General features: G+C 68.1%; 46 protein-coding genes. 26 read left to right on the top strand and 20 right to left on the bottom strand.

What is annotated here, in order from left to right:
* Positions 1-655: 655 nt before the first annotated feature.
* The 4 genes from ACFPQ9_RS33895 (at position 656) to ACFPQ9_RS33880 (ending at position 4,271) form a co-directional block, all read left to right on the top strand.
* Positions 656-1,096 (top strand): XRE family transcriptional regulator, encoded by a 441-nt coding sequence (locus ACFPQ9_RS33895; protein WP_380862055.1) that lies wholly within the window; start codon positions 656-658, stop codon positions 1,094-1,096.
* A gap of 222 nt (positions 1,097-1,318) precedes the next feature.
* On the top strand, positions 1,319-1,645 hold the full coding sequence (locus ACFPQ9_RS33890; RefSeq protein ID WP_380862053.1) for a secondary metabolite protein: 327 nt from the start codon (positions 1,319-1,321) through the stop codon (positions 1,643-1,645).
* Positions 1,642-2,850: an MAB_1171c family putative transporter gene (locus ACFPQ9_RS33885; protein WP_380862051.1), complete on the top strand. Its 1,209-nt coding sequence runs from the start codon at positions 1,642-1,644 to the stop codon at positions 2,848-2,850. Before ACFPQ9_RS33890 ends, ACFPQ9_RS33885 begins: the two co-directional genes overlap by 4 nt.
* Entirely contained in the window at positions 2,847-4,271 is a 1,425-nt protein-coding gene (locus ACFPQ9_RS33880) for an amidase family protein (protein WP_380862049.1), read from the top strand. Before ACFPQ9_RS33885 ends, ACFPQ9_RS33880 begins: the two co-directional genes overlap by 4 nt.
* Before the next feature lie 277 nt (positions 4,272-4,548).
* Here ACFPQ9_RS33880 and ACFPQ9_RS33875 read toward each other — a convergent pair whose 3' ends face one another.
* The 9 genes from ACFPQ9_RS33875 to ACFPQ9_RS33835 form a co-directional block, all read right to left on the bottom strand.
* Complete coding sequence (locus ACFPQ9_RS33875; protein ID WP_380862047.1) at positions 4,549-5,697, bottom strand: site-specific integrase; 1,149 nt, start codon at positions 5,695-5,697, stop codon at positions 4,549-4,551.
* A gap of 83 nt (positions 5,698-5,780) precedes the next feature.
* Positions 5,781-6,617 (bottom strand): hypothetical protein, encoded by an 837-nt coding sequence (locus ACFPQ9_RS33870; protein ID WP_380862045.1) that lies wholly within the window; start codon positions 6,615-6,617, stop codon positions 5,781-5,783.
* A gap of 294 nt (positions 6,618-6,911) precedes the next feature.
* Positions 6,912-7,715, bottom strand: coding sequence for a protein kinase family protein (locus ACFPQ9_RS33865; protein ID WP_380862043.1), 804 nt, complete (start codon positions 7,713-7,715; stop codon positions 6,912-6,914).
* Between the two features lie 67 nt (positions 7,716-7,782).
* A complete protein-coding gene (locus ACFPQ9_RS33860; protein ID WP_380862041.1) occupies positions 7,783-7,911 on the bottom strand; it encodes a hypothetical protein in 129 nt (42 codons plus the stop codon).
* A 17-nt stretch (positions 7,912-7,928) separates the two neighbouring features.
* A complete protein-coding gene (locus ACFPQ9_RS33855; RefSeq protein ID WP_380862039.1) occupies positions 7,929-9,038 on the bottom strand; it encodes a radical SAM protein in 1,110 nt (369 codons plus the stop codon).
* A 94-nt stretch (positions 9,039-9,132) separates the two neighbouring features.
* The gene (locus ACFPQ9_RS33850; RefSeq protein ID WP_380862037.1) at positions 9,133-9,834 is read right to left on the bottom strand and encodes a hypothetical protein; all 702 of its coding nucleotides are present in this window, start codon (positions 9,832-9,834) and stop codon (positions 9,133-9,135) included.
* Positions 9,834-10,784, bottom strand: a complete 951-nt coding sequence (locus ACFPQ9_RS33845) for an ATP-binding protein (RefSeq protein ID WP_380862035.1) — start codon at positions 10,782-10,784, stop codon at positions 9,834-9,836. The genes ACFPQ9_RS33850 and ACFPQ9_RS33845 overlap by 1 nt, the downstream gene beginning before the upstream one ends.
* Complete coding sequence (locus ACFPQ9_RS33840) at positions 10,781-11,179, bottom strand: DUF6415 family natural product biosynthesis protein (protein ID WP_380862033.1); 399 nt, start codon at positions 11,177-11,179, stop codon at positions 10,781-10,783. The genes ACFPQ9_RS33845 and ACFPQ9_RS33840 overlap by 4 nt, the downstream gene beginning before the upstream one ends.
* A complete protein-coding gene (locus ACFPQ9_RS33835) occupies positions 11,179-11,469 on the bottom strand; it encodes an ATP-binding protein (protein ID WP_380862031.1) in 291 nt (96 codons plus the stop codon). Before ACFPQ9_RS33835 ends, ACFPQ9_RS33840 begins: the two co-directional genes overlap by 1 nt.
* A gap of 460 nt (positions 11,470-11,929) precedes the next feature.
* On the opposite strand from ACFPQ9_RS33835, the gene ACFPQ9_RS33830 reads away from it, so the two are divergent.
* The 5 genes from ACFPQ9_RS33830 to ACFPQ9_RS33810 all read left to right on the top strand — a co-directional run bounded on the left by ACFPQ9_RS33830 (position 11,930) and on the right by ACFPQ9_RS33810 (position 20,118).
* Complete coding sequence (locus ACFPQ9_RS33830; RefSeq protein WP_380862029.1) at positions 11,930-13,258, top strand: hypothetical protein; 1,329 nt, start codon at positions 11,930-11,932, stop codon at positions 13,256-13,258.
* A 10-nt stretch (positions 13,259-13,268) separates the two neighbouring features.
* Entirely contained in the window at positions 13,269-13,865 is a 597-nt protein-coding gene (locus ACFPQ9_RS33825; RefSeq protein ID WP_380862027.1) for a GNAT family N-acetyltransferase, read from the top strand.
* A gap of 1,145 nt (positions 13,866-15,010) precedes the next feature.
* Positions 15,011-15,193: a helix-turn-helix domain-containing protein gene (locus ACFPQ9_RS33820; protein WP_037891253.1), complete on the top strand. Its 183-nt coding sequence runs from the start codon at positions 15,011-15,013 to the stop codon at positions 15,191-15,193.
* Between the two features lie 122 nt (positions 15,194-15,315).
* Positions 15,316-16,512, top strand: a complete 1,197-nt coding sequence (locus ACFPQ9_RS33815; protein ID WP_380862025.1) for a tyrosine-type recombinase/integrase — start codon at positions 15,316-15,318, stop codon at positions 16,510-16,512.
* Between the two features lie 333 nt (positions 16,513-16,845).
* Entirely contained in the window at positions 16,846-20,118 is a 3,273-nt protein-coding gene (locus tag ACFPQ9_RS33810) for a hypothetical protein (protein ID WP_380862023.1), read from the top strand.
* A gap of 563 nt (positions 20,119-20,681) precedes the next feature.
* On the opposite strand, the gene ACFPQ9_RS33805 is transcribed toward ACFPQ9_RS33810, so the two are convergent.
* The 3 genes from ACFPQ9_RS33805 to ACFPQ9_RS33795 form a co-directional block, all read right to left on the bottom strand.
* Positions 20,682-22,316, bottom strand: coding sequence for a UvrD-helicase domain-containing protein (locus tag ACFPQ9_RS33805; RefSeq protein WP_380862021.1), 1,635 nt, complete (start codon positions 22,314-22,316; stop codon positions 20,682-20,684).
* The gene (locus tag ACFPQ9_RS33800; protein WP_380862019.1) at positions 22,304-24,307 is read right to left on the bottom strand and encodes an ATP-dependent nuclease; all 2,004 of its coding nucleotides are present in this window, start codon (positions 24,305-24,307) and stop codon (positions 22,304-22,306) included. Before ACFPQ9_RS33800 ends, ACFPQ9_RS33805 begins: the two co-directional genes overlap by 13 nt.
* Positions 24,308-25,824: 1,517 nt before the next feature.
* A complete protein-coding gene (locus ACFPQ9_RS33795; RefSeq protein WP_380862017.1) occupies positions 25,825-27,819 on the bottom strand; it encodes a serine/threonine protein kinase in 1,995 nt (664 codons plus the stop codon).
* 493 nt (positions 27,820-28,312) lie between these two features.
* Here ACFPQ9_RS33795 and ACFPQ9_RS33790 point away from each other — a divergent pair, with 493 nt between their 5' ends.
* A complete protein-coding gene (locus ACFPQ9_RS33790; RefSeq protein ID WP_380862015.1) occupies positions 28,313-29,404 on the top strand; it encodes an IS630 family transposase in 1,092 nt (363 codons plus the stop codon).
* 101 nt (positions 29,405-29,505) lie between these two features.
* On the opposite strand, the gene ACFPQ9_RS33785 is transcribed toward ACFPQ9_RS33790, so the two are convergent.
* The 3 genes from ACFPQ9_RS33785 to ACFPQ9_RS33775 form a co-directional block, all read right to left on the bottom strand.
* A complete protein-coding gene (locus tag ACFPQ9_RS33785) occupies positions 29,506-30,804 on the bottom strand; it encodes a hypothetical protein (RefSeq protein ID WP_380862013.1) in 1,299 nt (432 codons plus the stop codon).
* Positions 30,805-32,313: 1,509 nt separating this feature from the next.
* A complete protein-coding gene (locus tag ACFPQ9_RS33780) occupies positions 32,314-33,432 on the bottom strand; it encodes a fatty acid desaturase family protein (protein WP_380862011.1) in 1,119 nt (372 codons plus the stop codon).
* A 7-nt stretch (positions 33,433-33,439) separates the two neighbouring features.
* Positions 33,440-34,495 (bottom strand): ferredoxin reductase, encoded by a 1,056-nt coding sequence (locus ACFPQ9_RS33775; protein WP_380862009.1) that lies wholly within the window; start codon positions 34,493-34,495, stop codon positions 33,440-33,442.
* A gap of 86 nt (positions 34,496-34,581) precedes the next feature.
* On the opposite strand from ACFPQ9_RS33775, the gene ACFPQ9_RS33770 reads away from it, so the two are divergent.
* Positions 34,582-35,721: a PucR family transcriptional regulator gene (locus tag ACFPQ9_RS33770; protein WP_380862007.1), complete on the top strand. Its 1,140-nt coding sequence runs from the start codon at positions 34,582-34,584 to the stop codon at positions 35,719-35,721.
* Between the two features lie 116 nt (positions 35,722-35,837).
* Here ACFPQ9_RS33770 and ACFPQ9_RS33765 read toward each other — a convergent pair whose 3' ends face one another.
* Both ACFPQ9_RS33765 and ACFPQ9_RS33760 read right to left on the bottom strand, forming a co-directional pair.
* The gene (locus tag ACFPQ9_RS33765; RefSeq protein ID WP_380862238.1) at positions 35,838-36,650 is read right to left on the bottom strand and encodes an endonuclease/exonuclease/phosphatase family protein; all 813 of its coding nucleotides are present in this window, start codon (positions 36,648-36,650) and stop codon (positions 35,838-35,840) included.
* Between the two features lie 164 nt (positions 36,651-36,814).
* On the bottom strand, positions 36,815-37,771 hold the full coding sequence (locus ACFPQ9_RS33760) for an AraC-like ligand-binding domain-containing protein (RefSeq protein ID WP_380862005.1): 957 nt from the start codon (positions 37,769-37,771) through the stop codon (positions 36,815-36,817).
* Between the two features lie 286 nt (positions 37,772-38,057).
* Here ACFPQ9_RS33760 and ACFPQ9_RS33755 point away from each other — a divergent pair, with 286 nt between their 5' ends.
* Genes ACFPQ9_RS33755 through ACFPQ9_RS33735 form a run of 5 tightly spaced genes read left to right on the top strand, consistent with a single transcriptional unit; the run spans position 38,058 to position 42,189 of the window.
* Entirely contained in the window at positions 38,058-39,443 is a 1,386-nt protein-coding gene (locus ACFPQ9_RS33755) for an ATP-binding protein (protein WP_380862003.1), read from the top strand.
* Positions 39,440-39,853 carry a roadblock/LC7 domain-containing protein gene (locus ACFPQ9_RS33750; RefSeq protein WP_380862001.1) on the top strand — a complete coding sequence of 138 codons (414 nt, stop codon included), beginning with the start codon at positions 39,440-39,442 and terminating at the stop codon, positions 39,851-39,853. Before ACFPQ9_RS33755 ends, ACFPQ9_RS33750 begins: the two co-directional genes overlap by 4 nt.
* On the top strand, positions 39,850-40,209 hold the full coding sequence (locus ACFPQ9_RS33745; protein WP_362952110.1) for a DUF742 domain-containing protein: 360 nt from the start codon (positions 39,850-39,852) through the stop codon (positions 40,207-40,209). Before ACFPQ9_RS33750 ends, ACFPQ9_RS33745 begins: the two co-directional genes overlap by 4 nt.
* Entirely contained in the window at positions 40,187-40,825 is a 639-nt protein-coding gene (locus ACFPQ9_RS33740; RefSeq protein WP_380861999.1) for a GTP-binding protein, read from the top strand. Before ACFPQ9_RS33745 ends, ACFPQ9_RS33740 begins: the two co-directional genes overlap by 23 nt.
* The gene (locus tag ACFPQ9_RS33735; protein WP_380861997.1) at positions 40,822-42,189 is read left to right on the top strand and encodes a cytochrome P450; all 1,368 of its coding nucleotides are present in this window, start codon (positions 40,822-40,824) and stop codon (positions 42,187-42,189) included. Before ACFPQ9_RS33740 ends, ACFPQ9_RS33735 begins: the two co-directional genes overlap by 4 nt.
* Here the strand turns inward: ACFPQ9_RS33735 and ACFPQ9_RS33730 are convergent, their stop codons facing one another.
* The 3 genes from ACFPQ9_RS33730 to ACFPQ9_RS33720 all read right to left on the bottom strand — a co-directional run bounded on the left by ACFPQ9_RS33730 (position 42,190) and on the right by ACFPQ9_RS33720 (position 45,370).
* Complete coding sequence (locus tag ACFPQ9_RS33730) at positions 42,190-43,455, bottom strand: cytochrome P450 family protein (protein WP_380861995.1); 1,266 nt, start codon at positions 43,453-43,455, stop codon at positions 42,190-42,192.
* Positions 43,456-43,755: 300 nt separating this feature from the next.
* Positions 43,756-44,532, bottom strand: coding sequence for a calcium-binding protein (locus ACFPQ9_RS33725; protein ID WP_380861993.1), 777 nt, complete (start codon positions 44,530-44,532; stop codon positions 43,756-43,758).
* Between the two features lie 64 nt (positions 44,533-44,596).
* Positions 44,597-45,370 (bottom strand): calcium-binding protein, encoded by a 774-nt coding sequence (locus tag ACFPQ9_RS33720; protein ID WP_380861991.1) that lies wholly within the window; start codon positions 45,368-45,370, stop codon positions 44,597-44,599.
* 620 nt (positions 45,371-45,990) lie between these two features.
* On the opposite strand from ACFPQ9_RS33720, the gene fabG reads away from it, so the two are divergent.
* The 10 genes from fabG to ACFPQ9_RS33670 all read left to right on the top strand — a co-directional run.
* The gene (fabG, locus tag ACFPQ9_RS33715; protein WP_380861989.1) at positions 45,991-46,758 is read left to right on the top strand and encodes a 3-oxoacyl-[acyl-carrier-protein] reductase; all 768 of its coding nucleotides are present in this window, start codon (positions 45,991-45,993) and stop codon (positions 46,756-46,758) included.
* A 38-nt stretch (positions 46,759-46,796) separates the two neighbouring features.
* A complete protein-coding gene (locus ACFPQ9_RS33710) occupies positions 46,797-47,522 on the top strand; it encodes a thioesterase II family protein (protein ID WP_380861987.1) in 726 nt (241 codons plus the stop codon).
* A 51-nt stretch (positions 47,523-47,573) separates the two neighbouring features.
* Positions 47,574-48,509 carry a TauD/TfdA family dioxygenase gene (locus tag ACFPQ9_RS33705; RefSeq protein WP_380861985.1) on the top strand — a complete coding sequence of 312 codons (936 nt, stop codon included), beginning with the start codon at positions 47,574-47,576 and terminating at the stop codon, positions 48,507-48,509.
* A 64-nt stretch (positions 48,510-48,573) separates the two neighbouring features.
* Entirely contained in the window at positions 48,574-49,548 is a 975-nt protein-coding gene (locus tag ACFPQ9_RS33700) for a TauD/TfdA family dioxygenase (protein ID WP_380861983.1), read from the top strand.
* Between the two features lie 72 nt (positions 49,549-49,620).
* Positions 49,621-50,577, top strand: coding sequence for a beta-ketoacyl-ACP synthase III (locus ACFPQ9_RS33695; RefSeq protein ID WP_380861981.1), 957 nt, complete (start codon positions 49,621-49,623; stop codon positions 50,575-50,577).
* Between the two features lie 66 nt (positions 50,578-50,643).
* The gene (locus tag ACFPQ9_RS33690) at positions 50,644-50,889 is read left to right on the top strand and encodes an acyl carrier protein (protein WP_380861979.1); all 246 of its coding nucleotides are present in this window, start codon (positions 50,644-50,646) and stop codon (positions 50,887-50,889) included.
* Between the two features lie 3 nt (positions 50,890-50,892).
* The gene (locus tag ACFPQ9_RS33685) at positions 50,893-52,290 is read left to right on the top strand and encodes a condensation domain-containing protein (RefSeq protein WP_380861977.1); all 1,398 of its coding nucleotides are present in this window, start codon (positions 50,893-50,895) and stop codon (positions 52,288-52,290) included.
* Positions 52,287-53,300, top strand: a complete 1,014-nt coding sequence (gene sbnA, locus ACFPQ9_RS33680) for a 2,3-diaminopropionate biosynthesis protein SbnA (protein WP_380861975.1) — start codon at positions 52,287-52,289, stop codon at positions 53,298-53,300. The genes ACFPQ9_RS33685 and sbnA overlap by 4 nt, the downstream gene beginning before the upstream one ends.
* A complete protein-coding gene (gene sbnB / locus ACFPQ9_RS33675) occupies positions 53,294-54,316 on the top strand; it encodes a 2,3-diaminopropionate biosynthesis protein SbnB (protein ID WP_380861973.1) in 1,023 nt (340 codons plus the stop codon). Before sbnA ends, sbnB begins: the two co-directional genes overlap by 7 nt.
* 67 nt (positions 54,317-54,383) lie before the next feature.
* Positions 54,384-57,671, top strand: a 3,288-nt coding sequence (locus tag ACFPQ9_RS33670) for an amino acid adenylation domain-containing protein (RefSeq protein ID WP_380861971.1), incomplete at its 3' end; no start/stop codon positions are given.

Below are 57,671 nucleotides of genomic sequence, written 5' to 3'. Positions count from 1 at the left end.
TGCCGGGGCGGACATGCCATTTAGCGTTCGGCGTCCGGGAGTTACCGCTCTCGGGCGCCGTCGCTGTGTTGAGGGCCTACTAGCCCCGGTCCGTGCTTGCAGGCTCCTCATCTTCGTCGTACCAGGGCGGGCTGCCCGGGAGCGACGAACATACGCACGGACCCGTGTCAAGATCCAGACTTGGTTCTTAACCTCTGTACTGGTTGCAGAGAGTCATCATGCGATCTGTCGCTGGAGCCGTATGTGGCGCTCTGTGTGAGTCGCCCTCTGGCGTTGAGGAACACCGGCGCCGCGGTGGTTGCCTTGAACGTCGAGAGCGGGCCATCGTGTTCGGATCGGAGGGAGCGTCCGGACCGTCTCGCAGTGGCATTGCGATGTGGATGAGGTGTCTCCACTGCCGCCCCCGCACTTTCCGATCGAAATCAAACCTTGCCCGCCAGCTGTGACGTGTATTGCTGGAACTGTGGTTTACGCCACGTTGCCCAGCGTGCCTCTGTCGGCAGAAACGGACAGGCCGACCTAAACGGACGGTGCGCGCCACGCGGAAACGTGCTGGTGGGGAAGAACTTTCCATACGTGTGATCGGCGCGTCAAACTCGTGTTTATCGCGGGGTAGGGTGACTGAAGAGACGACGAAGCCCGCCGGTAAAGGATCATGAAAGAGTCGACCGATGGCCCCATGAACCCCGCGGGGCTCATGGGGCGCCTAAACCGCCTGTTCGACACGGTGCACCCGCCCGATCGCGGTCCGTACAGCAACGCCGAAGTGGCTGAACTGATGGAGAAGCGTGGGCTCGGGACCGTGTCGGGCCAGTACCTGTGGCTCCTGCGGACGGGCCAGCGGGATAATCCGACGAAGCGTCACCTTGAAGCGCTCGCAGCGTTTTTCGGGGTAGATCCCGCATATTGGTTCGACGATGTTGTCGCTGAAAAGACTGTGCAGGAGCTTGAGTTGCTTGCCCTGCTTCGCGACACGAAGGTCAAGAACGTTCTTCTCCGTCTCTCGGATGTATCCGCGGACGGAAAGGATGCCATCCTGGGGATCGTCGACAGCGTCCGGAAATCAGAGGGGTTGCCGCCCTCAAGTGGTGCGTAAGACGGCGTCAGTTCAGTAAGTGATCAAGGAAAAGCAATGTGGTCTGCCCGTAGGCAGCGCCGGCCTGACCTCCTGGCCGAGCTGGATCTCCCTCACGTCACCAATATCCGCGATCTATGTGGCGAAGTCTCTCGCCGCACGGGACGGACGGTGATTCTGGAGCCCCGGGAGCAGGCGCCCTCCGTGTGCGGGGCGTGTGCTGTTACTGAATGGGCCGTCCACGTGTTCTACGACCCGCGGACCAGCGTGCTCCACCAGGATCACATCATCGCTCACGAGTTCAGCCACCTGCTGCTCGGCCACCACGAAAGCCGCCCGGTGTCCGCGCTGGCCCCGGCCTTCATCACCAGCGTGAACCCAGCCACCGTGCAGATGATGCTGGGGCGCACCAAGTACGACGAGGCCGAGGAGCGTGACACGGAACTTCTCGCCTCGCTGCTCCAGCGCCGGATCATCGACCGCTGGCTGCGCAGCGACGAGTCCTCAGGGGATGCGGTCCAGGACCGCGTTGCACATACTTTGCTGCGCCGGCGGGAGGCACGGCAGTGAAGGATCTCCTCCACCCGATCAGCCTCGTGACCGCCGCTCTCGGCTTCTTGTGCCTCATGCGAGATGTCCCGACGCGCCGCCGAGACCCCGCCTCTACCGCACTCGTCGCTGTCTTCCTACTGTCAGGACTGTCGTTCCTGTTCTCCATCACGCCGATGTGGGAGTACTTCGACCGCGAGCTCGGCACCGTCAACCTCTCCGTGCCGCTCGCGCAGGGATGCGTGATCGCGCTGCTGGCCTGCCAGCAGGTGGTCCTCACCTACTGGGGATCACCACCAGAAGTCGCCCGCCGGCGAAGTCGGCGATGGCTCGGGGCCGGCCTCGCGGTGATCGCCGGGCTGCTGGTGCTGTTCGCCCTGCTGACGCCCAACGCACCTCACCCGAACGACTTCACGTTGTACTACGCGCACGACGACTGGTACGCCGCATACCTCACCCTCTACGTCACGGCCTACACAATCGGAGAGCTGTTCCTCGCCCGCGCATGCTGGAGCCTGGCCCGCCGCAGTACCCGCGGGTCCGTCCGCTTCGGGCTGCGAGTTGTTGCCCTCGGCGCCACAGTCACACTCGGATACAGCGCGGTCCGCATCAGCAACGTCATCGCCGGTGCCTTCGACGCATCCCTCACCGCCTGGGAAAGCTTTGCCTGGACATGCGGTGACGTCGGCGCCATGCTCACGCTCATCGGCTGGCTCGTGCCCACCATCAGCGACCAGGCCCAGAGCCTCCAGTACCGCGTCAAGCAGTACCGCAGCTACTACAAGCTGCGCCCCCTATGGCTTGCCTTCTACAGCGAGGCCCCCGAGATCGCATTGCCGATCGACCGAGTTGATCCAGCCCAGCGTCGTCGTTTCCGCGGCATCGCGATCAAGCTCTACCGTCGCGCAGTCGAAATCCGCGACGGCCGATTCGTGATCCGCCAGTACCTGGATGCCGAGGTCCGCCAGACCAGCGCAGCCCACCACCGAGCCCGAGGTCTGCACGGCCAAGACTTGTTGGCCGCCGTCACGGCTGACCAGATCCTTGCCGGAATCGCCGCACGAGCCGACGGCTCCCGCCCGGCGCCCGAGCAACTCACCGAGTTCGCCGATGCCGAACGCCAGACCAGCCGGCCTATGGACGACATCGACGCTCTCCTGGACGTCGCCAGTCACCTGCCCCGCCAGCCCGTACGAGCCCCACACCTGGAGCGAGTCTCCGCATGACGACTGACCTCTCCCGCCAGCCCGCCCATGTCCAGCTCGAGGCGCTGCACCGTCGAGAGATCTCCAGCCGTGAGCTGCTCGACCTCCACCTCGATCGGATCGATGCCAGCCGGGTCAACGCCGTGATCACCCGTGACGACCACGTGGCTCGCGCCGCCGCGCACGCAGCTGACGAGCGCCGAGCCCGTGACGAGAGCAGTGGGACCCTCGACGGCCTTCCCCTCACAATCAAGGACAGCTTTGAGACGGAGGGCCTTCGCACCACCTGCGGTGCCGAGCACCTGGCGAATCATGTCCCCGGGCGCGACGCCGACGCGGTCGCTCGGCTCCGCCATCAAGGGGCCGTGATCATGGGCAAGACCAACACGCCCGCGTACTGCCAGGACTTGCACACCGACAACGGCCTGTTCGGGCCGACGCTCAACCCGTACGACCCCAAGCGCACCGTCGGCGGCTCCTCCGGCGGCCCCGCTGCGGCCGTCGCCGCCCACCTCACCCCCGCCGACCTCGGCAGCGACCTTGCCGGCTCACTTCGGCTTCCGGCGCACTACTGCGGGGTCTACGGCCTGCGGCCCACGCTCGGGCTCATCCCGGCCCGTGGCCACATCCCCCGCCCGCCGGGGTGGATGACCAGCAGCGACATGGTCACGCCCGGGCCCTTGGCACGCCACCCCCGTGACCTCGACCTACTGCTTCACGCATTGATGACTCCGTCGACCGCCGAGAACAACCCCTGGCTCGTCAGGCTGCCCGCGGCGCGCAGTAGCGTTCGCCAACTCCGCGTGGCGGTATGGGCCGAGGACGCGCGCTGCCCCGTTGACCGTGCGACTGCCGATGCTCTCGCCACGGTCGAGCAAGCACTGGCCGCCGCCGGCACCAAGGTCCGCCCTACCACGGGGCCCGCCAGCTTCGCCGACTCCCTTCGACTGTTCGAGCAGCTCCTCCACGCCACCGCAACGGCCGCCACGGACGAAGAATCCGGCGCGGCCGAACTCGATGCGGCGCGCCAGCTGCGAGGTGATGACGCGAGCCCACGGGCTACCTTTCTCCGCCACCGGACGCAGACACACCGCGCCTGGCTCCGTGCCGACGAGCAGCGCGTCCGGCTACGGGAGACCTGGGAGCGGTTCTTCGCCGACGCCGAGCACGATGTCCTCATCACCCCGGCCGCCCCCACCCCGGCGATCCCGGCCGGTGCCCGCTCTCTCGTGGTAGATGGCATCGAGCGGAGCTTCTTCGACCAGACCGGTTGGGCCAACCTCACCAGCCACGTCGGCCTGCCCAGCCTGGTCGTACCTGTTGCGCGAAACGTGGATGGGCTCCCGATCGGTGTGCAGCTCGTGGGACCGGCGTACTCGGACCGGACCTTGCTTGCAATGGCCGAAGACCTGGCATCGCTTCTCGGAGAGACGGCTCCGTAGTCGTGCATCAGCGGGGGAGTAAACCAGGAACCCCACGCAACGGTGCTTTCGACCGAGTACTGCTTGCCCTGGCGGACGAGTTGACGCCGTTGGTGGGGACGCCGGAGGCGTGCCGATCCGAGGGAGGCCCGCCCAGCAGGGCGGCAGGCATCCACAGATCTCGGCACTGTGACACCGCGACTGCGCCCCGGTGGTATGCCCTGGCGCACTGTGGCGGCACTACCACTTCTATGGTGTCCCGGTTCTGGGAGGGACGTGGAGCGTTGCGTCGATCGTGTTACGGGTTCTGCCTACCGCCCTTGTCTACCTTCAGCCAGGGATTCTCGCTCCGTGCGAGGGCGCGGTCGAGGTACTCCCTCTTCACCGCGGTGGAGCCCGGCTTCCACCGGCCCTGCCGAGTGGGGTCGCCCCCGGCGTCGGCGATTGCCTGCGCTCCACCGCGGCGGAGGCCGTGGGCCGTGATCTCCTGCCAGTGGGGCAGGTTGGCTGAGTATGCGCAGCTGCGGACCCAGTCGTTGATGGCGTCGCCGGAGACGTGGTCGCCGCGGACGGTAGCGGTGGAGCGGTTCTGTAGGGCGCCGTAGGCGGTGAGCGCGCGGAAGAATGCGCTGTCGCGGGCACCGAGCCGGTGGAGCGTGCTGAACCACTCCCGGGTCGCGTGGACGGGGTTGATCAGGGGGTCGTCGTCCCAGATGGGGACGAACGTCTCGTCTCCCTTGGAATCCTGGTCGGTCTTGGAAGTGGCGATCCACAGAGCGACGCCCTCTGCCTCCACATCGACGTCGGCCTGCAGCAGGTCGGCGAGTTCGATGCGCCTGTTCAGAGCACCGCGGCCGAGGATGAGCGCGCACCGGTTGCGGATGCCGATGGGATGGTGCTGGTCACAGGCGGCGACCATAGCGCGGAACATGTCGTCGGTGATGGCCGGCGCCTTGGTCACCCGGTTCCGTCTGCCCCACGCCTTGCGGTACTCGTTGAGCAGGCCGCGCGCCACTTTCGTCCCAGGCCGGGCGTCCTCCGGCTGCCACGTACGAACGGCGGACATGTGGGTGCCGATGGTATTCGGCCGGTACTCGCGGGCGATCATGCTGGCGACATACTCGACGAAAGTGGCCGTCGTGCATGGTCGCGCCACGCGGCCCATCTCGTTGCACCAACGCTCGAAGATGCCGCGCTGGCTCCTGTAGTTCTTGCCGGTGTTCGCTGGCGCCGACTCCTGGTCGATCCGGCGGGCGGTCTCCTCCGAGACGTAGAAGTCGCGCGCGGTGTACGTCGGCCGTTTGGTGATGGTGAGTTCGCCAGGCCGGAGGACGGTGTGCCGGTCAACCAGCGGTCCTGTCTGGGCGGTCGGCTCGGCGATAGCCGGCCTTAACTCGCTCTCGTCGACCAGTTCTGCGTCGACTACTTCCACCAGCTCGTCACCCACGGGCGCGCCCCTCAGTAGCCGCAGACTGGTCGGAGTCGTGTGCCGTACCGGGCAGCTTCACCAGCAGCCTCGTATAAGGGAAATTATACGGGGGTGATGGCGGATGCGGCGCGTGAGGGACCGTCAATCGGAACGCTAGCTACCGTTGTTGGCTGTTCCGTTGGCCCCCCGGTCGGGAGGATGCCGCCCATCTCACCCTCGAAGAAGTCCCGATGCTCGCGGCTCTCGTGCAGCGGCGGAAGTCCGGTGGCCGCGCTTCCGTGCCAGACCGCTTCCACCATGTGCTCGGCCGCCTCGTACCATCCCTCGTCGCCGCCTGTCCGGACGGCGGATGCGGCGGCCACAGCGCGCGCGGCCTGGCGAGCGGCGATGGCGAACGGTGTGTCGGGGCCGGTGAGGCTGGCCGCCGTCTCGTAGGTGAACGGGGCACGCCCCCGGGACCTGACGACGTCCGAGCAGTACAGCGGATCGTCGTGGAAGACGTCGAGGGCGGCGCGGGCGAGGGCCCGGCCATCCGGCATGGCGCCGGCCCTCGCCAGGGCGAGGAACGCACAGTGGTACACCTCCGCCGACGTGTCGAAGGAGTACATCTCGAACCCTGCCCGGCTCAGGACCGCCTCGAAGGCGTCCATACACACCCGACTCACACGCTTGACCCTGGCGTGGGCGATGTCGTAGAAGGCGCTCTCAATCTGCTCCACCGCTTCGAGCCAGGCCGCAGACTCGGCACTCACGACCGCGATGTTCAGGAGGTTGTCGGCGGTGTCGACCAGGCCCGCCGCGCGCAGCTCGCGGGCGAGGACGATCCAGTCCTCGTTCTCGCCCGGCTGGTACATCTTGATGCAGTCGGTGTAGGCGAGGCCGGTGGCTGCCTGAATCTGGCGGGCCAGCTTGGCGGCGAAGGGCTGCTTCTTCGGCATCGTCGTCTCGTATCCGACGGGCTCTGCCCACGCCCTGCCCGTCCCGCTACTCGATGCACTCGATGATCTACGGGTTGCGCGGGCCTGAGACCTTCACCCGGGATCGTCTGCTGCGTGGGAAGCCGACGACGGGAGGCATTGCGCGCCTTGCCGTTCGGGAGCGTAGCAGCTGCTCCCGTGGTTTGTACGGAACCTCAGCCCTCATTGACGAAGCACTGCGAGCACGGGGAGACCGTACCTCGGGGCACCGACAGCGCCGCTCCTGCCACGCCCCGCAGGCACAGCCCGACATCTTCAGGACTTCGCGGCCCGGTGCTCGGCCCATGCCTGCGCAGCGCGTTGCATCGGCCTCGCCCAGTCGTCCGGGCTCTGGTGCGCGATCGAGTCCCACAGGCGGCGCTGAACGATGGCGAGGACGTCGAGGCCGGCGGGCGGGGTGAGTTCCCATGCGGGGTGTGCGGCGGCTTCGCTCTCGGCCTGGGCGGGGGTGTGGCCGAAGGCGATGAGCCACAGCAGCCATAGCGCCGGGTCGATCCATGCGGCTCCGAGGGACGCCCATGCCCAGTCGACGAGTTGGGCGCCGTTGCTCGTCACAAGGACGTTGTGCGGGTTCCACTCCGTGTGCAGCAGGCTGTTCCCGGCGAACCAGGACAGGTCGGCCGGGTCATCGACATACGTCCTGAGCCGGTGCGGCATCGTCTTTAGTTCGACGCCCGGAGCCGGTACGTCGGCGAGGCGCGCCATGGTGGCGATGACCGCCGGGAGTACTGGTGAGCCGGGCGTGAAGTCGGCGTACTGGCCGGGGACGTACTCGAAGCCGAGGAGGCTCCACCCGTCCTCTTCCATGTGCCAGTGCAGTTCGGGGGCGACGTCCCGTACGTATGGGTTGACGTCCGCCTCGCGTCGCTGTGTCCAGACCCGGGGGTGGTCGAGCGGCAGGCCCTTGACGAACAGGGTGTGCTCGGTCGTGCGGACGCGGGCGGCGATGGCGCTGTTCAGGCCGGCGTTCACGGTCCCGACGTCGGCAACCGGACCGCTGGCCTTCTCGATCAGGCGCAGTACTGCGTCGGGGAGTTCGGTCAGACGCGGGGTGGGCATGGGGTCCTCCATGGGGAACGGTGCTGGGGCCGCGCGCGGAGGCGCGGCCCCAGCTGGGTGCTTCGGTTCAGTTGTACGGGTTGTCGTCGCCGCAGCCGGGGGTGGTGCCCGCGGTCAGCGCCTCGACGTCGGTGACCAGGACGACCTCGTCCGGGTTCTCGACGACGGGCTCTGGCTTGGGCGTGATCTTGACCATGACGGCCTTCATTGCGCTTACCTCATTCCGTGTTGGCAGTAGTTGACCAGTGGTGCCTTCGCCTCCTGGAAGACACGAGCCATCGGCCTGCACACCCGGCACGTGCCGGACAGCGTGCAGCCGCTGCATCCTCCGGTGCGAAGCATGAGGGACTCAGCGATGTCACCGAGTCGGGTCAGACCCTGCACGCCTTCGGCGATCAGGTCGACGTTCGGTTCGCGGCCGACCTTGCAGATCGACGCCTTCCCGAACGGGTCGGCGTGGAAGAACGTCACCCCGGCGGGGCAGCCGGTGAACGGTTCCCGGTTGGTGAGGTACTGGGGTGACTGCGAGGGCAGCGGCTCGGCGCCGCCGTGGATCGTCGGCGAGATGTTCGCGTACTCGCGGAACGGCACGCCGAACTGGCGTGCCCAGTCCCGCATCGCCTCGACCTCGTGCGCATTCTCCCGGACGATGATCAGGCTCAGGTCGATGTTCAGGCCCGCGGCGACGGCGCGGCGCAGGCCCACGCGGAACCGGTTGAACGCGCCCTTCCTCCGGGTGATCGTGTCGTACGTGTCGGCCGTCGCGCCGTACATGCTCAGCGTCAGCTTCGACGGCGGGTAGGTGCGCAGGAGGTTCAGGACGTGGTCCTTGTGCAGCCGGGACCCGTTCGACAGGACCTCGACGAGCATGCCCAGTTCGTGGGCGAGGCGGTACGCCTCGGGGAAGTGGGGGTCGATAAGGGGTTCGCCGCCGGTGATCTGCAGCCAGATGACGCCGGCGTCACGCATGACGGCCAGCAGCCGCCGCTTGCCCGGGAGGTCCAGGCCCTCGAACCGCTTCTTGCCGAGGTAGCAGATGCCGCAGTCGTAGTCGCAGCCGAGGTTGATCTCCCACGTTGTCCGGCTGACCTTGAACGGACCGGCCTGGCGGACGAGGAGGACGTCGTCGACGCTTCGGCCGGTCAGGTCGATGTGCCACTGCGCGTGTACGGCGTTGACGAGCCACTGGGGCACCGTGTTGGGGACCGTTGCCAGTGTGCGCAGTTCATTGAATTTGTCGTGTGGGAGCTGTACGGCCTTGGTGCTGCCCGGCCGCAGGATGAGGCGCCGCTCTCCGAACGGTGTCGCAATGAGCTGGTGCACGTCGCCTTCCCTTCGTGTGGGAGCTGGTTGGTTGAGTTGTGCTCTGCCCGAGGGCCAGGACCGAATCGGCAACTGGGCCACCACCGGGCAGAAACTAGGTGATGCCCACCCGTTGGCCTCCGGCCGCTGCACGCCGTGCGTCCTCCTCCGCCATCGCATGGAGCTCCTCCAGGGACACGGGGGTGATGCCGTGGAGGCTGACCACGGTGAAGTTGGCCAGCGTCCACCGGATGCGCTTGTCGCCGATGGAGACGTGCGCGAGGTCGTCCGGGTGCTTCCCAGGGGTGGGGAGCGGAGCCAGCGTGACCGGGGCGAAGACCACTCCGGCCACTCCCCAGAGCGGGGTGTACTGAACGAGCGCGGCGGCGAACGCTCGCCGGAGGTGCGGGCACGCCTCGATGGACTCAATCGCGCAGAGCGGGTGTAGAGCGGGTGCGGTGGTGGTCTCCCCCTCGACGATCGGGGCGGCTGCGCCCATCAGGTGCAGGGTCCGCTCGTCGGCGCGTGAGTCAAGAACCGACTCTCCGCACACTTGGCACAGGCTGTACCGCATCGCACGTTTCTGCCGGAGCGAATTGAGCCTGGCGAAGTCGGGCCGGCCGCGGCCCTGCCCGAGGCCGGAGCGTACCCACAGCGCCTCGTGGCGGCGGTCGGTCACCGAGTTCTCGTCCTCGTAGCCGATGCCCTCACCGCCGCGCCTGACGATCCGGACGATCTTCGGCTGCTCCACAGCCTCTGCAGTCCACTGCGCGATGTAGGGAACGTGGAGACCGTTCCAGTAGTGCTGTTTCGGCATTACAGGTCCACCTCCCCTGGCGGGAGGACCGCACGCACGGTCTTGCCGGGGCCGTCGTGGTGCAGGAACCAGGTGACCCGGGCGCCCAGACGTGCGACGTGTGACAGACCGCGTCCCCGCTCGCCTCTCGCCGCGGCTTCGAAGCCGGGGAATGAGGCGTTGAGGTCGCTCACGTCGATGATGAGATCGCCCGCCGCGTTGACGGCGGTACGCAGGAGGAGCGTCTGCGTTTCCGCGTGATCGGGCATGCCGTGGCGTACGGCGTTGTCGACCAGCCGGGCGACCACCTCGGCGGCACGGACGACGGGCCCCGCCCAGCGCAGGGCGGGAAATATGGCGCGCGTCCACCACCGTGCCGCTCTCACGGCGCTGATGTCGCCAGGCAGTTCGGTTTGGAGGGTGATGTCGATCGGCGCTGGCCGTGGGACTGGGACGAGGTCTGTCCTGACGTCGTCGACGGGCGGCTGCACGCTGCGTAGCAGCTGCGGCAGGGCACGGTAGACCATGCTGGCTTGGGTCGGCGCTCCGCCCAGCAGCTTCCGCGTCTGCTTGGCGATCTGGTCTACGTCCCAGACCTGCACGCCCAGGTCTTCGGCGTACTGCTTCAGCGTCCTGCCACGGGCCAGCGCCTGGACATAGTCGAGGACGTCAGGAGGAAGCCAACCGGCGTCCTCCGGGTTAGGGGCGTCAAGGGCTCCGTGGACGCGCGCGCGGAAGACAAGTTCGGGTTGCCGCCCCTGCGGCCGACTGCGCTCGGCACCGAGCTTCGTCGCGGCCGCGGCCCAGATCGGCCCCATGCCGGCCGCGGGAAGGACGTGCTTCTCCTCGGCGAGTTTCGCCGTGATCTCCGCGCTGCTGTGACCCAGAGCGGCCAGGGCAACCGCGCGCCGTTCCATCTGAGTCAGCGGCGTAGCGTCGTTCGGCAGCTCGGGGCGTGCAATGACAGTCACCAGCCGTCATCTCCCATCAGGTCGAGAAGCGCGAGGACGGCCAGGGCGAACCGGCGGAGATGCCCGTGTGCACCGTCTGGGCAGGGATGCTCGGCGCTCACCTGGATCAGGCACTGGACCTCATCGAGCGGGTACGGCCTGACCAGGTGCGGCACAAACTCCACGAGCGTCGTCGTTGCCTCCCGGAACCGCCTCGCGATGTCCGCGATTTCGCCCGGAGCGGGGTGCGCGTACTCGCCGAGTACGGCCTCCAAGTCGACGTACAGCTGGTCGTCGATTGCCTCATGGGCGAGGGAGCGACGCAGGCCTGCGAGGAGTACTCCCAGCGTCTTGTGATCGTTGGATGACGGTCGGCTCAGGAGCTGCGCGGCGACGTCGGCCGTCACGGCGACCATCACGATCCCTCTTGGGGGGCCGGCAGGAGGCACCATACGGTCGTGCCGTCGTCGCTGACGCCCCACTTCCCGTCGTTCTCCTGCACCAGGCCCTCAACGATCGCGAGGCCCCGACCCGACTGGTCGTTGTTGTTAGCCGACTTGGGCCGAACGCTGCCCTCCTGGCCGTCGTCGACCTCGATGCGGAGGAAGTCGTCCTGGCGGGTCACCGTAAGCCTGATCTCCGTGGTGCCGCTGTGGAGGACCGCGTTCGTCAGCAGTTCGGAGACGATCGTCAGCGCATCAACCATCAGCGCATCGAGGCCGAAGTATCTGAGCCGTGCTGCAGTGACTCGCCGCATGATTCCCACGCAGCGTGCGTCTTCTGCACGGGGCGGGGCGTCAGCGCAACGGGGGGCGATTCTGAAGCGCTCGTTCACCACGTCCCCGTCGCGGCGGAGGGCCGCGCGAGGCGTCCGTAAGGCTGTCGTCGCTCCGGTAACTCTCGGGGGCATGGGGGAACTCCCTGGTTCATGAATGTGCACGTCCGGGCACTCTCAGCGATGCTGTTACGAGCGTTGCAATGGCGCGCAGACGGCTCTACCCCCAGACCGGCCTCGGGGTTTCGGAGCAAAATTGACGGGGGTCCTCGGCTCTACCTCGGACTTACCTCGGATCTGCTAAGTAGCGTCTACACGGGGCAAGTTGATGTGGACGGCGCACTAACGTCATGGCAGTGACGTGGTAGGCAGATGGATTGGGGAGGCACCTGTGTTGTTCTTCCGGCACGCCCTCGAAGGACGCGGTATCAGGACTCCTGAGGACTTCCTTCCGCACTACAGGGGGGCGGCCGAGCGGCTCGGCTTGGAGAACGTGGATCCGGCACCGAAGACCATCGAGGGATGGATCTACGAAGGGCGGAAACCGCAACGGGCTTTCCGGCCGGCCATCGTGGAGATGCTGGGCTACTGCATTGATGACCTGTGGACTGAGGTACCCGAGGGCTCCACGCCGAACTTCGTTCCGCTGACCGGCGCGTCACCGACTGCACTCCGTGCCGATGCCGGCGTGGAGCTGAACGAGATGAAAAGGACGGGCGCGATGGCTGTGCAACGTGCGAAGGACTTCCTCCTGGACAAGGACCGACAGATGGTGGGTGACGACACGCTCGGCCTCCTCGATGACGAGGTGGCCCGTTTGGTCGCCGTGTACCCGCGTGAACCACTGTCGGCCATTTGGGACGACCTGCTGGAGACCCAGGACCAGGTGTTCCGTCTCCTCGACGGCCACAGGGTCCGACCATCACAGCTGCGCGACCTGAACTTCAAGGCCGCCGTGCTGTCCTTCCTCGTGGCCAAGGGCTTCAACGACATGGAAGTCCCGCAGCACGCGATGACGATGACGCGGGTCGCCGCGTCCTGTGCCAAGGACGCTGAGCACCCCGGTCTCATCGCACTCACCGACGGCCTGAAGTCGCTGATCGCCTACTGGGCGGACCGGCCGGGCGACGCCTACCACTACGCGAGCCAAGGAGCCGAGGCCGCCGCTGGGCTTCGCGGCACCGTCGGACTGTGGTTGCTCGGCCTCCAGGCGCGTGCCGCGGCAATACTGGGCGACGAGGAGACGGTGCGCGCTGCCAACCAGAAGGCCGCCGACCGGCGAGAGCGAGTCCTTCCGGATGACCTGGACCAGCTCGGTGGCCTGTTCACCTACGCCCCCGAGAAGCAGCTCTACTACTCGGTGGAAGCGGAGGCGCTTCTCGGCCACGGTGATGAGCGGCTCGCCGCGCAGGCAGAACAAGCCGTGCAAGGTTTCAGCGACCCCAGGTCCCCGAACTGGGCGTTCGGTGACCTCGCAGGTTCTCAATGCGACCTTGCCCTGATTCGTCTGTTCGGCGGGGACGTGGACGGCGCCGCTGAAGCCATCCGCCCAGTCCTGGACCTGCCGGTCACCCACAGGAACAACGGCATCGTCGTATCAGCGCTCCGCGTGCGCCAGGCGCTGATGAGTAGCTCCGCGCGCACTGCCCTGGTAGGCCAAGACCTCCGCGCCGAGATCGAAGCCTTCCCAGCGAGTCGGCCGGCGCTGCCCCGCGGGTAGAGTCCGAGCCATGTACCCGGTCAAGCGGTCCAGCTCGCGCCTGGAGCTGCGTGAGCTCACCATTGTGGACGTCGACGCAGTGCTCGCCATCTACGGCAGCCCCGAGGCGACAGAGCATTTGTCGTTCGAGCCGCGAACTCGAGAGCAGGTCGGCGAGATCGTTGCCCGGTCCGTCGCCTCGGCCGTGGCCAAGCCCCGCAGCGAGTACGCGCTCGCCGTCGTCGAACGGGACACGAACGGACTGATCGGGTTCGGCAGACTTGCCATGGATCCCCATCAGCCGCGCGGAGCCACGTTCGGCTTCGCGCTGCGCCCGAACGCCTGGGGTGTCGGCTACGGCCTTGAGACCGTCCGCCTTCTCCTCGGGCTTGGGTTCGAGGAGCTCGACCTGCACCGCATCTGGGGGGCGCGCTCTCCACGCAACGAAGCCTCGGCGAAGACGATGACGGCGGCGGGCATGGTCGAGGAAGGCATCATCCGCGGCCACATCAAGAAGGCCGGCCAATGGCGTGACTCGGTCGTCCACGCAATGCTTGAGGACGAGTGGAGAGCGTTGTGTCGGAGAACTCCAGCCGCCGGCGACGGTTTTGCTGGCGGTCCCAATTAGCTCTGCGGGTACGGCACGCTCCAGTTCGATGTCGTAATCGAAGCACTGTTGGGCGGATACCCTCACGCACCCCGACCTGCGCACCGTAGTGCCGCGCTCGAAGGCCAGGTTGAACCCGGGCTGGTTGCCGTGCCGGGTCCGCGGCGGCCAGCCTGTTGCTGACCTACCTTAGCAGTCAGGAATGGGTCATTCTTGGCGCCTCTGAGACGGCCAACACGACCTGCGGGAAGTCGTCCTCTCGACTCGTGACTGAGGGCGCCGGTATGTCTGGCCCGATGGGAAGATCCGGCCCGAGAACTGGGGCGCAGCCAGATTCGTATTTTCCGGCGTACGCCGAGCGCTGCGCTGGGATCGGTCCGCGACTGGCAGCAGGACTACCGGAAGGCAAGTAGTCACGCGATTCCGGCAGGTACCGCCTCCCACAGGTGCGTTGTTGGCTTGGTGTGGGTCGACGTGCCCGCCGCTGCGAGCGATGTCCGTCACCCACTAACCGGCCATACGTGATCTGCGCCCATCCGAGACGGGGCGATCTGGCGTACTGGGCAGGCGCGATCGGACGTCTCGCTTAGATTCTGTTACGAGTTGAGCAACCTGTGCGGGATGCCAACTTCACTACCCAGGACCTTCGTTTTCTGAGATTCTGTTTGGCCTCTTCTCGGCCCCGACATTCGCCCACGGCAGACAGGGAATCTTCCCACAGGACTGGAATCCGCGTAGGGGCCATGTCAACCTACAACATCCCGGGAAAACAAAGTTCAGCGAGAGGTCAGTGGAAGGTGGACTCTTGGTGCAAGTGACGGACGACGTATCCCTCGACCTCCGGCTTCCGGCGTGCCTGTGCTTCTTCGACTGGCAGCGGTCCGTGATGTCTACCCGTGTCAGGGCGCAACATAGACCACGATCGCCGGTTAGCCAAACCGGTGATTGTGACGACCATTGAAGGCGGTCGCAGCAGGCAGCGTTTGGCGGCAGTCGTCTCGCACGCAGTTGGGGTGACACAACACGTAGGGAGTTATTGCAGGTCGCCTGCGGATCTGGTGTGTGCTGTGGTCGAGGAGTGTGTGGCGTAGGCCGTCGCATGGATCCACCACCACGCGCCCCATGCGCAAATCCTGCTGCCATCGCCTACTCAGAAAGGATTTTGAATGCCACAGGGCGGAAGCTATCGACTTCTGACTCCGGCGGAGGTCGCAGAGTGGTTGCAGGTGAGCGAGATGACGATCAAAAACAAGTACAGGGCCTGGGGGATCAGGCCCCAGAAGGTAGGAAGGTTGCTGCGGTTCCGGGAGCGAGACGTCGTCGCGTACTTGGAGTCCAAGTATGGCTAAGCCCTGCACGTAGTTCCGACTGAGAAGGGAAAAATTTGGCTCGGGTCTTCCAAAAATGCAAGGAAGACGAGAAGAGTAGGCACTATCCGTGCGTCGCCAGTAGGTGCGGCCACCCGTGGACTGTGCGATACCGGGAGCCTGGCGGCAGGACGGGGCGCCAGCGGGAAAAATCTTTCGACAAGTATGGCCCGGCCGACAAGTTCGCGGCCAAGGTCGAACGTGAGAAGGACCTCGGAACCTATATTGCACCAACTGGGTTCTTGACCCCTTTGGTGGCGGTGTATCGGGAGTTCATCAGGTCTGGGGACCGGGTTGCCGGGACCCGATATCAGTATGAGACCAGCCTGCGGCTGCACGTTGAACCGTACTTCACGAGCACGCCAATCGGGGCTGTGAAGCCCAGGGACTTGAAGGACTGGCTCCGGTGGATGGTCGAGGAGCGCGGCTACGAGGAGTCAACTGCGGTCAACCGCTATGAGACGCTCAGCGGAGTCTTCAGCTACGCCGTCGCTAACGACTACATCACCAAGAACCCGTGCCATCACGTGAAGACTGGCCGCCAGCGTGTCAAGCGCAGGGCGAAGAAGACCATCCGGCTCCCAACTCTTGCCGAGATCTCGGCGATAGCGGGTCACCTGCCGGGGCCGTATCAGCTGTTGGTCTGGCTCATGGCGGGCTGCGGCCTGCGGGTCGGCGAGGCCACGGCTGTGACCTTGCAGCAGTTCGATTTTGAGGCCGGCCTTCTCTACGTCGATCGTCAGATCACGCAGGACGGAGCGAACGAGGAGCCGAAGACCAAGCGGCAGAAGGCCATCACGAAGGGCCGCGGGCGAGCGCACACCATCCGCCATCTGAAGTGGCGCGATCACGATGAGGGGCGGGCTGTGCCGCTTCCGCGAACGATCGAGGCGAAGGTGAAGGAGCACCTGCGGTTGTACGGCACCTTCCGTGTGGAGAAGGGACAGAACCGTATGGAGGGCAACTACCTCTTCGCCAACGTCGGGCGGACCAACATCCTCATGTACTCGCTGGTGGACCGGCTGTGGCGCAACGCCAGGAAAGCCGCAGGAATCACACGGAAGATCACGACGCACTGGCTGCGCCACTTCTTTGCTTCGGCGGGGCTCGCCAGAGGGGTGCCGGTGACGGACATGGCTGAATGGCTGGGGCATCGGGACCCGAAGATCACTCTTCAGACCTATGCTCATGTCATGCCCGATGCCCCGAACCGCCTGCGATCTGTCATGGATGCGGTTTTCAACCTGGAGACGGAACTCAGTCTGCCGCTCGAGTTCGAAGCGGTTGTCGAGGCGGCATAACCCGGTCCAATCTCTGAGGCTCTGACCGGCTACCGGTTGGTGGCTTGAGAACCCGCGGTGAACACGCGCGAATGGGCGGCCTCGAATAGCAACGGGTGAAGGTGCCTGCAGACGCGAATGCGTCTGCAGGCACCTTCTGCTCGCTACCGTGCGCACGGGACTCAAACCAAGTCCATCCTGAGGTTCGGCCGGCCGGACCCCAAGCCGTCGCCTCTCCTTCTGCCCACTGCAAGTGGCGACAGCCTTCCTTGGCGCGGCCACTGCGGCCGCGTACGTCATCTCGTGCCGCACACATCCAGTCGGAGAGGTGCTAAACGTGTCACACTCGTGGGCGTGACACAGCTCAACCCCCGTGGAACCAATCCACTAGCAGGACCCGAGGCTAATCCGGCCTGCAAGGTGCTGGCTCCGGAAGCCTGGAGCACCTACGCAGTGGACCCAAACCTGCGTAACCCTCCATCCCCGGGTTCCCCGGGCCGGGTCCCTCCTGGAAGCGACCTCGATCTGAACATCGGCTGGGATCGCTTCGAGAAGCTCATGCTTGCGGTTTCGCGCCGCATGCTTGGCTTGCGCGGCATCAAGTTTCGACGCTATGGCGTGCAGGGGCAGGAACAGTTCGGCATCGACCTCGCTGGCCGAGAGCCGGACGGCCGGTACTCCGTCGTCCAATGCAAGGACTACAAGACCTTCACTGCTGGACAGCTGAGGAAGGCCGTCGAGAAATTCACCGGCGGATCGCGCCCCTTCGGGGCGTATCGCCTGATCGTGGCGACGTCCGCCTCCACTGAGGCGACCCAGTTTGCAGATGAGCTCGCAGCGCTCCAGCGCGAACATCCCGATCTCGATCTGGAACTGTGGGGTTCCGAGCAGATCAACGAGTGCCTCCGCAATTGCGGCGACATCGTCGCGCAGTTCTGGACGCGCGAGACAGCGGTCGATTTTTGCACCGGGGCGCCCCTCCCAGGGGTGCCGGCGCCCCCACCCGATCGACAGGCACAGGCGGAGCGGGTTCTCGTCGGCCCTTTGAACACCGACGACGTGATGCCGATCCTGCGTGAAGCCGACAGCAAGCTGGCCGACGAGCCGACGGTATCGGCCAGTCTTTACGGCGACTTGGCGGGCCGGTTGCACGATGCCGGCTACGGGGGCCATGCCAACGTGCTGCGAAGGAAGCAACTCGACGCACTCAAAGAGGCCGGGCACTTCGACGATGCGGCCGACTTGGCAGCCGAACTCGCGGTTGCGGCGCTGCATCGCCGGGACAGGGACGAGCCGAGGGCTCTGGCCCGCCTACTCGGTGAGTTGGCAAGCTCAGCACTGGCCGCCAGCACGGAACGGGCGGCGGGCACCAAGGAGCATGCAACGGTCATTGGCATCGCCGTACGCGACATCTCTCATCCTGTGACGATGCCTCAGCTTCTGACGACTCTGAAATCCGAAACCGCTGGGGAGCCCGGTTACCGCCCGACCCTGGTTCTGCTGCTCGCAGAAGTCCGGCTCGCCACAGAGCCGCACCGGCTCGACGAGCTCGACGACCTCGTCGGTGCAGCTCTGACACAACTCAATGAGCGGCCTGTTGCGGCGGAGACAGCCGATATCGCCATTCGGCTGCGTCTGCTTCGAGCGGAGTACGACAGCACTGAGCGGCAAGAGCTTCTTCGGGCAGCAAGGCGCCATGAGCTGAAAGGTAGACACGCGGCGCTGGTCAGCGCGCGCGAAGCTCGACGTTGCGCACTCGAAGGCCGAGCCGAGGAAGCGCTGGAGAGTTGGCGGGATGCCGTCCAAGACGGCATCCATGCCGGACTGGCTGAGGAGGCGGCTGACTGGCTCTACGCCATCCGCGCAGTGAATGTCCAGTACGGGCCCTGGACCAGCGAGATCGACGATGAACATCGCCTTGCGCAGGCACTCCGTGCGACCGGCACGAGCCGCTTGCTGGATCGGGTGCGGGACCCGCGTGCGCAGTCCATGGCGGCTCGAGTGCGGAACAAGCCCGTAGAGGCAGTCCTGTCGGCGCGTCGATGGTTGACCGACAGTATCGTAACGGGGAGTTGGGCCGACGAAACCGAAGCTCTAACCTTCCTGGCGGATCTGTATCGCGACAATAGCGAACCCGCCTTGGCGGCGACGTACTACCAACGCGCTGGGAATCCCAAGAAGCTGAAGCAACTCGCCGAGACGGTGGGTGATCTCCTTCTGCCCCTCGTGCCGTTCGAAAACGAACCGTGGTGGGTGCTGCGGGCCCGTGCGCATCTCGCCGTGGCCCAGGCCGATCTGGTGGAGGACGCGTCAGTGGAGGGACTGCTCGACGAGTTCCTGGATCTGGCTGTGCGAGGCAGGGCTGGCGAACTCACTGACTCACCCACTCATGCCTTGACGCTTCAGGCGACGAAGAGCGCGTGCGCACTTGTTTCACGTAGCACTTCCGCACAGGCGGTAGCGCTGCTGGACCTGCTCTCTGCCGACGTGCCTCGCGGACCCAACCAGTACCGTCACACGGATGACGAGCACGCGATCGCTTGCGTCGACATCGCCCTTGCGCATCCAGGGCTTGCGATGCAAGCCCTGACCCGGTTGTTCGACCTTGCTGATGGACGTGCTGACAAAGCGTTGAAACTCCTCGCGGGTGAGGACGTACTACGTCTGCTGGGTGCTCGCGCACCTGGCGCGGAACAGCCCGGAGCGGGCGGCGAGCAGGGGTCCCTGAGTGACCACGACCGGGACGTACTGCGCGGTCGTGCCGATCGACTGGCCGAGGCCGGCCTCTACTTGGCGGACGTGATACAGGCGCAGCTGAGCCCTGGTCAACCAGCAGTGCAGCAACGCGCACAGGCAGCCAGGGAACGCCTCCTCCAGCGACCCGAGCCTGATCCCGCCCACACCGAATTCGGTGACGCGATCGTGATTGATGCGTTCATGGCAAGCTGCCTTCCTGCCGAGGAACAGCAAGGCTGCCTCGACAAGCTCCTCGCGGTAGCGGCAGATCGGCGAGAGACGGCATCCAATCGACAGGACGCGCTCATCGGTGCCCGCAATCTGGTTATCGACCAAGCCCCACCCGTCAAGCACACCACGTTCCTCGCCAGTCAGCCCTTTGTGCTCGGCGAGCAGGACGGAAGTCGACTCGATGAGCTGACTGGTGAGGCCCATCCCCTCAGCTCTTTTCGCATCAACCTGGGGTCCGCGTCGCTACGGGACCAGGGACTTGGCCTGGCCGCAGCCTCGGCCACGACGCGCGAGGAACAGGAGTGGGTCCGAGACCAGGCAATCGGCCTGCTGCGAAGCGACGAGCAGGCAGTTGTCCATGGAGCCGCTGTGACGCTCAACCGGCTTCCGCGCGACGTGACCAGCGATGTCGACGCCAATCTCCTGGCGACTCATGCCTCAGTGGGCGTCAGACAACTCAGCGCCGTGCTGTGCATGGAGCACCCGCAACGCTTCCGCGACACAGCGATGCGTCTCGCTGAGGACCGAGACGCCCGGGTACGGCGCACCCTGGCCGAAGCCGCAGCTCGTGCAGCCCTCGATGCGCCGGAGGCAGTCAGTGATCTCTTGGACCGCCTTCGGCAGGACCCGCGCCACACTGTCCGCGCGGCAGTGCGGTGACATGTGGGCACGGGGAACATCGGCACCGCCGACCGCCTCGGGAGGTTGATTACCAGCCGGGAGGCAGGCCGAGCCTTCCCGCCTCCGTGCCAATCTGACGTGGCGTCGCGGCCGAATGTCGCTTTCCGCGTCGCGTAGCACTTCCTCCAAGAGAGCAGCCTTTCCATGGGCACGATCCGCACGGTCCGATGTGCTCGGCTACTTTGATCAGACGTTAGCGTCGCGCCCCGGTGCTGCATGGGGCCGAGTCAGTCTTGTGGCGCCTCCTCGTTCGAGGAGGCGCCACAAGACCAACTGGCGTGGATGCCAAAGGATTGGGGGACTGCTTCGGAATGAGGCGAATGTGGCGGGCCCTGACATTGGGCCGGGGGGAGTAAACGAGTCGCTCAGCGCAGCTGCCAGGCTGGCGCCGTTGTGGACGCGGAGTTACTTTACTTCTGGTCAACTCGTCATCGTGTGGACATGCGCGATGACGAGGGACTCCGGCTGGACTGCGACGATCGACATCGGGACGAATTCCATGGGTGTTTCGTTTGGCCCGACCGATGGTGCCGGGGCACGCTTCACGGATGGACGGCGCCCGAAGCGAACCAGTCGCGAGCTGTTGCCTCCGCTCCGTCTGGGAGGTCGTTGATGAAGACTACGGCCAGGCCGCGGCGGGCTCGTGAGCAGCAGACGTAGAAGAGGTTGCGTGAGCGCTCGGTGCGCTCAGGTTTGTCGGTGCCGGCAAGCATCTTGCCGATGTTGTACATGGTCCAGACGGAGTCGTCGATCACTACGACGACATTCTCGAACTCGTCTCCCTTGACGCCATGTTGGGTTGAGAAGGGCGTGAGTTCATCGATGAACCGGGTGACGCTGATGACTTCCCGGTAGGAGACACCACGGATGTTGTTGGAGAAGTCTGCTTGCCGCTTGTGCCGCTCGTCGAGGTCGGCTGCGGTTCTGCGGCGCTCGCGGTCTTTCACAGTTCCGGGAACGGCCAGTAGGGGACTGCCGGCCATGAGGTCCAGGACATCGCCGATGGTCCCGGTCGCGCGCACCGTGTCGAGCTCGCGGATTGCTTTGCTGATGATCCTCTTGTCGGTGTGCCGGGTGATGCGTCTCTTTCCCTGCCCCATCAGGTCTGTCAGTTCCACGAAGTCCCGCTCCTGGTAGGCCGCGCACAGGGCTTCGATCTGCGTCAGGTACTGGATGTAGGGCTCGTTGCGCGCCATGAGGTCGTCGGGGCCGTGGCTGCCGAGCTGCCGGTACTGCTCCAGCAGGTTGGCGTATTCGAGGGTGCCCGCGATGCCGCGATGGGTCAGCAGGAGGTACTTCGAGTTCTCAAGTGTCCAGTCCCTGCTCGCGAGGGTGGCTCTAGCGGCATCGAGCCGTCGCGGGCCGGGCGGCACGTCGGTGTTGAGGAAGAGGTGTACCTCGCCCTTCTGCTGGTTCCCGGAGGCCTGCTGGCGGAGCTCGAGCCGCATTTTGTTGAGAACGTCGACTACAGGGCGCGAACACCGGTAGTTCTCGGTTTTGGTGATGGGTGTGAGCTTGTCGTGCCTGACTGCGCCGACGCCGGATCGGTAGATCTTCTGCATCGAGTCACCGAAGAGGCCGATCACACAGGGTTCCTTGCCCGCTCCTGCCAGGTGGTTCAGCAGTAGGTCGATCGTCTTGGGTGAGGTGTCCTGGTACTCGTCGACGAAGATGACGGGATATTTGCTGGTGATGATGCGTATGAGTTTGGGGTGGGTGGCGACGAGTCGCAGAGACAGAGCGATGACATCGTCGTGGGATATGCGGCCCTCGCTCAGCTTGCGCCCGCGGTCGGAGTACTCGATCACGGGGGGAGCGGCCATCTCAGTGAGGTCTTCAGGCTTGGACAGGTTGGCGTTGTAGTCGAGGATCTGCTGCCAGAGCTCGCGCGGATAGGCCTGGATGACGCTCCAGAGGAACTCGTGGATGGTGCCGACGGCGACGAGCGGGTCTGCCGAGATGCGTTCAAGGATCTTCTTCTTGGCGACGTTCGTGTATGTGATGCAGGCGATCTGCCGACCGTTCGCCTCAAGATCCGTACGCCGGTGGCTGAGGAGATACTGAAGGGCGCGGACGAGATCGGTCGTCTTGCCGGCGCCTGCTCCCGCTTCCACGAGGAAGCTGCGCCGGGCGTCCAGCTCTTCGACTACGGCTTCGAAGGTGTTCAGGCGAGCCATTGGAGTCCTTCGGCGATGTAGCGGGGGACGAGCCAGTCCTCCAGAAGCATGACGTCGAACGCGAAGTCGGTCTTGTGCTTGGAGAGCCGTTTGGCGATGGCGAACGCGTTGGCTTCGATGTCTTCAGGGGTGGGGTCGGCCCCGACTTCCTGAACGAAGGCTCTCTTCAGCTCCAGATGCCTGAGGGCTCGGGCGAGGACTGCTGCGTTGGCGATGATGAAGGCGTCCTCGAAGCTGCGTGCACAGACGCCTGCCTGCCTTTCAGGGACCTGGTAGGCCACGCGCACGTGCCCGTGCTCCTTCTCGTCCGTGCCGACGTCGAGGAGCTTCACGATGCTGGATTGACCCGGAAGCCAGTTCTTCAGTGTGGAGTTCGAGGTGACCGCCTGCGCGGTGCTCGGCGGGCAGGCCTTCTGATCTGTGGGGCTGACGGAGTCGATGTCGGTGATGACCAAGGTCTTCACGTTGAGGAAATCGAGCAGTTCACGGAACCGGACCGCGTAGGCGTCACCGACCTCGATGACCGACACGTACTGGTGCAGGAGGCCCTCGGCGCACCGACGGACCATCTCGGGCAGCAGCAGTCGTTCCGCCGTGCCCTCGATAAGGATCACCTTGTCGGCGAAGAACATGTCGCAACGGTGCAGGACCATGTACTGGCGCAGGAACCGCAGCGTCTCGTCACCTTGAGGAGTGGCCTTGACCTTCGCCTGGAAGGTGGAGAGGTCCTTGACCTTGCCGTCCGGCTCGGAGCGATCGAAGTACCGCACCGTGTGAAACCCGCCGCTCGCGACGATGTGCGAAGAGTGCGTGGTGATGACCACCTGCACCTTCCATGGGGCCTTGCGCTTGATGAAGTCCTGAATGTTCTTGATGAAGACCTCCTGCATCTGGGGATGCAGGTGGGCCTCCGGCTCCTCGATGAACAACACCTGGAGCGCCGGCTTCGGAGTAGCACGCTCGTACGCCTGGTGAAAACTGATGACCTGCAGGATCGTGAAGATCAGCTTGCTGTAGCCGAGCCCATTGTGGCCTTCAGGAAGGTGGAAGTCGCCGTCTCCAGAGGGATACTGGAGCCGCGTGCTGCCCCTGAGAATGCCCGAGCCCTCCATGAGAGACACGATGCGGGGCTTTTCGACAGGTGTGATCGTCCCAACCCCGAAACTACGCAGGTCCTCGAAGACCGGGTCGAACAGCGATTTGTAGCTGGTGTCGAGCTCCAGCGACGCTGCGGCCAGGGCATCCTCGATCTGCTCGATGCTCTGATGACGCCCCTCAGGCCCGCTCTTGACCTTGTAATAGGTCTCGAACGTCTTGGACAGCGTGCGGGCCTTGTCTCCTGGGGTGTCGTCGACCTTGGTCTGCGCGTAGACGAACTTGACCGAGACGATCGCCTGCGCGGCACTGCGCTTGATCTCCTTCGTCACCTTCTCATCGACCGGGCTCACTGCTCGAAAGACGGAGGCGAAGTAGTCCGTGAAGTTCTTGCGCAGCCACTTGATGGGCTCGAATTTCGGCCTCTGACTCGCGGTCCAGAAGTCCTTGAGCAGGTCGTGCGGCCTCGCTGCCTCCAGCGCCGCTTCGATCTTGACAGTGAAACAGGAGTCGTCGAGGTCCAGGATCACGTCCGTGAGCGGAGCGAGGTCATCGTCCTCGGCGTACTCGATCGTGAGTCCCAGCCGGATGGACGGCACGAGCTCGTACGCCTTGGCCAGCAGGCCCTCCCGCGTCTCCTGATCGCCTTCGGCCGCATGCCTCTGTGCTTCACCGAAGATCTGAAGTGCCTGCTCGATGTCGGGGATCCGGCAGGTGGAGAAGTCCTCCAGCACGAAGCGCGTGTCGTCGTCACCGAAGAACTTCTCGAAGAGGTTGACGAACGATGTCTTGCCGCTGTTGTTGCGTCCCACGATGAGCGTGGTTTTGTGATCGATCCGCACGTCCGCCTTGTCCAGGGCGCGGAAATTGATCACGTTGGCATGGGTCAGCTGCATCGCACTCCCGACATCGTTCCAACCCCTGCTCACGGGCGGACGCACGCCTGCGGCCACCGTGAGTCAAAGCAGTATCTGATACTGAAGGAACGGAGTTGTTTCCTTGGCTCAAAGTGGTCGATGGTGCATCAGGTTGTCTCTGTTTCGATCTGTTTCCGACGTCTCGGTGGGACAACTGGTGCGCGGGTTGCAGTCCGTGGGGTATCTGTGTAAGACACAGCGGTCCGCCTGACCGGTAAGGCTGTCGACAGGGGTCTCCTCACGGGGGTGCTGCTCCTGACATCGCTTCTGCGCACCAGGGCATCACGTTCCGCGTGCCTCGTGTTCTCCTCGCCGCGACTCGCATGTGGGGGATCCCAATCCTGTGACGGTGGTGAGTTCGCAGACCGTTGCCCGCTCGCGGGGAAGACCTCGGGTGACCACGTGACGGGGCCGACGACCAGGCGCCCTGTCCCGAGGACTCTTCCCGCCGTTCGATCCCGGCGGCGCGTCCTGACCCGTGCCTTGTCGGTGGCCTGGCGGACGAGCTGTCCCCCAGCACACTGGAGAGGAACACATCCATACCCAGCATCACGGACCACATCAACGCGTCTCCGCAGCTGTTCGGCGACCTGACTCAGGCACACAGGGCGCGGCATATGACGGACTTGGGCCCCCATCCCGGCCACGCCCTCGGTCGTGGGTTTGCCCCACCATGCCCGCCATGGTTGTGGTCGTCACTGCCTAGCCCGCCAGCCACGCCGTCGGCAGCGAAAAGGAGCACAGACCCACGACCCAGCCGCGGCCCGACTGAGTGGGTGAGTCCGGGCAGCGCGCCGACCCGGCACATGAACGTGTGTCCAAGGTCCTCGCGCCTGCCAATGCTGTGGCCCTCGCGGTCCGGCACAGTCGCTGGCATCCGGTCTGCGGGAGCCGGGCCATTGGCGCCGGTCCCGCAGACGGCTAAAGGAGCACGACCAGGTAATGCCCCACGGGAGGGCGGACCACCGTTGTGGCCTCCCGTTGTCGCCGAGCAGGGCCTTGGCGCGTCTGCGGGGACGGCCGGGGCGGGTGGGATGTCGTTGACGTTCGCCGCGGTCGTGATGACCTTGAGCGAAGTGCCGCGTCCGTCTCAGATCAAGTGATGCTTGCTGGCCTGTCTTCCGCCGGTCGATCGGCGACGGACCGGTGTCGGAGCCCCCCTTTTGGCGCGGATGTGAGAGCCGCCCACGCAGGCCCTCGACCAGGTGCTACAGCCTGCTGCGTTCACATCCGCCAGCAGGATCCGGTGCAGTTGGTCGAAGACCTCTGCCTGCTGCCAACGCTCCAGGCGTCGTCGGCGGGTCTACCCAGAGCCGAACTCCAGTTCCAGCGGCAGGAGTTGCCAGGATACGTCGTTGTAGAGGACGCACGGGATGCCCTGCAAGGCAGAGTCGTTCGATGTCGTCGCGGTATGTGAAGAGGGTGGCAATCCCGCTGGCCGCCCGTGGATCCGGCGGGGAGGCGCCTCTGTGGCAGGTGTTGTGGGGTTGGGGCCGTTACGGGCGGCTTTCAGCGGGCAGGCAGTTGCCGGAGGTGAAGAGCTGGGGCCACGCGCTGTTTCCTTGGTAGGCGGCGATGGCCCAATGGGTGTAGATCCACTCTTTGTTGGCGTTGTACTCGGCCAACAGCCTGGGGCAGGCGGTTTTGGTGACGACGTCCTGGAAGTGAGCTTGCTGGGCACGGCCGGTCAGGACTCCTGAGCCGTCCCATGCCCATACGTACATCATCCTTTGGACGGGGTCGAAGCCGAGGGTGATGGCATCCTCGCGGTCGAAGGGTTCCAATCCGTGTCCCTCGGCGACTCGTGTGTTCCAAGCGGTAGTGATCGCCTTGACCGTACCGGCGGCGATGCGGATCTCGTCCTTGTCGGTGCTGGGTATTTCCGAGGTGGCGATGCCTTCGTCCGTTCCCTGGCGACGTCCGGCTTCCTCGGTGTAGCAGCCTTTGGTGGCTTTGCCGAAGCCGAGGATGGTGGCCTCGTCTTGGCCTTTGTGGTCCTTCCAGTAGACGGAGAAGCGGCCGTAAGGCCACCTGGTCGGTGCGTCCTTGAGTCGGTGAGCCAGGCTGACGCAGGCGGCCATCTCACCGGCCCGGCGGAAGACCTCCTTGTAATCGTCGGTCACGGTGGAGATGGGGCCGCCAGTCACTATTACGGTCTGCGCCTGCCGGTTGAACGTCACTGTGGGCGTCATGAAGGACATGCCCTTCGTGGCGAGCATGGCCGTCATTTGGTCGCGGATGGCGGCCGCTGTTTCCTTCTCCGCTGTACCGGCAGCGTCCCGACTGGCACTCCACTCGCCCGGGACGGGCTGGGCCTCGTCGTCGGAGCGGCTGAAGGCGGGACCGGCCACGCCGGCCAGCGGGTCGGTTGGCACGGGAATGGTGCGCGGGTCGGGTGCCGCCTGGCGGGTCACATCTGTGCCAGGCCCGCTGGCGCGCGTCGGGTCGGCTGCGTCGCCGGTGTCACTACCTCCCGTGGCCGCCGCCGAGGCGGTGTTCTCGGAACCGCCGGTCGCAGGACTCCCGCCGTGGCGGAAGGCCAGAGCGCCGCCCACACTCGCGCCGACGACGGCTGCCACGACTAGGACGGCTATCAGGGCTCGGCGTCGGGAGGATCTCTCGGGAACGGCATCAGGCCGGGGCCAGGAGAGGTCCTCGGGAGCGGTCACTGACCACTGTGCCGTGACCAACTCCTCGATCAGCGTGAGGGCGTTGCCTGCTTCGGCGGCTGTGCTGCCGTTGAGTATCTGGGTGTTCTCGGCGGCCAGCAGCTGTGCGCAGGCCTCGGCTGCCGTGGGTGCGTCCGGCCGCTCGGCGGGTTCCTTGGCCAGGGCCCGTTCGACGATCTCCTTGAGTTCCTCGGGTATGCCGTCCAGGTCCGGCTGGCCCGAGGTGATGCGGTAGGCCACTGCTTCGGGGGCACCGCCGCCGAAGGGGAGGCGGCCGGTTGCCGCGTAGGCGACGAGGGCGCCCCAGGCGAACAGGTCACCCTCCGCCGCGGTCACGCCGCTGTGGTAGTGCTCGGGGCTGATCCAGCCTGGGGTGCCGGTCACTATGCCGGTGCGGGTGACGCTGGTGCCGTCGGCTGCGTGCGCGATTCCGAAGTCCAGGACACGGGGGCCGGCCGGGGTCAGCAGCACGTTCTGCGGTTTGACGTCCCGGTGCACGACGCCGGCGGCATGGATCGCTGCGAGGGCCTGTGCGGTACCGGTGGCGAAGGCGTACAGGGTGCCGCCGGCCAGCGGGCCGTGGGCTGCCAGGTGCTGAGCCAGGGTAGGGCCCGGAGCGTAGGCGGTCGCCAGCCAGGGAGCGTCGGCTTCGGCGTCCGCGGCCAGGAGCGGCAGCAGGAACGGGTCCCGAACTCGCGCCGAGAGCCGCACCTCACGGCGGAATCGGGCCCGGAAGTCCGGGTCGCTGGCCTGCAGGGGATGGATCACCTTCACCGCCACCCGGTACCCGCTCTCGGTGAGCGCGGCATACACGGTCCCCATGCCGCCCGCACCGAGTCGGCCGACCACACGGTAGGGGCCGACACGGGAAGGATCACCATGGCGGGCGGGCTGGATCCGCCCGCCGGAACCAGCAACGCTCACGGGTTGTCCGATCGATCAGTGTGATGACGTGTGTGAGGCTGGATCCTATCTGCCCTGTATCACTGCCCGTAGGGCCTGTTCGTCGTGCTCGCGGATAGATGGTGCGGTAATCGGACCAGTTGCGAGCTGCCGCAGCGACAGGCTCATCACTGACCACGAGACCCTGCATCTGCAGCGACGGCTGGCCAGACCGACTGCGGCCAGCTCACCGAGGCCGCTGCCCGACTCGACGAGCACCGGCCCCCTCAACGGACAGCGCCTAGCGGGGCCTATTTCCCTGCCAGGCAGACACGTTCGCCGACATGCGGCCCAATCGCAGCCAGACCGCCCACCCCGCCTACCGGGAAGGCAACCCTAGTGACCTGAGTCAGAGGTTCGTCGTTGATTTGGTGTGAATCGTCGTGGACCGAAGATCCCGCCGTTGTCAGTAACGGAGGCCCAGCGGGCTGTGCTGGAGGGGTGGGTGCGTCGCCGGTCGACTGCTCAAGCCCTGGCCTTGCGGTCCCGGATCGTGTTGGAGTGCGCCCAGGGCCACTCGATCATGGAGGTGTCACGGCGGCTGAAGGTCGCTCCGGACACGGTCCGCACCTGGCGAAGACGCTTCCTTGACCGCGGTCTGGACGGCCTATCCGACGAGCCCAGGCCAGGTGTCCCCAGGAAGATCACTGACGCCGATGTGGAACGGGTCATCGTCAGGACGCTGGAGGAGAAGCCGGCGAATGCCACGCACTGGTCGACCCGGTCGATGGCGGCGGCGACCGGCATGTCCCAGTCCGCGATCTCGCGGATCTGGCGTGCGTTCGCCCTGGCTCCCCACCGTTCCGAGACGTTTAAGCTGTCCACGGACCCACTGTTCATCGACAAGGTCCGCGATGTGGTCGGTCTCTACCTCGACCCGCCGGAGAAGGCTCTGGTGCTGTGCGTGGACGAGAAATCGCAGATCCAGGCCCTGGACCGTTCGCAACCAGTGCTGCCGATAATGCCCGGCGTCCCCGAACGCCGCAGCCACGACTACGTCCGGGCCGGCACCACCACCCTGTTCGCGGCCCTGGAAGTGGCCACGGGCAAGGTGATCGGTTCACTGCACCGCCGACACCGGGCCGCCGAGTTCAAGAAGTTCCTGACCAAACTCGACAAGGAAGTACCCGCAGACCTCGACGTCCATCTGATCCTGGACAACTACGCCACCCACAAGACACCCGCCATCAAGAAGTGGCTGTTGGCACATCCCCGCTTCCACCTGCACTTCACACCCACCGGATCATCGTGGCTGAACCTGGTGGAGCGATGGTTCGGCGAACTGACCAGCAAGAAACTCCGCCGCGGCGTCCACCGCTCCGTCCAAGCCCTCGAGCGTGACATCCGAGCCTGGCTCACCGACTGGAACGAACACACCAGACCCTTCGTCTGGACGAAAACCGCCGACGAGATCCTCGACAAAGTCGCCACCTACTGCCAGAGAATCTCCGACTCACGTCACTAGGGGCACTCGGTGAGATGAGTGTGTCCCGGTCTCTCGGCACGAGCCCCACAGGCCCAAGGCCAGCGGATGCCGCAGGCTGGGGGGCTGTGGTTCCCTTGGAGCTACGTCTCGTTCATCGGCAGCACGCGCAGAGCCATTACCGTACCGTCGTTGCCGAAGGAAACGGGACCCCAGAGCGTGGCCGTGGTGCTGGTCGGGTAGGTGTCGCGTAACTCGTACACCCGGTTCCGGTACTCCTCGACCTGTCCCTTGATCAGAAGCTCGTACAGTTCCTCGGATATCCCGGAGAACGCCTCGACACGGATCCGGTTGAGTCGGAAGACCTGATCGGTTCCGACGTACACCGTCGGCCCTATCTTGTGCCGCGCGTCCCGGACGCTGGACGAACCGGCGAATGTCTGCTGCTTGTAGTGCTTGTGGCCCTGCTTGTCGGTCAGGTGCTGGGCGATCTCGGTGCCCGCGCCGGCGAAGGCCAGCTGGCCGGCGGCTCCGGTGCGCGCGAGCAACTGGCCATACCAGCCGAGCTCCTTGCGAGGGACGAGCAACCCGTCCTGGATCCGTTCCTTGCCGCCGTCGGCTGGTACCTTCACCGCACCGGCATACGCGAGGTTCCGTTCCGACAGCACTGCGTCCGCGCTCCCTCGCCCTGTGGCAGGCCTCGCAGGCAGCAGTCCTTCGCCCGGCGCCTGCAGAGCGTTGACGGTGATTCCGTCCAGCGCGAGGAGTTCTGTGGACATCAAGAGGCACGGCGTGGTGTTCCACTCGGCAAGGTGGAAGTGCTCGGCGCGCTCGCTGCCCCTTGCCAGCTGCTTGAATGCTGAGCGGTCGGCCTTGGCGGTGCGCTTGGTGGCCTTCTGGTGGTTGCCGTTGACCGTCACCACGAAGACACGAGACCGCCCGCCCGGGCGCCATGCTTCGATGAAGAAGTCGGGTCGCGGCCTGGCGCCCAAGGACGGTCGAGGGCCGGAGCGTGCGAAGCCCGCCAGGAGTATGGCTTCCGCGTCCATCGTGGAGACCATGTGGTCCGGGAAGCGGTTCCGCACAGTGCGTTCGGCGACCGCGAGTCCGAAAGCCCGCCCCAGTTCCCGTGCCTGCATGGCCCTGTAGGAGAGTTCCGGGCTCTGGCCGTCGTCGGTGAGTGCCAGGTGGCCGCTGGGGCCGGCGGCCATGGCCTGGCAATACTTCAGTCCTTGCCAGTGTTCGGCCAGCCCTCTACCGCGTCCGTGACGGGCGAGGGTGGTGGCTCGCGCGAAACCGCTCAGCAGGTTCCAGGGGGTGGAGACGAGATCCTGCCGGTCGGCGCCTCGTAACGGTCCGAGTTCGGGCTTACGGGAACTCGGCTCCTTCTCGTCCTGCTTTCGTGCGCGCTGTCGATCGATGGCGGCGGCCGCCTTGTCCATGTCCGTAACCAGAGCGGCGGTCGAATTGATACGGACGGAGATCTTTGTGCTGAGCCGGTGGAGGACCTCTTCCACAGATGCTGACATGGCTCGGCACCGTACGAGCGCAGGTATGGGCGCACGCAAGTGCGCATAGGCGCTTGCGTTGCCTCAGCAGGCAGCACACGATCATCGGTCCGCCTGGTACGTCAGGAGGGCGAAGGCACCGTGTCGGTATATCCCTGTCAGCTCAAGCCGTTGGTGACACTGAGCAACCATGCGCGGATGCCGACCGGGCCAGTGGAGCGTGCCGCGACGCAGGCCCGCCAGCACTGAGTCAGCACGCCAGCAACCCTGTGCTGGTTCCGTGCTGACTTCCAGCCCCGAGATCATGCAAAACCGCAGGTCCTAGCCCCGACCGAATGAGTTGTCGTACCACTCGATGGTGGTGCCGATGAGGCTGGCGGCGACGATGCGCTTGAGGTTGCCGGGTGGTGGGGGAGCGGTGGTTGCGGAGGCCATGTACGCCACTTCCTCGTGTGCGGTGGGGACGGGTAGCTGTCGGCACACCGTAGAAACACGCAGGTGAGGAGCACATGTGGTGGGGCTACATAGTTCAGGGCCGAGGTGTGCGTGTTGCGCCTATGTCAGTGCTAGGGGCGGCCGTCTTGGTGACTCAGCCGTCGGCGTGGGTGGGCGTGGAGTCTTGCAGTCGCCGGCAGGGACAGGCGCCGCGGTCGTGGGTGTGGCGGCGAGCGGGTCCCTGGCACCCACCAGGCGTCGACCCGCTCAGCGTCCCGGCAAGCGCGCATGAATGCGGCCAGCGGATGGGGTCGTGGCAGTTTTGTGCCGACCCCGGCCGTCCGGCGCCTTGTACCGTCAACGGCATGGACGCACAGTTATCGGACCGGGTCGGGGAAGCGGTGTTGGAGTGGGCCGTCGAATGGGGGGAGCAGAGTCCGCGCAATGTTCGGATGGTTGTCACGACACACGAGGCGGCAACCCAATGGCTCCACGGTCCTCAGACTTCGTCCAGGCCGGATCGGGCCTACTTCGCCACAGTGCAAGGAGCGTTCGGACAGCGCAGTAGGTCGGGCGAGTGGGCGGCCTTGTTCGTTGATCCGGCCACCTTCCGGGTTGTGACCTTCACGGTCCGCCCATGGGAAGCGGTCCCGACCCGTCCACTCGAACAACTCGGGACCGTCCATTCAGCGTGACCTCTAAGGACACCCACCCCTTGCACCGATCCGAAGGATCATTGCCAGCTTGAGGTCTTGATCCGTGATCTTCCGTGCCGCGCCAGGCGGGATGCACTTCTTCTCACCGGACTTGTCGAGATTGGCGTACAGCCGTCCAGTGCCGTCGCGTCCGGCAGCCGGCTGCTCCCGGATTCGATCTCCGGGAACGAAGCCGCCGGGACCGTGCCCCGCCGTGAGTGCAGCACTGCCCGGCCCGCGTCGACGGAGACCAGGGGTGTGTGCTGAGCTCCTGGCCGGCGGTGCGGCCGAGGGATCTGCACTTATACGGGAATCAGGCCGCGACGAGCTCCTGCTCGCGGTCCGGCGTCTTGACCTTGGGCTTCTTGTTCGGCAGTGAGAGCCGGACGACCTTGCGCCATGCGGAGAACACCTGCTTGGGCAGCGGCCCGGTGACGTACTCCAGCTCGTACTTCTCGAACAGCGCGCGCACCTTCACCGCGACCTCGGCGTACCGGTTGCTCGGCAGGTCCGGGAACAGGTGGTGCTCGATCTGGTGCGACAGGTTGCCGGTCATGAAGTGCATGGCCTTGCTGCCGCTGATGTTCGCCGAGCCCATCATCTGGCGCAGGTACCACTGGCCGCGCGTCTCGCCCTTGATCGACCGGCGTTCGAAGACCTGCACGCCCTCGGGGAAGTGCCCGCACATGATCACCGAGTGGGACCAGATGTTGCGGACCAGGTTCGCGGTGAACGTGGCGGCGAGCGTGGTGAGGAACGACGGGCCCGACAGCAGCGGATGGATCACGTAGTCCTTGAGAACCTGCTTGCGGATCTTGCGGCCCACGGCCTTGGCCCGCGCGCGGAACTCCGGGTTCTTACGGCGGCGCTTGCTCAGGTTCCTGCCGAGTTCCAGGTCGTACGCTGCGATGCCGTACTCGAAGAAGCAGGCGTTGATGAAGTTCCACAGCGGCTGGCCGAGGTGGACCGGGTGCCACCGCTGGTCCTCGTCGACGCGCATGATGCCGTAACCGAGGTCGTTGTCCTTGCCGATCACGTTGGTGTACTTGTGGTGCAGCTCGTTGTGCGAGTGCTTCCACTGGTCGGACGGCGAGACGTGATCCCATTCCCAGGTGGTGGAGTGGATCTTCGGGTCCCGCATCCAGTCCCACTGGCCGTGCAGGACGTTGTGACCGATCTCCATGTTGTCCATGATCTTGGCCACGGACAGCCCGGCGGTGCCGATCAGCCACGCGGGCGGGAAGAACGAGAACAGCAGCACGCCCCTGCTGACCAGCTCGAGCTTGCGCTGCGCCGAGATGACCTTACGGATGTAGGCGGCGTCCTTCTCGCCACGGCTGGCGATCACCTCGTCGCGGATCGCGTCCAGCTCGCGGCCGAGCTCCTCGATCTGCTCCGCGGTCAGGTGGGCGGTGGGGTCGATGGCGGTCAAGGTGCTCCTACCGTTCGATGTCACAGGGGCCCGCGGCGGCGGACACGCAGGTCTGGATGAGGACGCCCGGTTCGGCTTCGGTGATCTCGCCGGTGCGCAGGTCGCGGACGGCGCCCGCCTTGAGCGGCGTGGTGCAGCCGAAGCAGATGCCCATGCGGCACCCGGAGGGCATGAGCACGCCGGCCTCCTCGCCGACGTCCAGCAACGGCGTGGCGCCGTCCGCGTCGACGGTCTTGCCGGTGGTGCTGAACGTGACCTCGCCGCCGTCGCCGGCGACGACGACTCTGGGGCGGAAGCGTTCGGTGTGCAGACGCTCCGGGACGCCGTGCTCGCTCCAGTGCTTCTCGGCGGCGTCGAGCAGGCCCGTGGGCCCGCAGGCCCAGGTCTCGCGTTCGGCCCAGTCGGGCACGAGTTCGTCGAGACGGGCGATATCGAGCATGCCGTCCGTGTCGGTGTGCACCTCGGTGAGGCGGAGCTTCTTGTCCGCGACCAGGTCGTGCAGCTCGTTGCGGAAGATCACGTCGTGCGGCTGTGGCGCGCAGTGGACCATGACGACGTCGTCGAACTCGGTGTCGCGGAGCATGCCCATGACGGGCGTGATGCCGCTGCCGGCCGTGAGATAGAGCACCTTGGCGGGCTTGGCCTGCGGCAGCACGAAGTCACCGGTCGCCTGGTCGAGCTGGATCAGCGTGCCCGGTTTCGCCCTGCGGACCAGGTGGTTGCTGACCTTGCCGTCCGGGATCGCCTTCACGGTGATCGTGACGCGGCCGTCCTGGCGGTCGGTCGGCGAGGTGACCGAGTAGGCACGCCACAGGCGCACCCCGTCGACGTCGACTCCGATCCGGACGTACTGACCGGCTGTGTGCCCGCGCCAGCCCCGTCCCGGCCTGATCACGATGGTCGCGGCGTCACGCGTCTCGGGATGCACGGCCTCGATGCGCCCCCGCAGGTCAGCGCCCGCGCGCAGCGGGCTGACCAGGTCGAGGTAGTCAGACGGCAGCAGCGGCGTCGTGACCATCTCCAGTAGTTTCCACGCCCTGCTGCGGAGGGCTGTACTCATCATGGCTTCAGCTTGCTGTACCTCAGGGCGTAAAGTCCTGACCGCAGGACGTAAATCTGGTCGATCAAATTGTTCGCAGGGAATAAAAAGTGAGCCATGTGATCCGGAGGGCCAGCGAACTGGCGCTGGATGAGACGACGGTCACCGTGCTTCGGGCCGCTCTGAAGGCCACCGCCGACGAGGTCGTCCAGGCGATCATCGACGAGGTCCCTCCCTACGCCAACGCCCTCTCGGGCCACATGGGCGCCACCATCCGCCGGGCCGTCCGCACTGCCCTGGGGCACTACCTGGACCTCGCGAGCGGGAACGCCACCGGTGGCGACGGCGGTGACGCGGCCTACGAGCTGGGCCGCGGCGAGGTCCGCGACGGCCGTTCGATGGACGCCCTGCTCAGCGCCTACCGCGTCGGTGCCCGCGTGGCCTGGCGCTGCCTGGCCGCGGGGGCCGTACCCGCAGGTCTGCCCGCCGCCGAGGTCGCCAAGTTCGCCGAGCTGACCTTCGCCTACATCGACGAGCTCTCCGCCGCGAGCGCCGCGGGCCACGCCGACGAACTGGCCGCCCGGGGCAGGGATCATGAGCGCCACCTGGAGCACCTGGCCCGCGACCTCCTCGCCGGCGCGAGCCCGGACGTGCTGCTGGTCTCTGCGCAACGGGCCGGGTGGCAGCCTCCGGTTTCGCTGACCGCGGTCCTGCTGCCCGCCGCCCAGGCCCGGCCTGCCTACCGTGCGCTCGACCCGAGCACCCTCGTCCTCGACGATCTGCCGGACGCCACGGGTGTGCTGCTCGTCCCCGATGCCGACCGATCACACCTCCTGCGGCAGCTGACCGGCCGTACGGCCGTGGTCGGCCCGGCCCGGCCATGGACTCGTGCGTCCGCCTCGTACGCACGAGCCGTACGCGCGCGCTCCCTCTCCTCCGATATTCGCGACACCGAGGAGCACCTGCCCGAGCTGGTGCTGAGCGCCGACGTGGACGCGTTCGCAGACCTGCGTGCCCGAGCCCTCGCGCCGTTGCGGACCTTGCCTGTCGCGACCGCACGGCGGCTGGAGGAGACGTTGCGGGCATGGCTGTTGCACCAGGGCAGGCGGGACGAGGTGGCGGCGGCGTTGTTCGTGCATCCCCAGACCGTCCGGTACCGGATGTCGCAGCTGCGGGAGCTGTTCCCGGATCTCGCATCGCCGGACCGGGTCCTCGAACTGACGCTGGCGGTGGGTCTTCGGGGCAGCTGACGCGCACTTCGACCGTCCACGACCGCGTCCGCGAGCGGTCCCGAGGTGAGCCCGGGGCGCAGCGGTATGCGCGAGAGCCCGTACCGGCAGTCCCGCTGACTGCCCATCAGCCGACATCAGTGATGTTGTCCCAGGTCAAGCGTCGCTTGTACCGGCAGGTGGTCGCTCGGCAACCGGCCATTCACTGCATACGTGTTGATCGCCGCCCAGTGGGTGGTCACCCCGGGGGTGGTGAGGATCCAGTCGATGCGCGGGCCTCCGGGCTCCGGCGGTCGGAAGCCGTTGAACGTCGCGTACAGCGGGCTGCGGGCAACCGCCGCTTCCCAGGTGTCCACGAGGCCGAGGGCCAACATCGCGTCGTAGACCGGGTTGTCGTGGGCTGCGACGTTGAAGTCGCCGGTCACCACGACCGGCAACGAGCTGTCGAAGGTGGCGATCGTCTCGCCGATCAGCTCCACCGAGCGCTCGCGCGCGTACTGGCTCCGATGGTCCAGGTGGGTGTTGAGGACGTAGAACTCCTGCCCCTCGCGAGCGAGATCGCTGAAGCGGACCCACGTCACCACACGCGGCAGGTCCGCGCCCCAGGTGTTGGAGGCGATCACGGACGGCGTGTCGGAGAGCCAGTAGTGGTCGAACCGGATCGGCTTCAGACGTTCAGTGTCGTAGAAGACGGCCGCGAACTCGCCCTTTCTGCCGCCCATGCGGCCGATGCCGATCCAGTCGTAGTGCGGGCCGATCTCCTTCCCGATCCTCCGCAGCTGCCGGTAGCGACCCTCCTGAGTGCCGATGACGTGGGGGCGCTCCCTGCGCAGCAGTTCCCGCATCACCGGGCGCCGCACGGCCCAGCGGTTGCTGCCGGTGGCGTGGGCGACCTTCAGGTTGTACGTCATGACGCTCAGAGCCCCCGGTCGGGGGCGCGTCACTCCCATGTCCTGCGGCACGTGATCTCCTCCCTTTGGGAACCAGGATGCGGGCGCGTGCTGAGCCACGGAAGAAGATGACCTGGCTCTACGGACGGTCACGTGTGGGCGCACCGTAGAAACGTGCAAGTCAGGCGCACATGGGGCGGGACAACATCCGTGTGCGGGCGGGATCAGCGAGACTTGGTGCGCATCTCCCGGGGGCTCACCCCGAAGCGCCGGCGGAAGGCCGTGCTCATCGCGCTCGCCGAGGTGAAGCCCGAGGCGTACGTCAGGTCCGTGATCGTCATGTGTGCGCAGTCGGCGCGCAGGAGACGTTCGCGGACCAGGCGCAGGCGCTCCTCGCGGATCAGATCCCGAGGCGTGGTGCCCACGTGCTGGAGCGCGAGCTGGATCTGGCGGAGGGACCAGCCGAGGGCACGGGCCATGGAGGCACCGGACAGGTCGGGGTCGGCCGCGTGCTCGCGCACATGGCGGCGGACCACCGCCTCCACCTCGGTCAGCTGCCCGGGGACGTCGGGGCGGTCGTCGCCGCAGGCGAGCATGCACAGCAGCTCGACGACGCGGTCGCAGACGGCGTCGAATTGCGAAGTGGTGAGATGGCCGCGCTCGTCGTTCAGGCCGCGCACCATGGAGTGCACCACACGGCCGAGCCCCTTGGTCAGATCGAGCCCCGTGGCCAGCGGTGCCTTCCGGTTCAGCGGACCGTCGATCTCCTGGGCCGGGATCGACATGATGACCCCGCGCAGGGACGCGCCGTGCAGGATCTCGAAGGGTGCACCGAGAGTGATCAGGCTGCCCGTGCCCGGCGTCAGCCGCACCTCCTGGTCGTCCTGTCGCATGAGCAGTTCGCCGGCGAGAGGGAAGAGGAGCCGGTAGTCGGGGTCGGGCATCTGACGGATCAGGCCCGGTGTGCGGGCGTACTCGATCTGGTCGCTGTACCAGGTGACGACCTGGTAGCTGTCGCTGCCCTGCCGGATCATCTCGCCGCGGAAGCCCTCGGCGCGGGCGTACCTGTAGTCCATCCTGGTCTGGTACGCCCCGACGCGCGCACTCCACAGATCGGTCTGCTCGCGGGCTCCGACCTCGGCGGTCCTCGTCGTCTCCACGACGTAACTTCCCGTGGGCAACGCATCCCCTTTGCTGCGACGTCCCCCGACGGCCTCGGGAGCACCCCCGAACGGCCCTGGGTCGAGGACTGTTGTCCGGCGCAGCCTAGGGACCAGCAATCGGTTTCCGGAACTCGTCCCGGCCTCATCGGCCTGTGCCAGAGCTGAGCCGGTCGCTGTCGGCAGGTCCCACGAACGGGGCGTGCGTCTCTCGGCAACTTCCATGCGCGCACGGACAAGTCCGGATGCGGAGGCGCCACTACCGTCGTGCGCTGCCCGTCGACCCGCCACCCGCTGTGAGGACTTGATGACGGAACAGATACCGGAGGCGGTGTTCTGGTGCCTGGCCGTGGGCCTGTTCGCCGTCGCCGTGCTGCTGGTGCGCGAACGCGGCATCACCGCACGCCAGCGCAGACGGAACGCCGAACTGGGGGACGGCCTTCGGGCACGTGACGAGGAACTGCGGCACCTCGTCTCGGCCCGGCTACCGGCCTTGGAGGACACGCCCCACCAGCAGCTCCCGGCCGTCGGTCTGCTCGACACCCGGCTCGCCGACACGGAGTTCGCGAAGTGTCTCGACGGTGTCGTGGAGCGCTTCGCCGGTGCGGTCGAGCACGCCCGGTCGAGCGCCGACCAGTCGGCGAAGGCCGCCTTGAAGGCGTCGATGCGCTCCATCCAGGCCCTGGCGAACGAACAGCAGGTGTCCATCTCCGAGATGCAGGACCGGCACGACAACCCCGGTGTGCTCAGCGACCTGCTCGAAATCGACCACACCAACGCCCAGTTCGGCCGTCGTGCCCAGGTCATCGCCGTGCTGTGCGGCTCGTGGCCCGGCCGTCAGCGTGCCACCTCCGCGCTCGTCGAGGTCGTGCGCGGCGCCACCTCCCGCATCCGCGACTACCGGCGTATCCGCATCAACGGCGACGTCGACATCGCTGTGCGGAGCCGGGCCGTCGAACCGGTGGTCCTGGCGGTCGCCGAACTGCTCGACAACGCGGCGCGTCATTCGCAGCCCGGCACGACCGTCGAGGTCACCGTCCAAACGGTGCACAACGGCGCCTGCGTGGTGATCGACGACGCCGGGGTCGGCATGGACGGCCAGGCGGCCGAGCACGCTGCCGGACTGCTCGCCCGCACCCACGACCTGGACATCGTCCGGCTCGGCGACCCGCCCCGCTTCGGCTTCGCCGTCATCGGTGCGCTCACCGAGCGCTACGGGTTCAGCGTCTCCGTGGACACGCTCTCCCCGTACGGCGGTGTACGCGCGGTGGTGTTCCTGCCGGCCACCCTGCTCACGCATCTGGACCCCGCCGACCAGGCGCCCGTGCCTCCCGCTGAACCGCCCGCACCCCCGTCCGCCGCCGCACCCGCGCACCCGCATCCCCCTGCGCAGACGCTCTCGCCCGGCACCACCCCCACGGCAGATCCGGGCGCCCCCGCTCCCGATCCCCATGCCGCGACCGCCCCCGACCCCACACCCGCACCCGCGGAGGCGACGACGCCGGGCGGTCTGCCCAGGCGCCGGCGCCGCTCCCCACGGCAACCGGTCCCGCAGCCTGTCCGGGCCGAAGAGGTCGGCGGCCGCTCGGCCGAGGAGAACGCCCGCCGCATGGGCGCCCTCGCACGCGGCACCCGCTCCGGCAGGGACGCCCGGCACACGCTCCACGACGACGAAGGGAACACCCACGAATGACCGGGCCCACCAACAACACGTTGGGCTGGATGCTGGACGAGGTGCTGAAGGTCCCGCAGGCGCGTCACGCGATCCTGCTCTCCGCCGACGGCATGCTCCGCGCCTTCTCCAAGGACATCGACCGCGACGACGCCGAACGGCTGGCCGCGGGTCTGTCCGGCGTCCAGTCGATCAGCCGCAGCACGGCAGAGTTCTGCGGCTCCCCGCACGCCCCGTGGCGGCAGACCATGATCGAGTTCGCGCACGGCTATGTCTTCCTGGTCGCCGCCGGTGAGGGCGCCTACCTCGCCGTCTCCACCGGCGATGACGTCGACATGGAGGCGGTCACCTACCGCATGCACAAACTCGTCGACCGGCTCGGCAAGGAGCTCACCAGCCCCGCCCGGCAGGACACCGGCAGCCCGGCATGACACCCCGGCGCCGCCCCGCAGACAGGCTGGTGCGGTCGTACGTCGTCACGGACGGCCGCGCCCACCCCACCCGCAACACCCTGGACCTGGTCACCCTGCTGATCGCGACCGACGATCTGCCGCTGACCGGACTCAACCCGGAAAAGCGCAGGCTCATGGAGCTGTGCCGGCCCGGAGCCCTGTCCGTCGCCGAGGTGGCCGGGCACCTGTCGCTGCCGGTCGGTGTGGCCAAAGTACTGATCGCCGATCTCATGGACAGCGGCCACATCGTCACCCGCGCGCCGATCCCCGCCGCCCGGCCGACCGACGCCCGAATCCTCCAGGAGGTGCTCGATGGACTCCGCGCCCGCCTCTGACGACGTCTATCTGCGGCCCAGCGTGCAGACGGCGGCCAAGCTTCTGATCGTCGGCCATTTCGCGGTCGGCAAGACCACGTTCGTCGGCACGCTCTCCGAGATCCGGCCCCTGTGCACGGAGGAGGTCATGACCGAGGCCGGCGCCCTCGTCGACGACCTGGCGGGCACGCGGGACAAGACGACCACCACGGTCGCCCTCGACTTCGGCCGGCTCACCCTCAACGACCGCCTGGTGCTCTACCTCTTCGGTACCCCGGGCCAGCAGCGCTTCACCCGGCTGTGGCAGGACATGACCCGGGGCTCTCTCGGCGCGCTCGTCCTCGCCGACAGCCGCCGCCTCAGCCAGTCGTTCGAGGTCATGGGCGTGCTGGAGGAGCACGGACTGCCGTACGCGGTCGCCCTGAACGAGTTCCACGACGCCCCCGCGTACGAGCTCGACGAGGTGCGCGAGGCCCTCGACCTGCTGCCCGAAACTCCCCTCGTCCGCTGCGACGCCCGCGACCGGGTCTCGGCCACGCGGGCTCTCATCAGTCTCGTCGAGTACCTCCTCACCCTCCCCCACTCTCGGCACAGCTCGAGCGGGGGGACCCCCATCGGCCACCTGGAGACCGCGTGACCTCCGTACCGCCCCACCCGCCGCCCACCTGCCCCGCGCACCCCGCCCACGAGTCCCTGCACGGGCCCGAGTTCGCCACCGACCCGGCAGCCGTCTACCGGCGGTTGCGCGACGTCGGCCCGATCGCGCCGGTCGAACTGGCGCCCGGAGTGCGGGCCTCGCTCGTCGTCGGATACGACGCCGCCCTGCACGTGCTGCGCAGCACCGAGACGTTCTCCAAGGACCCCCGCCGCTGGCAGGACTTGGCGGACGGCACCGTACCCCTGGACAGCCCGGTCGTGCCGATGATGATGTACCGGCCGAACGCGCTGTGGGCCGACGGCGCGGAACACCGCAGGCTGCGCGGCGCGATCACCGACAGCGTGGCCCGGGTGGCCCCTGCCACCCTGCGCGGCTACGTCGAGGCGAGCGCGGACACGCTCATCGACCGCATCGCCCCGGCCGGGCAGGCCGACCTGCTCGGCGAGTACGCCCAGGTGCTTCCCCTCCTGGTGTTCAACCGCCTGTTCGGCTGCCCCGCCGACTACGCGGAGCGGCTGGTGCGGGGGATGTCCGGGATCTTCGACGGAGTGGACGCAGAGAAGGCCAACGACCTGCTCGCCACGACGCTGCTGGACCTCGTCACGCTGAAGCGCCGCAGGCCCGGGCCGGATGTGACGTCCTGGCTCATGGCCCATCCGGCCGAGCTCACGGACGAGGAGATGGTGCACACCCTCGTGCTGCTCATGGGCGCGGGTACCGAGCCCCAGCAGAACCTGATCGCCAACTGTCTGCGGCTGCTGCTGTCCGACGACCGGTTCGCGGGCACCCTCTCGGGGGGCAGCCTGCCGGTGGAGGAAGCCCTCGACGAAGTGCTGTGGAGCGACCCGCCCATGGCCAACTACGGCGTGCACTATCCGATCCATGACGTCGTGTACGAAGGGACGCTGCTGCGGGCGGGGCATCCGCTCGTGGTCAGTTTCGCCGCGGCGAACACCGACCCGGTCCTGACGGCGGACCAGCGCGCCGGCAACCGCGCCCACCTGGCGTGGAGCGCGGGCCCGCACAACTGCCCGGCGCAGGGTCCGGCCCGGCTGATCGCGGCGGTCGCGGTGGAGAAGCTGCTCGACCGCCTTCCGGACGTCGAACTCGCCGTACCCGTGGAGGAACTGGTCTGGCGGCCGGGCCCCTTCCACCGCGCGCCGGCCGCACTGCCGGTGACCTTCCCGCCGGCCGCCGTCGCCCCGCCCGCCCCCTCCAGCGTCGGCGAGGAGTCGCCCGTGCGGCGCACCGCCCCGACGCCCCGGCCGTCCGCGGTCCCCGAGGCAGGCCGCGTGCGGCGAGGATGGGGCGCCCGGCTGCTGGTGTGGTGGCGGGGCGAGTGATCAGGACAGGCGTACCGGAAGCGAGCGGTGGCCGTTGGAGATGAAGGAGTCGACCGGCTCCGGCTCGTCCTGAGGAACGGCGAGTCGGAGTCCGGGGAAGCGGTCGAAGAGCGCCCGGAGCGCGGTACGGGCCTCCAGCCGCCCCAGCGGAGCGCCCAGGCAGAAGTGCACGCCGTGGCCGAAGGCGAGGTGCTCCTTGTCGGCGCGAGTGACGTCGAAGCGGTCGGCGTCCGCGCCGTACTTCCCGGGATGACGTCCGGCGGCCGCGTAGGCGGCGAGGATGGCCTCGCCCTTGCCGATCACCGTCCCGGCCGGGCCGCCGAACTCGCTCATCACGAGGTCCTCGACGGCATACCGCAGCGGCAGGCTGGCGACGGGCGCCTCCACGCGGAGCGCCTCCTCGACCACGTCCTCCCAGGAGACGCGGCCGGAGCGGACATGGGCGAGCTGGTCCGGATGGGTCAGCAGGAGGTGGATGGCGTTGTCGATCAGGTTGACCGTGGTCTCGTGGCCGGCGCTGACCATGAGGACCAGGGTGTCGAGCAGCTCCTGTTCGCTCAGCCCGGTGTCGCCGTCGTCGCGGGCCGCGATGAGCGCCGAGGTCAGGTCGTCGCCCGGCGACCGCCGCTTGAGAGCGACGAGTTGGCCCATCGCCGCGTAGAACCGTGCGTAGATGTCGGTGACTTCCTCCGGGGTGGCGGAGGTGTGGAAGACGCCGTCCACCACGGCCCGTAGCTCCGCACCCTGTTCCTCGGGCAGGCCGAAGAGTTCGCTGATCACCTGGATCGGCAGCGGATAGCAGAACTCCTCGCGCAGATCGACGACTTGGCCGTGCCGTCCGGCCACCTCGACCCGCTCCAGCAGGGTGGTGGCGATCTCCTCGACGCGGGGCTGGAGCGCCGTGGTGCGGCGCGCGGTGAACGCCTTGGAGACCAGGGCGCGCAGCCGTTTGTGCTCGCTCCCGTAGGCGGTGAACATGTTCTGCACCGCGACCCAGGTGAACAGCGGCCATTCCGGGGAGATCTCGCCGTCGATCCACCGGGGCCAGTGCCGGCGCGGGTCCTTGGAGACCCGTGGATCGGTGAGCAGGCGCTTGAGGAGGTCAGGACTGCTGACGGCCCAGGCCCGCACACCGTCGGGCAGTTCGACGAGGGTCACCGGTCCGCGCTCGCGTATCCGGGCGGCCTCGCCGTGGATGTCGCGGCCGGTCGGGTCGATCACTAAGGGGCAGGGGTGTCCCACGGAAGCCTCCTGGCGCTCGCGCATCGATACGAACCGTAAAGCTACTTGAACGTAGCGTGTGCGGGTGAGAGCCGTCCCCGCGTGCTGCGCACGGGGACAACTTCCTTGCGCGCGGAGGCAAGTCGGCGGTCGGCCCGCGCCCTACGGTCCGGGGTGTCGGATCGGAGAGCGGGTGAGGCGGCGGCTGTCGTCCTGCCGCCGGACAGCCGGTGCGGCTGTCCGGCGGCGCGCCCCATCCGAACATCCCAGGGGACACAGGCGCTTCCGGAGAACTGGACCCGCGGCCTGTCGAGGTTCACCGCCGGCCGCATGGACGGTGGTTGATCAGGGGCAGTTGATGGCCGTGTCGCCGGTGTCGCGGTTGCAGGTGTCGAAACCGAGGCCACCGTCGAGGCTGTCGTTGGCGATCACGCTGTCCACCGCGTTGAGGGTGTCGTTGCCCTCGCTCCCGATGTGTGTGTCGTTGCCGCGGCCCCCGGTGAGGGTGTCGTTGCCCTGGTCACCCCCGAGGGTGTCGTTGCCGTCGTCGCCGTTGAGTGTGTCGTTGCCGGCATTGCCGTTGATGGTGTCGTTGCCGGCCAGCCCGGAGATCGTGTCGTTGCCGGGGCCGCCGTTGATGGTGTCGTTGCCCGGCGTCGCCCGCAGTCCGGTGGCGGCCGGGTCGTCGCCGACGAGCCGGTCTGCCCGGGGGCCACCGTTGAGGCGGTCGTCACCCGCACCGCCGAACACCGTTCCGGCGGCCTCCAGGTTCGGGGAGATGCTGACGCTGTCATCGGCGTCCTCGGCGTTGACCCGGATCGACGCGACGGGCAGCGGACACTCCGCCGTGTGTGTCCCCGTCGACTCGCACGGGGCGACGGCCGAGACGGTGTCCCCCGCGTCCGTCACCACGACAACGTTGCCCTGACGCCGGACGGTGATGTCGTTCGCCACACCCTGGGCGGCCGTCACGACCAGGATGTCGCCCACCTCCTGCACGACCGTGGTCCCGGCCAGGGCCCCGCCGGGGGCCGCACCGGGCGCGGCGGAGGCCGCGGTCAGCGGGGCGCAGGTGAGTGCGCCGATCGCCACCACCGTGGTGCAGATGCCTCGTGTTCTCATCGGTGCCCGCCTTTCGTGTTGTCTCGCCGTGTACGGGTAGGGGCGTGCTGCTCGCTCGCGCCGGTCAGGGGCATCCGCTGACGTTGTCGCCCAGGTCGGCGCGGCAGGCGTCCGCGTCGGCGCCGCCCTCGACGTAGTCGTTGCCGCTGACGTTGTCCACGGCGTCGATGGTGTCCCGGCCGCTGCCGCCCTCGGCGTAGTCGTTGCCGGCGCCGGCGACGATCTGCTCGTTGCCGCCGCCGCCGTAGATCACGTCGTTGCCGGCACCGCCGTCCACGATGTCCGAGCCGCCGCGTCCCTCCACGGAGTCATTGCCGGAGCCGCCGAAGATCCTGTCCGCCGCGGCTCCTCCGGTGAGCGTGTCGTTGCCCCCGCCGCCGGAGAGGAAGTCGGATCCCTCGTCGCCTTCGAGGGTGTCGTTGGCGGATCCGCCGTAGAGGCTGTCGTCGCCGGCACCGCCGATGAGGGTGACGCCGACGGCAGCCAGCGAGGAGGTGACGTTGTCGTCCTGATCGCCGGCGTTGACCACGAGTTCGGTGGTGTCGCCCGCCCTGCAGGCGACTTCGGTCGTGCTGACGGCGGTGCAGTCGCCGGACGGTGCGACCGTGTCTCCGGTGTCTCTGATTCTGATGCTGTTGCCCGACTGCCAGACGCTGATCGTGTTGCCCCGTCCGACTCCGGCGGTGACCGTGATGGTGGTGCCGGTCTTGTTCACCAGCGTCGTGGCGAGAATGTGTGGCGTGGGTGCGCCGGCCGCGAGGGCCCCGCCCGTGAGACACAGAGTGGAACCGCACACCGTGGCCAGAACTGCCGCGGTGCGGTGATACGTTCGCTTCATGATCTGCTCCTGAATAGGATGCTGAATTCCGATCTCGCAGCCGTGCGCATTGTTTCTCCGTCGCGACGGCCGACGCCTGCTCGACCGGTGATCGGCCCTGGCGCCCGGGCATCCAGAGCATGCCGGGATGCGAAGCCGTGCTGAAGCCGAATTAGCGCCATTGCCGAATACACGGTTTCCACGCGCGGATCGTCGCCCTGGCCGGCCCCGGCTGCGTCAATTCACGATTCACCTTTACCGCATTCAATTAGTCGCTGGGTAAAGCTGATTCGCGCCCGGTTATCCATGGCCGGGTGATGGAGGAGCGTTGGGCGGAACATTGGATTCAGCCACCGGCTGCCGAGGTGGGACGGCTCCGGGCCGCGGACCCCGGAGGCCGGCCGCGCACGGCGGGCGGTCGATCACGCCTCCGCCTCGCACGCGCCGCCGTCACCGGACACGGCCCTGGTGACCAGCGGGGAGACGGGCGCCCACGGAGTACCCGGCGGCGAGGATGTGTGCCTTTGCCGGTGTGTGGCCGGCGTACGCGGGGCGTGGTCGGCTGCCGGATGCAGGGTGCCGTATAGGCCAGATATAGCCCGCGAACACACGCTCGACCCATCCGAATGGATGGGGGAGAGATGCCGGAACTTGGGGAAGAGATGCCGGAGCAGTCCGGGCAAGTGGCGCTGGTGACCGGAGGGTCGCGGGGGATCGGGCGTGCGGTCGCCACCCGGCTCGCCAACGACGGTTTCGACGTCGCGATCTGCTACCGATCCGATGAGAGCGCGGCCGAGCAGGTCGCCAAGGAGATCCAGTCCGCGGGCCGCCGGGTGCTGACCCGGCGCGTGGACGTCGCCGACCGGGTCGGCGTGCGGGCCTTCGTCGCCGACGTCGAGTCGGGCCTCGGCCCGGTGACCGCGGTCGTCACGTCCGCAGGCATCACCCGAGACCGGCCGCTGGCGCTGATGCAGGACGACGAGTGGGACTCCGTGCTGCGCACCAACCTCGACGGGACCTACAACCTGCTGCGCTCCGTGGTGAGGTCGATGATCCGACGCCGCGAGGGCACCGTCGTGACGCTGTCCTCGGTGGCCGGCGTGGTCGGCAACGCCGGGCAGACCAACTACTCCGCGTCGAAGGCCGGCATCATCGGCCTCACCCAGGCGCTGGCCAAGGAGTTCGGGCGCTACGGCGTCCGGGCCAACGCGGTCGCCCCCGGGTTCATCGACACCGAGATGGTCGCCGGGGTCCCCGAGTCGGTCGCCAAGGACGCCATGGGCCGCATCCCGCTCGCCCGTTTCGGCACCCCCGACGAGGTCGCCTCCCTCGTCTCCTATCTGGTCTCGCCGCAGGCCGCGTACATCACCGGCCAGGTGGTCCGGATCGACGGCGGCATGGCGCTGTGACCGCACCGGGGATCTGGTACCGCCGCTATCCGACAGCGATGGCACCGCGCGTGCGCCTGGTGTGCTTCCCGCACGCCGGCGGCAACGCCCGCCTCTTCCACGGCTGGGCGTCCCGGCTGCCGGCCGACGTCGAACTCCTCGCGGTGCGCTACCCGGGCCGCCAGGAGCGGATGGACGAGCCGTGCGTCGAGACGATGGATGACATGGCCGGCCGGATCTCCGAGGCGCTCGCCCCCGAACGTGATCTGCCGCTGGTCCTCTTCGGTCACAGCATGGGCGCCGCGATCGCCTACGAGGTCGCGCTACGCCTGGAAGACCCCGCGGCCGGGGGCCCCGAACCGGCTCTGCTGCTGCTCTCCGGCCGTGTCGCGCCGCACCGCACCAGGGCCACCGCGCTGCACCGGGCGGCGGACGACGTGCTGGTGGCGGGCGTGACCCGGCTGGGCACCCTCGGCGGCGACGCCTATGCCGTACCGGAGCTGCGGGAGTTGCTGCTGCCGGTGCTGCGGGCCGACTACCGGCTCATCGAGACGTACGACAGACAGCGGCCGCCGGTGCTGCGGGCCCCGATCGTCGCGTACGTCGGCGACCGCGACCCAGGGGTCACCCGGCCGGGCGTCGAGGCCTGGTCGGAGCTGACCGAGGGCGACTTCACCGTGCGCTCCTTTCCCGGCGACCACTTCTACCTCGCGCCCCGGGAGGCGGAGCTGACCGCGGACATCGCGGAGCGCCTCGCGCGACTCCCGGTGGCCCGGCCGGCCTGAACCGGCGCCCCGTACCCAACGCACCCAGACGACAGCGAAAGGAGAGGTGACATGGCGAGTACCGCGGCCTGGGCACCGACGGAGATCAAGGCGGCCGAGGGCGGCGGGCCCGAGGAGCTGCTGCGGCGCGTGGACGCCCTGGAAGGGGGTCTGACCGGTGCGCTGACGCGGGAGAAGGCGCTGGTGTTCCGCGGCTTCGGCATCACACCCGACACCCTGGACCCGGTGCTGGACCGGCTGCTGCCGAACCGCCTGGCCTACGTGCACGGCAACTCGCCGCGCACCAAGGTCGGGGGCAACGTGTACACCTCGACGGAGTACCCGCAGGAGTTCACGATCTCGATGCACAACGAGATGAGCTACGCCCACGCCTGGCCGGCCCGGCTGGCGTTCTTCTGCCAGATCACCCCCGGTGGAGGCGGCGCCACCCCCGTGCTCGATGCGGCGCTGTGGCTCGAGTCGCTGGACCCGGAGGTGCGGAACGCCTTCGCGAGCGGGGTGCGCTACGTCCAGAACCTGCACGACGGCTACGGCCTCGGCAAGAGCTGGCAGGACACCTTCGAGACGTCCGACCGGGCCGACGTGGAGGCGTTCCTGAAGGACGCCGGCGCCGAGTGGACCTGGCGGCGCGACGGCAGCCTGCGCGTCGAGTCGCTGCGGCCCTCCACCACCGTCCACCCGGTGACCGGCACCGAAGTGTGGTTCAACCAGGCCGACCAGTGGCACCCGGCCGGCCTCGGCGACGAGACCGCGAAGGAACTCGCGCGGATCCTCTCCGCGGACGAGCTGCCGCAGTCGGTGACCTTCGCCGACGGCAGCCCCATCCCCGCCGAGTACGTGCTGCAGATCCGCGACCGGGGCCTGGACCACGCCGTCGACGTCGACTGGCGCGCCGGCGACCTGCTGCTCATCGACAACCTGCTGCTGGCGCACGGCCGACGCCCCTACACGGGCGACCGTCGCGTGCTGGTCGCGATGTCCGACTGACCCTCCACGGTCCCCGAACCGGGCCTCCCGCTCCCAGACGCCGCCACGACCAAGCGAGTTGACCATGAGCATCACCTCGGAAGAGACCCCTGCCGGCTGGCTGGGCAGTGGAACCGTGCCCGGCCTGTGCCGGCCGGACGCCCCCGGCACCGGCATCCACGCCTACCTCACCGAGCACCGTGCCGAACTGCGCGACGTGCTCGCACAGCGCGGGGCGCTGCTGCTGCGCGGCTTCGACGTGGGCGGTGTCGACGGCTTCGACCAGACCGTACGTGCCTTCTCCGGCACGCCCCCGCTGGCCTACGCCGAACGCTCCTCGCCCCGCTCCACGATCAAGGGCCAGGTCTACACGTCGACGGACTACCCGCCGGCCGAGGAGATCTTCCTGCACAACGAGAACTCCTACCAGGCGGTGTGGCCGCGCTCGCTGTACTTCTACTGCGTGGAGCCGCCCACCACCCGGGGCGCGACGCCGCTCGCCGACATCCGGCAGGTCCTCGCCGCGATCGACCCGCAGGTGCGGGCCGAGTTCGAGGCGCGCGGCTGGCAAGTGGTGCGCAACTTCCACACCGGGTTCGGCGTGCCCTGGCAGGAGGCGTTCAACACCTCCGACCGGGACGCCGTGGTCGCGTACTGCGCGGAGCGGCGCATCGAGGCCGAATGGCGGCCCGACGGAGGGCTGCGCACCACCGCGGTCCGCCGCGCGGTGCACCGGCACCCGGTCAGCGGCGAGGAGGTGTGGTTCAACCACGCCACGTTCTTCCACACCAGCACGCTGCCCGAAGAGGTCGGCGCCGGACTGCGCGCGATCTTCGAGGACACGGACCTGCCCACGCACACGTTCTACGGCGACGGCGGCACCATCCCCGACGACGTGCTGGACCACCTTCGCGGCTGCTACCGCGGGGCGTCCGTCCGCTTCGACTGGCAGCGCGACGACGTCCTGATCGTCGACAACATGCTCGCCGCGCACGCCCGCGAGCCGTTCACCGGGCCCCGGCGGATCGCCGTGGCCATGGCGGAGCCGTCCGGGGCCTGAGCGGCCGTACACCGGTCCGCCGCAGTCCGATCTGTACAACTCCGTCCAGCCGACCCGCAGTTGGGAAGAGAGATGCTCACCACACACGGATCACGCATAGCCGCTCTCGCGGTCTATCGGCCCGCCCGCCTCGTGGCCAACGAGGAACTGTCGAGGCGGACCACCGTCTCCCCGGAGTGGATCGAGAGCCGCACCGGCATCAAGACCCGCCACCACGCGGACGAGCAGGAGACCATCGCCGCGATGGCGACGGCGGCCGGAGAGAAGGCGGTCGTCGAGGCCGACATCGACCCGGCCGAGGTGGACCTCACGATCGTGGCCAGCGCCACCCGCCGCGTCCGTATGCCCGGTGTGGCACCCGAGGTCGCCAGTCGCATCGGCCTGCCGAACTCCGGCGCCTACGACCTGAACGCGGTCTGCGCCGGCTTCACCTACTCCCTGGCCATGGCCTCCAACGCGGTACGGCTCGGCGAAGCGCGGCACGCGCTGGTCATCGGCGCCGAGCGGACCAGCGAGTGGATCGACCCCAACGACCCGGACACCTTCGTCATCTTCGGTGACGGCGCCGGCGCCGCCGTGGTCTCCCGCTCCGACAAGGCCGGCATCGGCCCCGCGGTGTGGGGCAGCGACGGCGCGCGCCACGAAGTGCTCGGCATCATGGAGAAGGACGACGGCCGCGAGTACGTCACCATGAACGGCCCCCTGGTCTACAAGTGGTCGACGGCCACCATGCCGGACGTGGCCCACCGCGCGTGCGCGGCCGCCGGGGTCGCCCTGGAGGACATCGCCTGGTTCGTGCCGCACCAGGCCAACAACCGGATCATCCGCACCCTGACGGACAACCTGGGCCTGCCCAGGGACCGCGTCGTCAACGACGTCGTCGACACCGGCAACACCTCGGCGGCCTCCGTGCCGCTGGCGCTCAACCGCCTCAAGGAGAGCGGCCGCGCCACCCCCGGCGAGAAGGTCCTGCTGCTGGGCTTCGGCGCCGGCCTGACCTACGCCGGCCAGGTCGTCGACATGCCCTGACGGCCCTGCCGTCCCGCTCACCGCCCGCAACTCCTCACCCTCACTTCACACAGAGACGGAACGACCATGACCAGAGACGAAATGATCGTCGAGATCATCAACCTCACCCTGCGCACCGCCCCCGATCTGGAGGGCGAGGTCACCGCCGACGCCAGCTTCGAAAATCTCGGCATGGACTCTCTGACCCGCATCGACCTGCTGGCGGCGGTGGAAAAAAACTTCGGTCTGTCGGTGCCCGACGACAAGGTCGGAGACCTGCTGAGGGTCAGTGATGTCGCGGACTTCCTCATGGCGTACAAGGCGGGAGTCTGAGGCATGACCCACACGGACTCCGGGAGCGGGGCGCTGCCCCTGTCGGTGGGCCAGGAAGGACTGTGGCTCCTCCACAGCCTGGCCCCCGACAGCTCCACCTACCACCTCGCGGGAGGTGTCCGCATGGAGCCGGCGCCGGATCCCGAGATCCTGGCGCGGGCCGTCGACGCGGTCACCGAGCGGCACCCCATGCTCCGCTCGGTGTACGCGGACACCGAGCACGGCCCGCGGCGCCGTGTCCTGCCGCCCGGCGAGACCGGGCGCCTCACCGTCCGCGAGGTGGCCGGCGCCGATGACGAGGAGCTCCGCCGGATGGTGGACGCGGAGGTCGCCGCGCCGTTCCGCCTGACCGACGAGGGCCCGTTCCGGGCCGTGCTGCTGCGGCGCGGCGCGGATGCCGTGGTGCTCGTCGTCACCCATCACATCGCCAGCGACGCCCTGTCCCAGTGGCTGCTCTGGCGCGACCTGCTCGCCGCCTACGCGGCCTTCGCCGAGGGCAGGGACCCCCGGCTGGAGCCGCCGGCCACCGACTTCGACCACTTCGTGGCGGCCGAGCGCACCCTGCTGGACTCCTCGCGCGGCGCCCGCCAGGCCGACTTCTGGCGGGAGCAGTGCGCCGGCTCGCAGGCCGCCGAACTCCCCACCGACCGGCCTCGTCCGGCCGTACCGGCGAGCAAGGGCGCGAGCCTGGTGCGCAGGCTGCCCGACGCGCTCTCGGAACGCATCCGGCGCGCCGCGGCCGACCGGGAGGTCTCCCAGTTCGCGGTGGCGCTCGGCGCGCTCCAGGCGCTGGTGAACCGCTGGACCGGCATGCGGGACTTCCTCATCGCCTGCCCGGCGTCCGTGCGCCGCGCCGCGGCCCGCGAGGTCGTCGGCTACTACGTCAACCCGGTGCTGGTGCGCGCGGAGATCAACAGGAACGCCTCCCTGGGCGACGTCATCGACCGCGCCGCGGACCGGATACGGCAGGCCACGGCACGCGCCACCTACCCGTTCCCGCTGGTCGCCCAGAACGCCGTGGACGACGGGCCGCTGTACCGGATCGCCATGACGATGGTCTCCACCGAACGCTTCGACGGCGGCATGGAGGTCGCCGCCGCCGGCGTGCCGATGCTGGTGGGCGGCGTCACCGTCACCTATCTGGAGATCCCGCACCTGGAAGGCCAGTGCGATGTGTCGTTGGAGGTCACCCGTGACGCCAACGGCCTCACCATCGCCCTGCGCTACGACACGGCACTCTTCGAACGGTCCACCATGGAGCGGCTGTTCGACCAGTACGTACGGTTCCTCACCGCCGCAGCCGACGACGCGGACCGCCCCGTAGGCCGCATCCAGCTCACCGACGGCGACGACAAGCGGGCCCTGCTCGCCCTCGGCGGGCACCCCGGCGCCGTCTCATGACCGCTCCCGTGCTCCACGGCATCCTCGACGGCGTCGGCAACACGCCGCTGGTGGAACTCACCGGCCTGCTGCCCCGGTTCGGCTCCCGCGTCTTCGCCAAGCTGGAGGCGTTCAACCCGGGCGGCAGCGTCAAGGACCGGTCCGCGCTCTCCATGCTGCTGGGCCGCATCCGCAGCGGCGACCTGGTGCCGGGCCGGTCCACGGTGGTGGAGTCCAGCTCCGGCAACCTCGCCATCGGCATGGCGCAGATCTGCCGGTACTTCGGCATCGACTTCATCTGTGTCGTCGATCCGAAGACCACCGAACAGAACCTGGCCATCCTGCGGGCCTACCGCGTCACCGTCGACATGGTCACCGAGGTCGACCCCGAGACGCGGGCCTATCTGCCGACGCGTCTGAAGCGGGTACGCGAACTCGTCGCATCCATCCCCGGCGCCTACTGGCCCAACCAGTACGCCAATCCGCGCAACCCGCTGGCGCACGAGCGGACCATGCGGGAGATCGCCGAGGCCCTCGACGGCCGCGTCGACTACCTGTTCTGCTCCACCGGAACCGGCGGCACCCTCACCGGCTGTGCCCGCTACATCCGCGAACACCGGCTGCCCACCACCCTGGTGGGCGTGGACGCACTGGGCAGCGTGCTGTTCGGCGGGGCATCGGGACCGCGACTGCTGCCCGGACACGGCGCGGCGGTGCGGCCCGCCCTCTTCGACCCGACACTGGCCGACGAGGTGGTGCACGTCTCCGACCTGGAGTCCGTGGTCGGGTGCCGCACCCTCACCGACCGCGAGGCGATCCTCGCCGGCGGCTCCTCCGGCGCGGTCACGGCCGCGCTCGGCAAGTTCGCGGCCCGCATCCCGGCCGGCCGCAACGTCGTCCTGATCTTCCCCGACCGGGGCGACCGGTACCTCGACTCGATCTACTCCGACGACTGGGTGCGCGCCCACTTCGGAGAGGTCTCCCATCTGTGGCAGGAACCCGATCTCTTCATGGCGGTGGGCGCATGCTGATCATCGAACACGGGCAAGTGGCCGGGCTCCTGAGCGGACACGAGAAGCAGATCGTGGACCTCGTCGCCGAGGCCTACGAACGCCACGACGAGGGGCGCACCGTACTGCCGCACTCCGTCTTCCTGCGCTTTCCCGACCGCCCCCGCGACCGCATCATCGGCCTCCCCGGCTACCTCGGCACCGCGGCCGGCGACGAGACACCGGGTGGTGAGGTCGCCGGCATGAAGTGGATCTCGTCCTTCCCCGGCAACATCGCAAGCGGTCACGAGCGCGCCAGCGCCGCGATCCTGCTGAACTCCCTGGAGACCGGGCACCCCGACGCGCTCATCGAGGGCTCCCTCATCTCCGCCCGGCGCACCGCCGCCTCCGCCGCGCTCGCCTCCCGGCTCCTGCTCGACGGGCGTCGGCCCACGGGCATCTCCCTCGTCGGCACCGGCGTCATCAACCGGGAGGTGCTCCGCTTCCTCGCGGTCGTCCACCCCCACCTCGACTCGCTCGCCGTGTACGACACGGACCCGGAGCGGGCCGCCCGCTTCACCGCCGACCACGCCCGGCTGCTGCCCGGCGCCGACGTACGGCACTGCGGCAGCCTCGACGAGGCACTCGCCGCACACGACCTGGTGTCCTTCGCGACCACCGCCGCCACCCCGCACACCGGCCTCGACGCCTGCCCGCCCGGCACGGTCGTGCTGCACGTCTCGCTGCGCGACCTGACCGTGCCGGCGATCCTCGGCGCCCACAACGTCGTCGACGATCCGGACCATGTGTGCCGCGAGAAGACCTCACCGCACCTGGCGCAGGAGCACACCGGCGGCCGGGACTTCATCCACGCCTCCATCGGCGCGCTGCTGAGGGGCACCGCGAAACCCGTTCCCCAGGACGGCCGGCCGGTGGTGTTCTCCCCGTTCGGTCTCGGCGTACTGGACCTGGCGCTGGCCCGGTTCGTCCGCGACGAGGCACGCGCACGGGGCATCGGCACCTCCGTCGAGGGGTTCCTGCCCCGCCGTACGCCGTAGGGACGGTCCTGCCCGAGGGCCACCCCGCACCGCAGACCCGCACCTGATCAACACCTCTGGAGAAGAGATGTCTGTCCCGCTGCACGAACTGATCGCCCGTCAAGCCGCCCGTACCCCCCACGCCATCGCGGTCGACGACACCCAGGGGACGATGACGTACGAGCAGCTGGACCGGCACGCGAACCGCATCGCGCGGCTGCTCCGGGACCGGGGCGTCGTCCCGGAGGAGCGGGTCGCGGTCAGCCTCCCCCGCCGGCTCGACCTGCCCGCCGTCCTCCTCGGAGTGTGGAAGGCGGGCGCCGCCTACGTGCCGCTGGACGCCGCCCACCCCGCGGAGCGGACCGCCTGGATGGTGCAGGACAGCGGCGCCCGGCTGGTCCTGGCGGTGCGCGGTACGGCACCCGAGGGGCTGAACGAGAGCACCGTACTGCTCCTCGACGACCCGGAGACCGGCCTCGACACCCAGGCGGACACCGCCCCCGAGCCGCCCGCGGCCGATCCCGCGAACGCCGCCTACCTCACCTACACCTCCGGCTCCACCGGCCTCCCGAAGGGGGTGCTCGTGGAGCACGCCGGCATCGCCAACAGGGTGTCCTGGACGGTGACACGGCAGGGCCTCGGCGCCGACGACCGGATGGTGCTGAAGACGGTCCTCACCTTCGACGCCGCCGCCCTGGAGCTGTTCGCGCCGCTCGTCGCCGGCGGCACCGTGGTGATGGCGCCGCCGGGCGCCGAGTCCGACCCGGCCCTGCTGGTGCGCACCGTCGCCGAGCAGCGCGTCACCGTCCTGCAGGGCGTCCCGTCGGTGCTGCGACTGCTCACCGAGGAACCCGGCTGGGCCCAGTGCACCGGGCTGCGGATGGTGTTCTCCGCCGGCGAGGCCCTCGACGCGGAGCTGTGCCGCCGGCTGAGCGAGCCGACCGGCGCCACGGTGTGGAACACGTACGGGCCCACCGAGTGCTCCGTCGACGTCACCGCCCAGGAGTTCGACCCGGCGCTCCACACGGAGGCCGTGCCCATCGGCCGTCCCCTCGACGGACTGCGCGTCTACGTGCTGGACGAGGAGTTCGACCCCGTGCCCATCGGCGTCGTCGGCGAGGTGTACGCCGCGGGCACCGGCCTCGCCCGCGGCTACGCCGGCCGCCCGGCACAGACCGCGGAGCGCTTCCTGCCCGACCCGCACAGCGGCGACGGCAGCCGCATGTACCGCACCGGCGACCTGGCCCGCTGGCGCTCCGACGGCAGCCTCGCCTACCTCGGCCGCGTCGACCACCAGGTGAAGGTCAACGGCGTCCGCATCGAACCGGCCGAGGTCGAGGCCGCCCTGCACGCCCACCCCGATGTGCGGGGAGCCGTCGTCGGCGCCTACACCGCCGCCGCGGGCACCCGGCTCGTGGCCCACCTCGTGGCAGGCCGCCGCATCCCCCGCGACGAACTGCGCAGCTTCCTGCGGCGTCGGCTGCCCGAGTCGATGATCCCCGCCCAGTTCGTGCCCATGGACGCCTTCCCGCTGACCGCCAACGGCAAGGTCGACCGGTCCGCCCTGCCCGACCCGGCGGCCCCCGAGACCGCCGCGTCCGACGACAGCCCCGCACGGGTGGCACCGCGCACCCCCGCCGAACGCCTCGTCGCCGACGTGTGGGAGCAGCTCCTCCAGGTCGAGAACGTCGGCGTGCACGACGACTTCTTCGCCCTCGGCGGCTCCTCCCTCGTCCTGACCCGCCTCGCCGTCGCCCTCACCAAGGCGTCCGGCGACGACGTCCAGCTGCGCGGCCTGTTCGGCGCGTCCACCGTGGAGGCGCAGGCCCGTCTCATCGAGGACTCCCGGCCCTCCGTACCCGAGGTGGTCCCGGTGGACCGCGGCGCACCGCTGCCGCTCTCCTTCGGCCAGCACCGCCTCTGGTTCCTGGACCGTATGCACCCCGGCAGCCCCGAGTGGGTCGCCCCGCTCTTCCTGCGACTGCCCACCGGCACCACCGAGGCCACCGTTCGCACCGCCCTCGACACCCTGGAGCAGCGCCACGAGTCCCTGCGCACGCGCTACGTCCTCGAGGGCGAGGAACCCCGCCAGGTCGTCGTCGACGCAACTCCCGTCGAACTCCGCGTGGAGGACGCCGGCGAGGCCGACCTGGAGCGGCTCTTCGGTGAACAGTTCCGCCGCGGCTTCGACCTGACCGACGGCCCGCTGTGGCGTGCCCTGCTGGTACGGGTCCCGCTCGGCGGCCCCGTCCTGCTGGTCACCGTCCACCACATCGCCAGCGACGGCTGGTCCACGGTCGTCCTGGAACGGGAGATACGCGAGCTGTGCACCGCGGCCGACGAGGGCCGCACCCCCGAACTGCCCACCCCCGCCGTGCAGTACGGCGACTACGCCGCCTGGCAGGCCGCCCGCTCCGACGACGCGGTCCTCGATCGGGAACTCGACTACTGGAAGTCCGCCCTGCGCGGCATGCCCGAACTCCAGCTGCACACGGACCGGCCCCGCCCGGCCCACCGCGACGGACACGGCCAGGGCGTACGGTTCTCCGTGCCCGCCGGCCTCGCGGACGCCCTCAGCGGCATCGGCCGACAGCACGGGGCCACACCGTACGCCGCTCTCCTCGCCGCCTTCGCGGCCCTGCTGGCCCGCTACAGCGGCCAGGACGACTTCGGCGTCGGCAGCCCCGTGACCGGCCGGCTGCGCCCGGAGACCCAGGACACCGTCGGGTTCTTCCTCAACTCCCTCGTCCTGCGCTGCGACCTGGCCGGCGACCCCACCTTCGCCGACCTGCTCGTCCGCACCAAGGACACCGTGCTCTCCGGCTTCGCCCACCAGGAACTGCCCTTCGAACGGCTGGTGGACGAGCTCCAGCCGGTCCGCGACCTGTCCCGCACCCCGCTCTACCAGGTGGCCTTCGACCTCCAGGACGAGGGCGCGACCATGGTGGCCACCGACGGTGTCCTCATGGACGCCTTCCAGGGCGCCTGGCGGGTGGCCAAGACCGACCTCACGCTGTTCGTCTGGCGGCATGCCGACGGATCCCTCACCGGGGCCTTCGAGTACGCGACCTCGCTTTTCGAGCAGTCCACCGTGGAGCGCATGGCCGACCACTTCGTCCGCCTCGTCCAGGCCGTCGTCGACGCCCCCGGCGCCCCGCTCTCCGCGATCGACCTCACCACCGTCCACGAACACCGCCTCCTTCGCCTCTGGAACGACTCCGGGGTGCCGGTGCGCGAGGTCTCCGTGCCGGAGTTGATCGCGGAGCAGGTGGCGCGGCGGCCCGAGGCGGTCGCGCTGAGCTCGGGTGAGGAGACGCTGTCGTTCGCGGAGTTGGACGTGCGCGCGAACCGTCTGGCGCATCGGTTGCGTGAGGCG

The organism is Streptomyces coerulescens (assembly GCF_042657965.1).
GTDB classification, from domain to species: Bacteria; Actinomycetota; Actinomycetes; order Streptomycetales; family Streptomycetaceae; genus Streptomyces; species Streptomyces coerulescens.
This window is presented reverse-complemented; position numbering and strand designations above follow the sequence as displayed.

Excerpts from the sequence above, each read along its gene's own strand:
- ACFPQ9_RS33895 (WP_380862055.1), top strand. The coding sequence starts at position 656 with ATGAAAGAGTCGACCGATGGCCCCATGAACCCCGCGGGGCTCATGGGG.
- ACFPQ9_RS33880 (WP_380862049.1), top strand. The coding sequence starts at position 2,847 with ATGACGACTGACCTCTCCCGCCAGCCCGCCCATGTCCAGCTCGAGGCG.
- ACFPQ9_RS33870 (WP_380862045.1), bottom strand. The coding sequence starts at position 6,617 with ATGCCGAAGAAGCAGCCCTTCGCCGCCAAGCTGGCCCGCCAGATTCAG.
- ACFPQ9_RS33865 (WP_380862043.1), bottom strand. The coding sequence starts at position 7,715 with ATGCCCACCCCGCGTCTGACCGAACTCCCCGACGCAGTACTGCGCCTG.
- ACFPQ9_RS33860 (WP_380862041.1), bottom strand. The coding sequence starts at position 7,911 with ATGGTCAAGATCACGCCCAAGCCAGAGCCCGTCGTCGAGAACCCGGAC.
- ACFPQ9_RS33850 (WP_380862037.1), bottom strand. The coding sequence starts at position 9,834 with ATGCCGAAACAGCACTACTGGAACGGTCTCCACGTTCCCTACATCGCG.
- ACFPQ9_RS33840 (WP_380862033.1), bottom strand. The coding sequence starts at position 11,179 with ATGGTCGCCGTGACGGCCGACGTCGCCGCGCAGCTCCTGAGCCGACCG.
- ACFPQ9_RS33835 (WP_380862031.1), bottom strand. The coding sequence starts at position 11,469 with ATGGTTGATGCGCTGACGATCGTCTCCGAACTGCTGACGAACGCGGTC.
- ACFPQ9_RS33825 (WP_380862027.1), top strand. The coding sequence starts at position 13,269 with ATGTACCCGGTCAAGCGGTCCAGCTCGCGCCTGGAGCTGCGTGAGCTC.
- ACFPQ9_RS33820 (WP_037891253.1), top strand. The coding sequence starts at position 15,011 with ATGCCACAGGGCGGAAGCTATCGACTTCTGACTCCGGCGGAGGTCGCA.
- ACFPQ9_RS33805 (WP_380862021.1), bottom strand. The coding sequence starts at position 22,316 with ATGGCTCGCCTGAACACCTTCGAAGCCGTAGTCGAAGAGCTGGACGCC.
- ACFPQ9_RS33800 (WP_380862019.1), bottom strand. The coding sequence starts at position 24,307 with ATGCAGCTGACCCATGCCAACGTGATCAATTTCCGCGCCCTGGACAAG.
- ACFPQ9_RS33795 (WP_380862017.1), bottom strand. The coding sequence starts at position 27,819 with ATGGGGACCGTGTATGCCGCGCTCACCGAGAGCGGGTACCGGGTGGCG.
- ACFPQ9_RS33785 (WP_380862013.1), bottom strand. The coding sequence starts at position 30,804 with ATGGACAAGGCGGCCGCCGCCATCGATCGACAGCGCGCACGAAAGCAG.
- ACFPQ9_RS33775 (WP_380862009.1), bottom strand. The coding sequence starts at position 34,495 with ATGATGAGTACAGCCCTCCGCAGCAGGGCGTGGAAACTACTGGAGATG.
- ACFPQ9_RS33765 (WP_380862238.1), bottom strand. The coding sequence starts at position 36,650 with ATGGGAGTGACGCGCCCCCGACCGGGGGCTCTGAGCGTCATGACGTAC.
- ACFPQ9_RS33755 (WP_380862003.1), top strand. The coding sequence starts at position 38,058 with ATGACGGAACAGATACCGGAGGCGGTGTTCTGGTGCCTGGCCGTGGGC.
- ACFPQ9_RS33750 (WP_380862001.1), top strand. The coding sequence starts at position 39,440 with ATGACCGGGCCCACCAACAACACGTTGGGCTGGATGCTGGACGAGGTG.
- ACFPQ9_RS33745 (WP_362952110.1), top strand. The coding sequence starts at position 39,850 with ATGACACCCCGGCGCCGCCCCGCAGACAGGCTGGTGCGGTCGTACGTC.
- ACFPQ9_RS33740 (WP_380861999.1), top strand. The coding sequence starts at position 40,187 with ATGGACTCCGCGCCCGCCTCTGACGACGTCTATCTGCGGCCCAGCGTG.
- ACFPQ9_RS33730 (WP_380861995.1), bottom strand. The coding sequence starts at position 43,455 with ATGCGCGAGCGCCAGGAGGCTTCCGTGGGACACCCCTGCCCCTTAGTG.
- ACFPQ9_RS33725 (WP_380861993.1), bottom strand. The coding sequence starts at position 44,532 with ATGAGAACACGAGGCATCTGCACCACGGTGGTGGCGATCGGCGCACTC.
- ACFPQ9_RS33720 (WP_380861991.1), bottom strand. The coding sequence starts at position 45,370 with ATGAAGCGAACGTATCACCGCACCGCGGCAGTTCTGGCCACGGTGTGC.
- fabG (WP_380861989.1), top strand. The coding sequence starts at position 45,991 with ATGCCGGAACTTGGGGAAGAGATGCCGGAGCAGTCCGGGCAAGTGGCG.
- ACFPQ9_RS33710 (WP_380861987.1), top strand. The coding sequence starts at position 46,797 with ATGGCACCGCGCGTGCGCCTGGTGTGCTTCCCGCACGCCGGCGGCAAC.
- ACFPQ9_RS33705 (WP_380861985.1), top strand. The coding sequence starts at position 47,574 with ATGGCGAGTACCGCGGCCTGGGCACCGACGGAGATCAAGGCGGCCGAG.
- ACFPQ9_RS33700 (WP_380861983.1), top strand. The coding sequence starts at position 48,574 with ATGAGCATCACCTCGGAAGAGACCCCTGCCGGCTGGCTGGGCAGTGGA.
- ACFPQ9_RS33695 (WP_380861981.1), top strand. The coding sequence starts at position 49,621 with ATGCTCACCACACACGGATCACGCATAGCCGCTCTCGCGGTCTATCGG.
- ACFPQ9_RS33690 (WP_380861979.1), top strand. The coding sequence starts at position 50,644 with ATGACCAGAGACGAAATGATCGTCGAGATCATCAACCTCACCCTGCGC.
- ACFPQ9_RS33685 (WP_380861977.1), top strand. The coding sequence starts at position 50,893 with ATGACCCACACGGACTCCGGGAGCGGGGCGCTGCCCCTGTCGGTGGGC.
- sbnA (WP_380861975.1), top strand. The coding sequence starts at position 52,287 with ATGACCGCTCCCGTGCTCCACGGCATCCTCGACGGCGTCGGCAACACG.
- sbnB (WP_380861973.1), top strand. The coding sequence starts at position 53,294 with ATGCTGATCATCGAACACGGGCAAGTGGCCGGGCTCCTGAGCGGACAC.